Origin of the sequence: Streptomyces sp. NPDC060035, from assembly GCF_042736635.1 — a bacterium.
GTDB lineage: Bacteria > Actinomycetota > Actinomycetes > Streptomycetales > Streptomycetaceae > Streptomyces.
Window position 1 is genome coordinate 224,190 of sequence record NZ_JBHWVO010000010.1, and the last position, 45,081, is coordinate 269,270.

The 45,081-nt window shown below is 71.1% G+C and carries 49 protein-coding genes and 1 pseudogene (1 of these 50 cut by a window edge); 22 read left to right on the plus strand and 28 right to left on the minus strand.

The annotated features are described in order from the left end of the window. On the minus strand, positions 1 to 902 hold the 5' portion of the coding sequence (locus ACFWBQ_RS18605; protein WP_385489769.1) for a FecCD family ABC transporter permease. 109 nt of this gene lie to the left of the window's left edge; only the first 902 of its 1,011 coding nucleotides appear in the window; its start codon is at positions 900 to 902; its stop codon lies beyond the left edge, outside the window. A 138-nt stretch (positions 903 to 1,040) separates the two neighbouring features. On the opposite strand from ACFWBQ_RS18605, the gene ACFWBQ_RS18610 reads away from it, so the two are divergent. Further along, positions 1,041 to 1,661 carry an HAD family hydrolase gene (locus ACFWBQ_RS18610; protein WP_385489772.1) on the plus strand — a complete coding sequence of 207 codons (621 nt, stop codon included), beginning with the start codon at positions 1,041 to 1,043 and terminating at the stop codon, positions 1,659 to 1,661. Between the two features lie 9 nt (positions 1,662 to 1,670). On the opposite strand, the gene ACFWBQ_RS18615 is transcribed toward ACFWBQ_RS18610, so the two are convergent. After that, the gene (locus ACFWBQ_RS18615; RefSeq protein ID WP_385489776.1) at positions 1,671 to 1,907 is read right to left on the minus strand and encodes a hypothetical protein; all 237 of its coding nucleotides are present in this window, start codon (positions 1,905 to 1,907) and stop codon (positions 1,671 to 1,673) included. A 167-nt stretch (positions 1,908 to 2,074) separates the two neighbouring features. On the opposite strand from ACFWBQ_RS18615, the gene ACFWBQ_RS18620 reads away from it, so the two are divergent. Then, positions 2,075 to 2,458: a cold-shock protein gene (locus ACFWBQ_RS18620; RefSeq protein ID WP_329208578.1), complete on the plus strand. Its 384-nt coding sequence runs from the start codon at positions 2,075 to 2,077 to the stop codon at positions 2,456 to 2,458. Positions 2,459 to 2,495: 37 nt separating this feature from the next. On the opposite strand, the gene ACFWBQ_RS18625 is transcribed toward ACFWBQ_RS18620, so the two are convergent. The 4 genes from ACFWBQ_RS18625 to ACFWBQ_RS18640 are packed head-to-tail and all read right to left on the minus strand — an operon-like array spanning position 2,496 to position 6,067. Then, positions 2,496 to 3,383, minus strand: a complete 888-nt coding sequence (locus ACFWBQ_RS18625; protein ID WP_385489780.1) for a 1,4-dihydroxy-6-naphthoate synthase — start codon at positions 3,381 to 3,383, stop codon at positions 2,496 to 2,498. Continuing rightward, positions 3,364 to 4,077 (minus strand): futalosine hydrolase, encoded by a 714-nt coding sequence (locus ACFWBQ_RS18630; protein WP_385489782.1) that lies wholly within the window; start codon positions 4,075 to 4,077, stop codon positions 3,364 to 3,366. The genes ACFWBQ_RS18625 and ACFWBQ_RS18630 overlap by 20 nt, the downstream gene beginning before the upstream one ends. Positions 4,078 to 4,105: 28 nt before the next feature. Continuing rightward, positions 4,106 to 4,588, minus strand: coding sequence for a DUF2771 domain-containing protein (locus ACFWBQ_RS18635; protein ID WP_385489784.1), 483 nt, complete (start codon positions 4,586 to 4,588; stop codon positions 4,106 to 4,108). 27 nt (positions 4,589 to 4,615) lie between these two features. Beyond that, positions 4,616 to 6,067: an MFS transporter gene (locus ACFWBQ_RS18640; protein ID WP_385489787.1), complete on the minus strand. Its 1,452-nt coding sequence runs from the start codon at positions 6,065 to 6,067 to the stop codon at positions 4,616 to 4,618. A gap of 449 nt (positions 6,068 to 6,516) precedes the next feature. Between ACFWBQ_RS18640 and ACFWBQ_RS18645 the strand changes: the two genes are divergently transcribed. Further along, positions 6,517 to 7,452, plus strand: a complete 936-nt coding sequence (locus ACFWBQ_RS18645; RefSeq protein ID WP_385489790.1) for a DUF3027 domain-containing protein — start codon at positions 6,517 to 6,519, stop codon at positions 7,450 to 7,452. A 347-nt stretch (positions 7,453 to 7,799) separates the two neighbouring features. After that, positions 7,800 to 10,988 carry a sacsin N-terminal ATP-binding-like domain-containing protein gene (locus tag ACFWBQ_RS18650; RefSeq protein ID WP_385489914.1) on the plus strand — a complete coding sequence of 1,063 codons (3,189 nt, stop codon included), beginning with the start codon at positions 7,800 to 7,802 and terminating at the stop codon, positions 10,986 to 10,988. Positions 10,989 to 10,998: 10 nt separating this feature from the next. Here ACFWBQ_RS18650 and ACFWBQ_RS18655 read toward each other — a convergent pair whose 3' ends face one another. Further along, the gene (locus tag ACFWBQ_RS18655; RefSeq protein WP_385489793.1) at positions 10,999 to 13,401 is read right to left on the minus strand and encodes an HAD-IC family P-type ATPase; all 2,403 of its coding nucleotides are present in this window, start codon (positions 13,399 to 13,401) and stop codon (positions 10,999 to 11,001) included. 92 nt (positions 13,402 to 13,493) lie between these two features. Next, the gene (locus ACFWBQ_RS18660; protein WP_385489796.1) at positions 13,494 to 13,790 is read right to left on the minus strand and encodes a DUF2530 domain-containing protein; all 297 of its coding nucleotides are present in this window, start codon (positions 13,788 to 13,790) and stop codon (positions 13,494 to 13,496) included. A 221-nt stretch (positions 13,791 to 14,011) separates the two neighbouring features. On the opposite strand from ACFWBQ_RS18660, the gene ACFWBQ_RS18665 reads away from it, so the two are divergent. Further along, positions 14,012 to 15,469: an NCS2 family permease gene (locus ACFWBQ_RS18665; protein ID WP_385489799.1), complete on the plus strand. Its 1,458-nt coding sequence runs from the start codon at positions 14,012 to 14,014 to the stop codon at positions 15,467 to 15,469. Positions 15,470 to 15,509: 40 nt separating this feature from the next. Here ACFWBQ_RS18665 and ACFWBQ_RS18670 read toward each other — a convergent pair whose 3' ends face one another. Then, a complete protein-coding gene (locus ACFWBQ_RS18670; RefSeq protein ID WP_385489802.1) occupies positions 15,510 to 15,725 on the minus strand; it encodes a ribbon-helix-helix protein, CopG family in 216 nt (71 codons plus the stop codon). A gap of 134 nt (positions 15,726 to 15,859) precedes the next feature. Here ACFWBQ_RS18670 and ACFWBQ_RS18675 point away from each other — a divergent pair, with 134 nt between their 5' ends. Beyond that, positions 15,860 to 16,300, plus strand: a complete 441-nt coding sequence (locus tag ACFWBQ_RS18675) for a MarR family transcriptional regulator (protein ID WP_329231488.1) — start codon at positions 15,860 to 15,862, stop codon at positions 16,298 to 16,300. Between the two features lie 100 nt (positions 16,301 to 16,400). Next, positions 16,401 to 17,735: an MFS transporter gene (locus tag ACFWBQ_RS18680; protein ID WP_385489805.1), complete on the plus strand. Its 1,335-nt coding sequence runs from the start codon at positions 16,401 to 16,403 to the stop codon at positions 17,733 to 17,735. Positions 17,736 to 17,806: 71 nt separating this feature from the next. On the opposite strand, the gene ACFWBQ_RS18685 is transcribed toward ACFWBQ_RS18680, so the two are convergent. After that, positions 17,807 to 17,974: a hypothetical protein gene (locus ACFWBQ_RS18685; protein WP_385489806.1), complete on the minus strand. Its 168-nt coding sequence runs from the start codon at positions 17,972 to 17,974 to the stop codon at positions 17,807 to 17,809. Positions 17,975 to 18,117: 143 nt separating this feature from the next. Here ACFWBQ_RS18685 and thpR point away from each other — a divergent pair, with 143 nt between their 5' ends. After that, positions 18,118 to 18,690: an RNA 2',3'-cyclic phosphodiesterase gene (gene thpR, locus ACFWBQ_RS18690; RefSeq protein WP_385489809.1), complete on the plus strand. Its 573-nt coding sequence runs from the start codon at positions 18,118 to 18,120 to the stop codon at positions 18,688 to 18,690. A 144-nt stretch (positions 18,691 to 18,834) separates the two neighbouring features. Here thpR and ACFWBQ_RS18695 read toward each other — a convergent pair whose 3' ends face one another. The 4 genes from ACFWBQ_RS18695 to ACFWBQ_RS18710 form a co-directional block, all read right to left on the minus strand. Beyond that, complete coding sequence (locus tag ACFWBQ_RS18695) at positions 18,835 to 19,830, minus strand: aldo/keto reductase (RefSeq protein ID WP_385489811.1); 996 nt, start codon at positions 19,828 to 19,830, stop codon at positions 18,835 to 18,837. Between the two features lie 47 nt (positions 19,831 to 19,877). Continuing rightward, a complete protein-coding gene (pip, locus tag ACFWBQ_RS18700) occupies positions 19,878 to 20,852 on the minus strand; it encodes a prolyl aminopeptidase (RefSeq protein ID WP_385489814.1) in 975 nt (324 codons plus the stop codon). Between the two features lie 52 nt (positions 20,853 to 20,904). After that, positions 20,905 to 21,486: a hypothetical protein gene (locus ACFWBQ_RS18705; protein ID WP_385489816.1), complete on the minus strand. Its 582-nt coding sequence runs from the start codon at positions 21,484 to 21,486 to the stop codon at positions 20,905 to 20,907. Positions 21,487 to 21,598: 112 nt separating this feature from the next. Further along, complete coding sequence (locus ACFWBQ_RS18710) at positions 21,599 to 22,492, minus strand: NADP-dependent oxidoreductase (protein ID WP_385489819.1); 894 nt, start codon at positions 22,490 to 22,492, stop codon at positions 21,599 to 21,601. 137 nt (positions 22,493 to 22,629) lie between these two features. Here ACFWBQ_RS18710 and ACFWBQ_RS18715 point away from each other — a divergent pair, with 137 nt between their 5' ends. The 5 genes from ACFWBQ_RS18715 (at position 22,630) to ACFWBQ_RS18735 (ending at position 26,169) form a co-directional block, all read left to right on the plus strand. Then, positions 22,630 to 23,034, plus strand: a complete 405-nt coding sequence (locus ACFWBQ_RS18715; protein ID WP_385489822.1) for a winged helix-turn-helix transcriptional regulator — start codon at positions 22,630 to 22,632, stop codon at positions 23,032 to 23,034. Then, positions 23,031 to 23,525: a hypothetical protein gene (locus ACFWBQ_RS18720; protein ID WP_385489824.1), complete on the plus strand. Its 495-nt coding sequence runs from the start codon at positions 23,031 to 23,033 to the stop codon at positions 23,523 to 23,525. The genes ACFWBQ_RS18715 and ACFWBQ_RS18720 overlap by 4 nt, the downstream gene beginning before the upstream one ends. 24 nt (positions 23,526 to 23,549) lie before the next feature. After that, positions 23,550 to 23,714 (plus strand): hypothetical protein, encoded by a 165-nt coding sequence (locus tag ACFWBQ_RS18725; RefSeq protein WP_385489826.1) that lies wholly within the window; start codon positions 23,550 to 23,552, stop codon positions 23,712 to 23,714. A gap of 111 nt (positions 23,715 to 23,825) precedes the next feature. Beyond that, a complete protein-coding gene (locus ACFWBQ_RS18730) occupies positions 23,826 to 24,725 on the plus strand; it encodes a helix-turn-helix domain-containing protein (RefSeq protein ID WP_385489828.1) in 900 nt (299 codons plus the stop codon). A gap of 214 nt (positions 24,726 to 24,939) precedes the next feature. Beyond that, positions 24,940 to 26,169: a PP2C family protein-serine/threonine phosphatase gene (locus ACFWBQ_RS18735; protein ID WP_385489916.1), complete on the plus strand. Its 1,230-nt coding sequence runs from the start codon at positions 24,940 to 24,942 to the stop codon at positions 26,167 to 26,169. 79 nt (positions 26,170 to 26,248) lie between these two features. On the opposite strand, the gene ACFWBQ_RS18740 is transcribed toward ACFWBQ_RS18735, so the two are convergent. The 4 genes from ACFWBQ_RS18740 to ACFWBQ_RS18755 all read right to left on the minus strand — a co-directional run bounded on the left by ACFWBQ_RS18740 (position 26,249) and on the right by ACFWBQ_RS18755 (position 28,838). Beyond that, positions 26,249 to 27,028 (minus strand): SDR family oxidoreductase, encoded by a 780-nt coding sequence (locus tag ACFWBQ_RS18740; RefSeq protein WP_385489831.1) that lies wholly within the window; start codon positions 27,026 to 27,028, stop codon positions 26,249 to 26,251. Between the two features lie 96 nt (positions 27,029 to 27,124). Further along, a complete protein-coding gene (locus tag ACFWBQ_RS18745; protein WP_385489834.1) occupies positions 27,125 to 27,403 on the minus strand; it encodes a metal-sensitive transcriptional regulator in 279 nt (92 codons plus the stop codon). A 63-nt stretch (positions 27,404 to 27,466) separates the two neighbouring features. Beyond that, entirely contained in the window at positions 27,467 to 28,213 is a 747-nt protein-coding gene (locus ACFWBQ_RS18750; RefSeq protein ID WP_385489837.1) for a class I SAM-dependent DNA methyltransferase, read from the minus strand. 145 nt (positions 28,214 to 28,358) lie between these two features. Beyond that, complete coding sequence (locus ACFWBQ_RS18755) at positions 28,359 to 28,838, minus strand: carboxymuconolactone decarboxylase family protein (RefSeq protein WP_385489840.1); 480 nt, start codon at positions 28,836 to 28,838, stop codon at positions 28,359 to 28,361. A gap of 262 nt (positions 28,839 to 29,100) precedes the next feature. On the opposite strand from ACFWBQ_RS18755, the gene ACFWBQ_RS18760 reads away from it, so the two are divergent. After that, positions 29,101 to 29,967 carry an RNA polymerase sigma-70 factor gene (locus ACFWBQ_RS18760; RefSeq protein WP_385489919.1) on the plus strand — a complete coding sequence of 289 codons (867 nt, stop codon included), beginning with the start codon at positions 29,101 to 29,103 and terminating at the stop codon, positions 29,965 to 29,967. Between the two features lie 4 nt (positions 29,968 to 29,971). Here ACFWBQ_RS18760 and ACFWBQ_RS18765 read toward each other — a convergent pair whose 3' ends face one another. Continuing rightward, positions 29,972 to 30,658: a TetR/AcrR family transcriptional regulator C-terminal domain-containing protein gene (locus ACFWBQ_RS18765; protein ID WP_385489842.1), complete on the minus strand. Its 687-nt coding sequence runs from the start codon at positions 30,656 to 30,658 to the stop codon at positions 29,972 to 29,974. Positions 30,659 to 30,779: 121 nt separating this feature from the next. Between ACFWBQ_RS18765 and ACFWBQ_RS18770 the strand changes: the two genes are divergently transcribed. Further along, complete coding sequence (locus ACFWBQ_RS18770; protein ID WP_385489845.1) at positions 30,780 to 31,295, plus strand: hypothetical protein; 516 nt, start codon at positions 30,780 to 30,782, stop codon at positions 31,293 to 31,295. Between the two features lie 336 nt (positions 31,296 to 31,631). After that, a complete protein-coding gene (locus ACFWBQ_RS18775; RefSeq protein WP_385489922.1) occupies positions 31,632 to 32,273 on the plus strand; it encodes a TetR/AcrR family transcriptional regulator in 642 nt (213 codons plus the stop codon). Positions 32,274 to 32,322: 49 nt separating this feature from the next. Here the strand turns inward: ACFWBQ_RS18775 and ACFWBQ_RS18780 are convergent, their stop codons facing one another. From ACFWBQ_RS18780 to ACFWBQ_RS18790, 3 genes are all read right to left on the minus strand, one after another. Further along, positions 32,323 to 32,601, minus strand: a complete 279-nt coding sequence (locus tag ACFWBQ_RS18780; protein ID WP_385489848.1) for a type II toxin-antitoxin system RelE/ParE family toxin — start codon at positions 32,599 to 32,601, stop codon at positions 32,323 to 32,325. 3 nt (positions 32,602 to 32,604) lie between these two features. Next, a complete protein-coding gene (locus ACFWBQ_RS18785; protein WP_385489851.1) occupies positions 32,605 to 32,883 on the minus strand; it encodes a type II toxin-antitoxin system Phd/YefM family antitoxin in 279 nt (92 codons plus the stop codon). A 61-nt stretch (positions 32,884 to 32,944) separates the two neighbouring features. Then, a complete protein-coding gene (locus tag ACFWBQ_RS18790; RefSeq protein WP_385489925.1) occupies positions 32,945 to 33,841 on the minus strand; it encodes an endonuclease/exonuclease/phosphatase family protein in 897 nt (298 codons plus the stop codon). 266 nt (positions 33,842 to 34,107) lie between these two features. On the opposite strand from ACFWBQ_RS18790, the gene ACFWBQ_RS18795 reads away from it, so the two are divergent. Continuing rightward, a complete protein-coding gene (locus tag ACFWBQ_RS18795; RefSeq protein ID WP_385489854.1) occupies positions 34,108 to 34,770 on the plus strand; it encodes a hypothetical protein in 663 nt (220 codons plus the stop codon). Between the two features lie 27 nt (positions 34,771 to 34,797). On the opposite strand, the gene ACFWBQ_RS18800 is transcribed toward ACFWBQ_RS18795, so the two are convergent. Continuing rightward, on the minus strand, positions 34,798 to 35,556 hold the full coding sequence (locus tag ACFWBQ_RS18800; protein ID WP_385489857.1) for a GDSL-type esterase/lipase family protein: 759 nt from the start codon (positions 35,554 to 35,556) through the stop codon (positions 34,798 to 34,800). On the opposite strand from ACFWBQ_RS18800, the gene ACFWBQ_RS18805 reads away from it, so the two are divergent. Further along, on the plus strand, positions 35,555 to 36,553 hold the full coding sequence (locus ACFWBQ_RS18805) for a WD40 repeat domain-containing protein (protein WP_385489860.1): 999 nt from the start codon (positions 35,555 to 35,557) through the stop codon (positions 36,551 to 36,553). The genes ACFWBQ_RS18800 and ACFWBQ_RS18805 overlap by 2 nt on opposite strands. A 43-nt stretch (positions 36,554 to 36,596) precedes the next feature. On the opposite strand, the gene ACFWBQ_RS18810 is transcribed toward ACFWBQ_RS18805, so the two are convergent. Then, the gene (locus ACFWBQ_RS18810) at positions 36,597 to 36,998 is read right to left on the minus strand and encodes a PPOX class F420-dependent oxidoreductase (protein ID WP_385489863.1); all 402 of its coding nucleotides are present in this window, start codon (positions 36,996 to 36,998) and stop codon (positions 36,597 to 36,599) included. A gap of 31 nt (positions 36,999 to 37,029) precedes the next feature. Continuing rightward, complete coding sequence (locus tag ACFWBQ_RS18815; protein ID WP_385489866.1) at positions 37,030 to 37,812, minus strand: TetR/AcrR family transcriptional regulator; 783 nt, start codon at positions 37,810 to 37,812, stop codon at positions 37,030 to 37,032. A gap of 93 nt (positions 37,813 to 37,905) precedes the next feature. Here ACFWBQ_RS18815 and ACFWBQ_RS18820 point away from each other — a divergent pair, with 93 nt between their 5' ends. From ACFWBQ_RS18820 to ACFWBQ_RS18830, 3 genes are read left to right on the plus strand one after another with little or no spacing between them, the layout of a single operon-like run. Beyond that, entirely contained in the window at positions 37,906 to 38,922 is a 1,017-nt protein-coding gene (locus tag ACFWBQ_RS18820) for an ATP-binding cassette domain-containing protein (protein WP_385489868.1), read from the plus strand. After that, entirely contained in the window at positions 38,919 to 39,749 is an 831-nt protein-coding gene (locus ACFWBQ_RS18825) for an ABC transporter permease (protein WP_385489871.1), read from the plus strand. Before ACFWBQ_RS18820 ends, ACFWBQ_RS18825 begins: the two co-directional genes overlap by 4 nt. 35 nt (positions 39,750 to 39,784) lie before the next feature. Continuing rightward, on the plus strand, positions 39,785 to 40,309 hold the full coding sequence (locus ACFWBQ_RS18830; protein WP_385489874.1) for a GNAT family N-acetyltransferase: 525 nt from the start codon (positions 39,785 to 39,787) through the stop codon (positions 40,307 to 40,309). 39 nt (positions 40,310 to 40,348) lie between these two features. Here the strand turns inward: ACFWBQ_RS18830 and ACFWBQ_RS18835 are convergent, their stop codons facing one another. The 3 genes from ACFWBQ_RS18835 to ACFWBQ_RS18845 are packed head-to-tail and all read right to left on the minus strand — an operon-like array spanning position 40,349 to position 44,626. Then, on the minus strand, positions 40,349 to 41,008 hold the full coding sequence (locus ACFWBQ_RS18835; protein ID WP_385489877.1) for a hypothetical protein: 660 nt from the start codon (positions 41,006 to 41,008) through the stop codon (positions 40,349 to 40,351). Positions 41,009 to 41,067: 59 nt separating this feature from the next. Continuing rightward, positions 41,068 to 43,872: a TIR domain-containing protein gene (locus ACFWBQ_RS18840; RefSeq protein WP_385489880.1), complete on the minus strand. Its 2,805-nt coding sequence runs from the start codon at positions 43,870 to 43,872 to the stop codon at positions 41,068 to 41,070. 28 nt (positions 43,873 to 43,900) lie between these two features. Further along, positions 43,901 to 44,626 (minus strand): hypothetical protein, encoded by a 726-nt coding sequence (locus ACFWBQ_RS18845; protein ID WP_385489883.1) that lies wholly within the window; start codon positions 44,624 to 44,626, stop codon positions 43,901 to 43,903. Between the two features lie 170 nt (positions 44,627 to 44,796). Here ACFWBQ_RS18845 and ACFWBQ_RS18850 point away from each other — a divergent pair. Next, a pseudogene (locus ACFWBQ_RS18850) lies at positions 44,797 to 44,976 on the plus strand (GNAT family N-acetyltransferase); the annotation flags it as partial. Between the last annotated feature and the right edge of the window lie 105 nt (positions 44,977 to 45,081).

Below are 45,081 nucleotides of genomic sequence, written 5' to 3' on the forward strand. Positions count from 1 at the left end.
ATGACATCGGACACCAGGAGCATCACGGGGCCGATGAGGGCCGCCATCGGCAGCACCCAGCGGTGGTCGCCGCCCACGACTGCGCGGGCGATGTGCGGAACGGCGAGGCCGACGAACGCGATCGGCCCGGCCGCGGCGACCCCGGCGCCGGTGAGGACGGTGGCGCCGATGCCGCCGACGATCCGTACGGTCGCGACGTTCTGCCCCAGGCCCTTCGCGACGTCCTCGCCCAGTGCCAGCGCGTCGAGCCCGCGCGCCACCGAGAGTACGAGGACCACACCGAGCAGCAGGAACGGCCAGATCTGCTGGGCGACCTGGGCCTCCCGGCCGGCGATCGACCCGACCTGCCAGAAGCGGAACTCGTCCAGGGCGGACGCCTTCGTGGTGAGCACCGCCATGGTCACCGACACCAGCAGCGCGTTGATCGCCGCGCCGCCCAGCGCGAGCTTCACCGGCGTCGCGCCGCCGCGTCCCCTGGAGGCGATGGCGTACACGGCGACGGACGCGACGGCGGCCCCCGCGAACGCGAACCACACGTACCCGGTGAGGGTGTGGATCCCGGCGTACGCGATGGCCAGGACGACGGCCACGGAGGCGCCCTGGCTGATGCCGAGGATGCCGGGGTCGGCGATGGGGTTGCGGGTGATGCCCTGGAGTGCCGTGCCCGCGACGGCCAGCGCGGCGCCGACCATCAGTCCGATCAGGGTGCGGGGCACCCGCATCCGGCGGATCACCTCGGCGGCGTCGGAGTGCCCGCCGTGCAGGAGGGCGTCGAAGACCGCGGCAGGTGCGATGGACCGCGCTCCCACGGCGAGGCTGAGCAGGACGGCCAGCAGCAGGGCGGCGACGGCCGCCGCCGTGGCGCATGCGCGTCTGGACAGGCGTGGTGCGGCGGCCGGCATCGGAACCAATCGGGTGTACGGAGCGAGTGGGGCGGAGCAAGCGAGTGGGCGGAGAAAACAGACAAAGGGAGGTAAGGCTTGGCTAAGTCTAAGCAAGGCGGGCATCGGGCGGCCCGGCCCCCTCGGCACAATGGCCTCATGTCTTCACACGCCCCGACCGTCGGCTTCGACCTCGACATGACGCTCATCGACTCCCGCCCCGGCATCAAGGCCAACTACCTGGCCCTCTCCGCCGAGACCGGCGTCCCGATAGACGCCGACCTGGTGGTCAACAGGCTCGGCCCGCCCGTCGAGGACGAGCTCGCGAACTGGTACCCGGCCGATGCGGTCGCCGCGACGGCCGACCGGTACCGCGAGATCTATCCGCAGCACGCGATCACGCCGACGTTCGCCATGCCCGGCGCACGGGAGGCCATCGAGGCGGTGCAGGCGCTCGGCGGGCGGGCGATCGTCGTCACTGCCAAGTACGAACCGAGCGCCGAACTGCACCTCGCCCATCTCGGGATCGCGCCGGACGCGGTGATCGGCCGGCTCTGGGCCGAGGCCAAGGCGGAGGCGCTGGTGCAACACGGCGCGCGGATCTACGTCGGCGACCACACCGGGGACGTACGCGGGGCGCGCGCAGCGAACGCCCTGGCGGTCGGCGTCACCACCGGCCCGTGCGATGCGGAGGAGCTGCGGCGGGCGGGCGCCGACGTGATCCTGCCAAATCTCACCGAGTTCCCGGCCTGGCTTCGTTCCTGCACGGAACGCGGCTGACGGGCCCCGCTAGCGGGCGGCGGCGCGCTTCGGCGAGTTCTTCCACACCGACCGGACCACCCCCGCCGCGGCGATCAGGAAACCCAGTCCCATCAGCATGCACACCGCATAAGCGACAGACGGGAACGGATCGGTACCCAGGAACAGCGGGGCCACGGTGACCAGTGTGGCCAGTGCGCCGATGAAGAAGACGATCGCGCCGACCTGTACGAGCCGGTCGCCTGCGCCGGAAGGAGTAGTACTCACCCGGCCAGGGTAGTTCCCAGCTCGGCGGAACCATCAGGCGACGTCTTGTCTCCGGCTCCTGGGCCATTAGCCTTGGAGCCGGCGGGTCGTGGAGACCCGCTGTACTGCTATCCGGAGCCGTTTTGCGGCTCTCCCGCGCACCGACGAGTACGAGGACGAGGACAGACGTGCCCACGGGTAAGGTCAAATGGTTCAATTCGGAAAAGGGCTTCGGCTTTCTTTCGCGTGACGACGGCGACGACGTCTTCGTCCACTCGTCAGTACTCCCGGACGGCGTCGATGCCCTCAAGCCGGGGCAACGCGTCGAGTTCGGCGTGGTCGCGGGCCAGCGCGGTGACCAGGCACTCTCCGTCGTGATCCTCGACCCCACCCCGTCCGTCGCCGCCGCGCAGCGGCGCAAGCCGGACGAGCTGGCGTCGATCGTGCAGGATCTGACGACGCTGCTGGAGAACATCACGCCGAGCCTGGAGCGGGGCCGCTACCCGGACAAGGCCGCGGGTGCACAGATCGCGGGCCTGCTGCGGGCGGTTGCCGACCAGCTCGACGTCTGAGCAGGCGCAGTGGCGTGAGTCGCGCCGCCCGTTGTCGTCAACGGGCGGCGAACGACAGCGCGTCCGGGGCCAGCGGCGGCACGAGGCCCTCCGCCGCCGCACGGGTCAGCAGGCCGCGGATCGCCGCGTAGCCGCTCTCGCCGAGGTCGGCGGTGAACTCGTTGACGTAGAGGCCGATGTGCTGGTCCGCCACGGCCGGGTCCATCTCCTGGGCGTGCTCAAGGACGTACGGGCGTGACTGCTCCGGGTCGTCCCAGGCCATCCGCACCGACGTACGGATCGCGTCCGCCAGCTCCTGGAGCGCCTCTCCGCCCAGCGACCGCTTGGCGATGATCGCGCCGAGCGGGATCGGCAGGCCGGTGGTCGACTCCCAGTGCTCGCCCATGTCGGCGAGGCTGTGGAGGCCGTAGTTCCGGTACGTGAAACGGGCCTCGTGGATCACGAGCCCGGCGTCCACCCGGCCGTCACGCACCGCAGGCATGATCTCGTCGAACGGCAGTACGACGATCTCGCCCACGCCGCCCGGCACCACCTCCGCCGCCCAGAGCCGGAAGAGCAGATAGGCGGTGGAGCGCTCGCTCGGGACGGCGACGGTCTTCCCGGTCAGGTCCGTACCCGGCTCCTTCGTGAGGACGAGCGGCCCGCAGCCGCGCCCCAGGGCCCCGCCGCACGGCAGCAGCGCGTACTCGTCGAGCACCCACGGCAGGACGGCGTACGAGACCTTCAGGACGTCCAGTTCGCCGCGCTCGGCCATGCCGTTGGTGAGGTCGATGTCGGCGAAGGTGACATCGAGAGCGGGCGCGCCGGGGACCCTTCCGTGCGCCCAGGCATCGAAGACGAAGGTGTCGTTCGGGCACGGCGAGAAGGCGATCCGCAGCTTCGAAGGCTGTGCGTCGCCGGCGGAGTCAGTCACGGTTTCGGTCATGTCGGTCATGGTGGGTCCAACCTTCCACTACGGGTGCGAGCTTCCCGAACGCCTCGGTGAGCGCGGCCAGGGCCTCGCCGATGCGCCAGGCGTCCCGGTCGCGCGGGCCCACGCTGTTCGAGACGGCCCGGAGTTCGAGCACGGGTACGCCGAGCCGGTCGGCCGCTTCCGCGACACCGAAGCCCTCCATGGCCTCGGCGACGGCTCCGGGATGTGCGGCCAGCAGCGCGGTGGTGCGGGCCGCGCTGCCGGTCACGGTGGAGACGGTGAGTACGGGGCCCGGGACGGCGCCGGTGGCGGCCGCCACCTCCCGCACGAGGGCGTCGGGCGGCAGGAAGGTGTCCCTGCCGAAGCCGAGACCGGTGACGGGCACGAAGCCGTCCGGGGTCTCGGCGCCCAGATCGGCGGCGACGATGCCGGTCGCCACGACGAGGGAGCAGACGGGGGCGGCGGGAGCGAAGCCGCCACCGATGCCGGCCGAGACGACGAGACCGTACGGTTCGGGCGCGGCGGCGAGGGCGAAGGCCGCGGCGGCTGCCGCGGCGGCCGGGCCCACGCCGCCCGCGAGGACGTCGAACGGACCGGCGCGGTGCACCTCGGCGCCCGGCACCCCGCGTACCTGTGCCGGCCCCCCGAACGCGCGCGTGACCGCGTCCCGTTCGGCCGGGACAGCGGTCACGACAAGCACCCGCACAGCGGTGGTCCTCAGAGGTTCAGGAGATTCAGGACGTCTTCTTGAGCTGGAAGTGCCAGACGCCCGTGAGCTTCTGACCCTTCGCCTCCACAATGCTGATCTGCGTCTTGTCCGTCGTCTGCTCGCCGGTCTGGCTGGCGAAGAACGCGCTGCCCGGGATGGACCGGTAGGTCTTCTTGTACGGCTCCTGCTCGGCCTGCTGGCCGTTGATGAACAGGGTCCAGCCGACGTCCGCGATCTCGGGGTCGACGCCGAAGCGGACCTTGTCGTCCATCGCGACCTTGACGGACTTCTCCGCCTTCTTGTTGAGGCAGCCCTGGATCTCGGACTCCTTGAGGGGCTTGCCGTCGTTGTAGCAGGCCGCCTCGGTGCTCACCGAGATGTCGCCGACCGTCACGGTGGCGAGCGGCGTCGGCTTGTCGCAGGCGGACAGGACAAGGAGTCCCGCGGACACGGCACCAAGAGCGACGCCGATTCGACGGCCCTTACCGGAGAAGAACGCAACGGTCATGGGCCGAAGGTTATCGGTCGTCCCGGCTCACGCCACGCGGGGGTGCGGCGAGCCGCGCCGCGCGGCGCCGAGGAGACCCCGTACGGAGGCGGCGGCGCCGAGGGCGAGGATGCCGGCGGCGACGGACATGCCGAGTACTCCGTTGAGGGGGAGTGCGATACCGATGGCGCCGCCGACCACCCAGGCCATCTGGAGCACGGTCTCGGACCGGGCGAAGGCCGACGTCCGCACCTCCTCCGGAACGTCACGCTGGATCATGGCGTCCAGTGACAGCTTCGAGAGCGCCTGGGTGAATCCGGCGGTCGCCCCCAGCGCGGCGACCATCACGGTGCTGAAGAACACCGCGGCGAGCACGGCGACTCCGAGGGCCAGCCCCAGCACGGTCGCGATGATCACCTCGGGCCCGCGGGCCCTGAGCCAGGAGCCCACCGCCGTACCGCAGGCGTTGCCGACCCCGGCCGCCACACCCACGATGCCGAGGGACACGGCGGCGCTCTGCCCGGCGAGCGGGTGCTCGCGCAGCAGGAACGCCAGGAAGAAGATCAGGAAGCCGGAAAGCGCACGGTGCGAGGCGTTCGCCTGGAGGCCGTGCAGGACGGACGGCCCGACGGACCGCAGCCCGGGAGGTTTCTCCCGCCCCTTCTTCCTGGACGCGTCCGCGTTCCTGTGGCCGCTCTTCGTACCGTCCTTCCTGGTGCTTCCCCCCGGGCGCGGATCGGCCGGCGGGCGCTCCTGGCCGTGCGGGACGACGAGGCGGGCCTTGCGCTCGCCCTTCGCGGAGTCGACCTTGTGCGGGAGGGTGAAGGCGAGGACGGTCCCGCCGATGAAGATCGTGCAGGCGCCGTAGAGCGGCCAGGCGGATCCGATGCTCTGGAGTCCCGCTCCGATCGGGGCCGCCACGCCCGTAGCCAGCAGACCGGCGAGGGTGACCCGGGAATTGGCCTTCACCAGAGAGAAACGGGGTGGCAGGAGCCGGGGTACGACGGCGCTGCGTACGACTCCGTACGCCTTGGAGGAGACCAGGACGCCCAGCGCCGCGGGATAGAGCTCCAGGCCGCCCGTCGCGACGGCGCCGGACATCGTGAGGGCGAGCACCGCCCTGGCGAACATCGCGCCGGCCATCGCCGCGCGGCGGCCGTGCGGCAGCCGGTCCAGGAGCGGGCCGATCACCGGGGCGAGCAGGATGAACGGAGCCATCGTGACGGCGAGATAGAGGGCGACACGGCCGCGAGCCTCGTCCGTCGGCACGGAGAAGAACACCGTGGAGGCGAGCGCGACGGTGATCATGACGTCGCCCGCGCCGTTGACCGCGTGCAGTTCGATCAGCTTGCCGAGACCGGACTCCCCGGCTCCATGGGCGTGCGTCGCCTTCCGGATTCCCTTCGCGGTGCCGGTGAACGGGGTGTGCAGGGCATGACCCATCGTCCGGCCCACCCTGCGGAGCGGACCGGACGCCTCGGACGACCTGGCGGCAGCCACCTGGTCATAGTGCCCCACCCCCCGGCGTTGCGAACCGTGATCGGGCGGGGGCGCGGCGCGGGACGCCCTGTCGGGTGAGTGGCCCAAGGGGTGCCCCGAGGGAAATTTTGGCTGGGAGTCGCGGTGGATCCGTGCCGGAATCGCACGGGATTTATCCCTCTGGGGCCCTGCTCAGCTGTGGATCCTGTGCTGTTTGGGGTGGGCAGGTGGGCTCGGGGCGGCGGAGAGGGTAGCGTGCGTAACGCGCCACCGGCGGTTGTTCTTGGCCGCGCGCCTCTCCGCGATCCCGCAGAATGGGTGGCAGAAGGCGCGCCCGAGGCAGGCACAACGGGTGTGGACGTCGACGCGGCCCCCAGGTCCGCTCCGCCCACAACTGTCATGGCCGAAATCGGACATCGATGGAGCTGCTGGCGCGCTCGTGAGACGGCGTATGGAGAGAAGCGAGACCTGTGAGTGCTGCGACGACGCGAAGCCGTACGGCCCGTACCCCCGCCCCCGACCGTCTGTGCGCCGAGGCGGTAGACCTCGCGCGCACGGCGGCCGAGGAGGCCGCTGCGCCCGGAGTGGTCGGTGAACACGTGGCCCTGGTCTCCGAGGGGGACCGGGTCGTCACGCACTACTTCGAGTGCAAGGAACCCGGCTACCGGGGCTGGCGCTGGGCGGTGACGGTTGCCAGGGCCTCCAGGGCGAAGAACGTCACCCTTGACGAAACGGTGCTGCTGCCCGGTTCCGACGCGCTCCTCGCCCCCGAGTGGGTGCCGTGGAGCGAGCGGCTGCGCCCGGGGGACATGGGCCCCGGCGACCTGCTGCCCACCGAGGCGGAGGACCCGCGCCTGGAGCCGGGTTACACCGGCGAGGACGAGCCCCTGCCGAACTCCTTGGTCTCCGAGGTGTCCCAGGAGCTGGCGGCCCTCGTCGAAGCGGAGGACGCGGAGCTGACGACGCGTCCCGAGGGGACGAGCCGCGGCTCGATCGCCTCGGTCGCGGAGGAGCTCGGCACGCGGCGGGCGCGGGTGCTGTCCCGGTACGGGCTGCGGATGGCGGCCGACCGGTGGGACGAGGAGTTCGGAGCGAAGACACCGATGGCGCAGGCCGCGCCGGCGTCCTGTGTCACGTGCGCGTTCCTGGTTCCGATGGCGGGCTCGCTGAGGCAGGCCTTCGGGGTGTGCGCCAACGAGTTCGCTCCGGCGGACGGCCGGGTGGTCTCGCTGTCGTACGGCTGCGGCGGCCACTCCGAGGCCGCGGTGATGCCGAAGCCGCCGAAGCCGACGCCGCATGCGCTGGACACGTTGCAGGTGGACGACTACCCGTTGCGTCCGGCGGACGACTCCGGCTCGGTGCCGGCCCAGGCGGACGGGTCCACGGAGGATCTGGGCCACTCCTGACGCTCCCGGCCGCCGCGGTGCCCGGACCCCGCACGGTCCGGGCTCACCCGGGTCGGCTTCGTCCTCGATCGCCGGACGGGCTCGATGTGGCTGCCCGGCTCCGGGCCATGAGGCTCTCCGGCTCAAAAGTGACGTCCGGGGCGGCAATTTCGGCCCGCCCGGCGTTCGAGGACGGAACGTTTGCGCCGGGGCGGGGCCGAGCAGCTGGTGCGCCCAGGTGAGCAAACCCGGCCCGTCCGGCGCTTGAGGACGACCGCCCTGCCCATGGAGGCGGCTCCGCGCGCGGTACCTTCGGGCGCACACTGGGCGTCACGGGTCACCGGAAGAGCGGAGTTACGAGCGTGAGCATGAATGCGACCGAGGGGGCCGATCCGTTCGGGACGGCACGGCTGCGGCGCGGCGTGCTCGACGCCTGGGGCGCTGGTCCAGCCCGCTTCCGTGAGGACGCCAACGCCGAGGAGGACCTCGTCCTCGGCGGCTACCGCGACCGCCTCGTCATCGAACTGGCCCAGAACGCGGCCGACGCCGCCGGCCGCGCAGGCGTCCCGGGCCGGCTCCGTCTCACGCTGCACGAGGCCGGCGACACCCCTGCCGTCCTGGCCGCCGCCAACACCGGCGCGCCGCTGGACGCGACCGGCGTCGAGTCCCTGAGCACGCTGCGGGCCTCCGCCAAGCGCGAGGGCCACGAGTCGTCCGTCGGGCGGTTCGGAGTGGGGTTCGCGGCCGTGCTCGCCGTCAGCGACGAGCCCGCCGTCATCGGCCGCTACGGCGGCGTCCGCTGGTCCCTCGCCGAGGCCCGCGACCTCGCCCGGCAGGCCGCCGTGGGCAGCCCCGGCCTCGGTGACGAGCTGCGCCGCCGCGACGGCCACGTACCGCTGCTCAGGCTCCCGCTGCCCGCAGAGGGCACCGCACCCGACGGGTACGACACCGTCGTCGTCCTGCCGCTGCGCGACGGCGTGGCCGAGGACCTCGTCGCGCGGCTGCTCACCGGCGTGGACGACGCGCTGCTGCTCACCCTCCCCGGCCTCGACGAGATCGTCATCGAAGTCCCGGACGGCGTACGGACGTTGCGCCGCTCGCAGCACGGCCCGTACACCCACATCGACGACTCCACGCAGGGCACCCATCGCTGGCGCACCGTCGCCCACCACGGCCCGGTCGAGCCCGCCCTGCTCGCCGACCGCCCCGTCGAGGAGCGGCTGCGCCCGCACTGGTCGGTCACCTGGGCCGTGCCCGTCGGTGAGGACGGGGCGCCCGAGAACCCCCGTACCGCCCCCGTCGTGCACGCGCCGACGCCCACCGACGAGCCCCTCGGTGTACCCGCGCTGCTCATCGCCTCGTTGCCGCTCGACACCACCCGCAGGCACCCCGCGCCGGGTCCGCTGACCGACTTCCTGGTGCAGCGCGCGGCCGATGCGTACGCGGAGCTGCTCGCCGCGTGGGAGCCCGTGTCCGTCGCCACGATCGCGCTCGTGCCGGGCCCGCTCGGCAAGGGACAGCTGGACGGTGCGCTGCGGGCCGCGATCCTGGAACGGCTGCCCCGGATCGCGTTCCTGGAGCCCGCCGCCCCCAGGGATCCGGCCGCCGAGTTCGACCGGTGGGAGGACTGGGAGACCCCCGACACCGATGCGACCGGCAAGGCGACCACCGCGCTGCGGCCCATCGAGGCCGAGGTCGTCGAAGGGGTGGGCGCCGAGACCGTACGGGTCCTCGCCGAGGTGCTGCCCTGCCTGCTGCCCGCCGGGCTCGAGCGCCGCGTCGAGCTCCGTACGCTCGGCGTCGCCCGCGTCCCGCTGACCGAGGCCATCGACCGCCTGGCCGGTCTGGAGCGCGCCCCGGACTGGTGGCGGCGGCTGTACGACAGCCTGGCCGGGGTCGACCCCGACCGTCTCTCCGGCCTTCCGGTGCCGCTCGCCGGGGAGGGCTCGACCGATGACGCGCCCCGCACGACCATCGGCCCCCGCCAGGTCCTCCTTCCGCTCCCCGACGCGCTGACCGCCCCGGTCCTCGCCAGGCTGGCCCGGCTCGGGCTGAAGGTCGCCCACCCGGACGCCGCTCATCCGCTCCTGGAGAAGCTGGGCGCCCTGCCCGCCACCCCCCGAGCCGTCCTGACGACCCCCCAGGTCCGGGCCGCCGTAGCCGGCTCGCTGGACGCGGGCGAGATCTGGGACGAGGACGCCCTGGACGGCGACGAGCTCGCCGAGACCGTCCTGACACTCGTACGCGACGCGGACCTCGAACCCGGCGACGAGCCCTGGCTGGGTGCCCTCGCCCTGCCCGACGAGGACGGCGAACCCGCGCCCGCCGGTGAACTCGTGCTGCCCGGCAGCCCGTTCGCCCAGATCATGCGCGAGGGTGAACTCGCCCTGTGCGACGGGGAACTGGCCGAACGCTGGGGCGAACAGCCCCTCACCGCCTGCGGGGTGCTGGCCACCTTCGCGCTCGTACGGGCCGCCGACGTCGTCCTGGATCCCGACGAACTCGAGCCCCGTGACAGCGACTTCGCCGAACCGGACGACGCCGGGCTGCTCGACGCCGTCGACGTGTGGTGCGAGGACGTCCTGGACCAGCTGCCCGACACCCCGGTGCCGCCCGTCGCCACCGAACTCGTCGCCGTACGTGACCTGGACCTCGTCGACGACGACGCCTGGCCGCAGGCGCTCGCGATGCTCGCCCGCCCGCCGCTGCGCGACGCGCTGACCCAGCCGGTACGCATCCTGCTCCCGGACGGTACGACCCAGTCCGTGCGCCCCTACACCGCCTGGTGGCTGCGCGATCACCCCGTGCTCGACGGCCGCCGTCCGGCGGGCCTGCGCGCGGCGGGCGGGGATCCGCGCCTCGCGGGCCTGTACGACTCCGCCGACGCGACGGGCTTCGACGACGCGCAGGTGCTGCGCGCGCTGGGCGTACGGACTTCGGTGGCCGCGCTCCTGGACGAGCCGGGCGGTGCGGCCGAGCTGCTGGGCCGGCTCGCGGACGAGGAGCGTCCCGTCGGCCCCGTACAGCTGCACTCGCTCTACACGGCCCTCGCCGAGCTGGACCCCGAACAGGTCACACTGCCCGACGAGTTGAGGGCCGTCGTCGACGACGAGGTACGGGTGGTCGACGCGGCGGACGCCGTGATCGCCGACGCGCCCGACGTATTGCCGCTGACCGCGGGGCTCCCGCTGCTGCCGGTGGCTCCGGCCCGCGCGGCCGAGCTGGCGGAGCTGCTCCAGGTGCGGCGGCTCGGCGAGAGCATCGAGGCCGGGGTGACGAGCGAGGGCGAAGAGCACGAGGTGCCCGAGTCGGTGCGGATCCTGCTCGGTGCCGGAACCCCGGACACGTACATCGAGCACGGTGAACTGCGCGCGGGCGGCGTCGAGCTGGACTGGCGCCGGACCCCGGACGGGGTGGTCCACGCCTCCACGCTGGAGGGCGTGGCGGCCGGTCTCGCCTGGGCGGCCGGGCAGTGGCCGCGCCGCTTCGAGGTGGCCGCGCTGCTCGAGGACCCGTCCCGCACGGAGGAGCTGGCCCGGGACCGCTGGTTCGACTGACCGGGCGGGGCTACGCGGGGAAGCGGCGGCTCACCAGCCTCCAGGAGAACTCCAGGGCGGCCGCCGCCACCACCGCGATCCCGACCGCCGTCCACGGCATCGACGCCCCCACCAGCTTCAGCGCGAAGAAGTCCTGGAGCCAGGGCACCGCGAGCACGACGAGGAAGCACAGCCCCATCGTCGCGACCAGGGCGACCCGCCACCAGGTGTAGGGGCGGGCGATGATCACCAGGACCCACATCGAGACCAGGAACAGGGTGAGCGTCGCCGCGCTCGTCTCGGCGCTCAGCGCGTCCTCGCCGGTGTAGGCGTGCCGGGCCACCAGGTACGTGGCGAAGGTGGCCGCCGCGGCGATGGTCCCGGACGGAATCGCGTACCGCATGACACGGCGTACGAAGTTGGGCCGGGCCCGCTCCTTGTTCGGTGCGAGCGCCAGGAAGAACGCGGGCACGCCGATCGTCAGCGTGGACAGCAGCGTGAGGTGGCGCGGCAGGAACGGGTACTCCACCTGGAAGCAGACCACCAGGATCGCCAGCAGCACCGAGTAGACGGTCTTCGTCAGGAACAGCGTGGCGACCCGGGTGATGTTGCCGATGACCCGGCGGCCCTCGGCCACGACCGACGGCAGAGTGGCGAAGCTGTTGTCGAGCAGCACGATCTGGGCCACGGCGCGGGTCGCCTCCGAGCCCGAGCCCATGGAGACGCCGATGTCGGCGTCCTTAAGCGCGAGGACGTCATTGACCCCGTCGCCCGTCATCGCGACGGTGTGGCCGCGCGACTGGAGGGCCGCGACCATGTCCCGCTTCTGCTGCGGGGTGACCCGGCCGAAGACCGCGTTCCGCTCGATGGCGGTGGCCATCTCGTCGCGTTCGGCGGGCAGCCGGCGGGCGTCCAGGGTGTGCTCGGCGCCCGGAAGGCCCAGCTTCTTCGCGACCGCGCCGACGGATACGGCGTTGTCGCCGGAGATGACCTTCGCCGCGACGTTCTGGTCGGCGAAGTAGGCCAGGGTCTCCCCGGCGTCCGGCCGCAGCCGCTGCTCCAGGACGACCAGCGCGGTGGGCAGGGCGCCGGCGGCCGCGTCCGGTGCGTCCAGCCCGCCGGGCACCCGGGCCAGGAGCAGAACCCGCAGGCCCTGTTCGTTGAGGTGCCCGGTTTCGGTGAGAGCGGGGTCGTCGGCGGCGAGCAGTACATCGGGGGCGCCGAGGAGCCAGGCGGAGGCGTCCCCGTTGCCTTCGGCGAAGGCGGCGCCGCTGTACTTGCGGGCCGAGGAGAACGGCATCGCCTGGGTCACCTCCCAGCCCTCGCCGTCCGGGTAGGCGTCGATGATGGCCTGGAGGCTGGCGTTGGGCCGTGGATCGGAGGCGCCGAGGGCGCCCAGGACGCGGTGGACGTACCCCTCGTCGGAGCCGTTCAGCGGCCGTACCCCGGTGACATCCATACCGCCCTCGGTGAGGGTGCCGGTCTTGTCGAGGCAGACGATGTCGACGCGGGCCAGACCCTCGATGGCGGGGAGCTCCTGCACGAGGCACTGCTTGCGGCCGAGCCGGATGACGCCGATGGCGAAGGCGACCGAGGTGAGCAGGACCAGGCCCTCGGGGATCATGGGGACGATGCCGCCGACGGTCCGGGCGACCGAGTCCTTGAAGTTGTTGTCCTTGACGACGAGCTGGCTGATGATCAGCCCGATCGCGGTCGGCACCATCATCCAGGTCACGTACTTGAGGATGGTGCTGATGCCGCTGCGGAGCTCGGACTGGACGAGGGTGAAGCGGGACGCCTCCTCGGCGAGCTGCGCGGCATAGGCCTCGCGGCCGACCTTGGTGGCGGTGAAGGCCCCGCCGCCCGCGACGACGAAGCTGCCGGACATCACCGGGTCGCCGGGGCGTTTGACGACGGGGTCGGCCTCGCCGGTCAGGAGCGACTCGTCGATCTCCAGGCTGTCGGCCTCGGCGATCACGCCGTCCACCACGGCCTTGTCCCCGGGACCCAGCTCGACCAGGTCGCCGAGGACGATCTCGGAGACGGAGACCTCGGCGGCGACCCCGTCCCGCCGCACCGTGGGTTTTGCCTCGCCGATGACCGCGAGGCTGTCCAGGGTCTTCTTGGCGCGCCACTCCTGGATGATCCCGATACCGGTGTTGGCGATGATCACGAAACCGAAGAGGCTGTCCTGGATCGGCGCGACGAACAGCATGATCACCCAGAGCACACCGATGATCAGGTTGAACCGGGTGAGGACGTTGGCCCGGACGATTTCGGTCACGGAGCGGGACGAGCGCACGGGCACGTCGTTGACCTCGCCGCGCGCGACCCGCTCGGCCACCTCTGCGGTGCTCAGTCCGCCGGGGCGCGGACGTTGTACGAGGTCGGGTTCCGGCTGCTCCCCGGAGGGGTCGAGTGCCCGCTGAGTCATGGTTCCGACCGTACGGGCGGAAGGCGCAATTCACCCGCCGGAAGCGCGAAGATCCGACCGGGGGACGAGACGGATGGTCCCCCGGTTGTACGTCAGTGCTGGACGCCGCCGTCGGGGGCGTCCTGGGCGGCCGGCGAGGACGCCTCCGCCGCGGCCCGCTTGATCGCGGCGTCCCGTCCCCGTACGTACCAGATGCCGATGAGCCCGAGACCGGCTCCGGCGAGGCAGGTCCACACCCACCAGGTGCTTCCGCGGTCGTCGAACCATCCGTAGAAGGGGAGCTGGACGAGGAAGAGGACGAACCAGAGGATCGTGCCGCCGGTGACGGTGGCGACGACGGGCCCCTCCAGGGGTTCGGGTGCCTCGTGCTTCGGTGTCCACTTCGCCATGGCCACAGTCTAGGCCCCGCCGGATGCCGGTCCGCGGGGCAGGCGGCGGATCAGTCAACAGGGCAGTCGGCCCATGGGTCTACGCGCGGAGATAGCGATTTTCGATTTATGTATTCATACTGAATTTGGTTACGGGTGTCCTGATTTATTCGTATGAACATCCAAAAACTGACTACTTTCGTCCCTTGTTCCATCCCTCGATGCACGACTGAAGGTCACACATGTCCCCCTCGGCCACCGCTCAGGTCGACCCCGAGCAGCCTCCGGCTCCGCAGCAGCCGCACGGCGGCCTGGACCGCTACTTCAAGATCTCCGAGCGGGGGTCGTCGGTCGCGCGCGAGATTCGAGGCGGATTCGCCACGTTCTTCGCGATGGCCTACATCATCGTGCTCAACCCGATCATCCTCGGCAGCGCGAAGGACATGTACGGGCACCAGCTCGACGGCGGCCAGCTCGTTACCGCCACCGTGCTCACGGCCGCGTTCTCGACGCTCCTGATGGGCGTCATCGGCAATGTGCCGATCGCGCTCGCAGCGGGTCTCGGCGTCAACACCGTCGTCGCCCTCCAGCTCGCCCCCCGGATGAGCTGGGCGGACGCGATGGGCATGGTCGTCCTCGCGGGCATCGTCGTGATGCTGCTCGTCGCGACCGGCCTGCGCGAACGCGTGATGAACGCCGTACCGAAGTCGCTCCGCAAGGGCATCGCGATCGGTATCGGCCTCTTCATCCTGCTGATCGGCCTGGTCGACTCGGGCTTCGTCTCCCGCATCCCGGACGCCGCGCACACCACCGTGCCGCTCCAGCTCGGCAACGACGGTCACCTCAACGGCTGGCCGGTCCTGGTCTTCGTCCTCGGCACGCTGCTGACCCTCGCGCTGATCGTCCGCAAGGTGCCGGGCGCGATCCTGATCTCCATCGTCGCCATGACCCTCGTCGCGCTGTTCATCGACGCCGTGGCCGGCCTGCCGGCCGGTGCCTGGGGGCTGACCGTCCCGGAGTGGCCGGGCAATCCGGTGGCCTCCCCGGACTTCGGGCTGATCGGCGAGGTCAGCCTGTTCGGCGGCTTCGGGAAGGTCGGTTTCCTGACCGGCATCCTCTTCGTCTTCACCGTGCTGCTGTCCTGCTTCTTCGACGCGATGGGCACCATCCTCGGTGTCGGCGACGAGGCGAAGCTGATGGACAAGGACGGCCACTTCCCGGGCATCAACAAGGTTCTGTTCATCGACGGCGTCGCCGTCGCCGCGGGCGGCGTGAGCTCCTCCTCCGCATCGACCTGCTTCGTGGAGTCCACGGCGGGCGTCGGTGAAGGTGCCCGCACCGGACTCGCGAGCGTCGTGAGCGGTCTGCTCTTCACGGTGGCGCTGTTCCTCACGCCCCTGGCGACGATGGTTCCCTCGCAGGCCGCCACCCCGGCACTGGTCGCGGTCGGGTTCCTGATCCTCGCGGGCTCGGTACGGGATATCGACTGGAGCGACTACACGCTCGCGATCCCGGCGTTCCTCGCGATGCTGATGATGCCGCTCACCTACTCGATCACCAACGGCATCGGAATCGGCTTCATCGCCTTCTCCGTGCTGCGCCTGGTGGCGGGCCGCGGCCGCGAGGTCCCGGTGGCCATGTACGTGGTGTCGGCGGTCTTCGTCTTCTACTACGCGATGCCGGCGCTCGGCCTCACGTAGTCCCTTCCGGGAGCGTCCACCCCTACGGGGCGGATCTGCGTCATGTGACCCGGTCGGCCGGGCCCGCGTGACGGAGGTCCGCCCCGTAGAACTTTTGCGTCTCGTCGACGGCCGCGTTGAAGCGCTCGTCGAAATCGTTGCGGATGAGCGTCTGGACCACGTAGTCCTGGACGCTCATTCCGCGTCTGGCGGCGTGCTGGCGGAGCCGGTCGAGCAGCTCACTGTCTATGCGCAGGCTGAGCACTGTCGATCCCATGCAAAGCAGGGTCGCGGCACGTGTGGCCTTTTCGAGGCTCTTTCCGCCTCATACTCACTCGTTTGGGTGATCAATTGCTCGCGCGTGTACCACCGAGTGGTCTTTAGTGTAGCTAATGAGTTAGGCTAATAAACATGCCTGACCTGATCCACGACGGCGACAGTGCCGCCGCCGTGAGCTCCCTCCGCTCCGCCGTGATGCTGCTGGGCCGACGCCTGAAGCACCAGCGTGTCGACGAGTCGCTGAGCCCCACCGAGATGTCGGTGCTCGGCACTCTTGCCCGTTGCGGTTCAGCCACCCCCGGTGAGCTGGCCCGCAAGGAGCACGTGCAGCCGCCGTCGATGACCCGCATCGTCGCCCTGCTGGAAGCGAAGGGACTCGTCAGACTGGAACCGCACCCAGATGACCGTCGGCAGAAGATGGTCAGCCGGACCGAGCAGGCGGAAGCCATGCTCGCGGAGAGCCGCTCCAAGCGGAACGCCTGGCTGGCCGGACTCGCCGAGGGCCTGGACGAGGACGAGTGGGAGAAGCTGCGGGCCGCCGCGCCCGTGCTGGAGAAGCTCGCCCACCTCTGACCCCGCTCGGGCGCGCAGGCCGGCAGTCCGCAGCCTGCAGCGCCCGCCGTCACGTCCTCGTCAGTCCGTACGTCGTATACGCCCGAGGAGGCGAACCCTTTTGAGTACGGGATCCGGAGCAGACTCCGCCCCCGCACCGACTTCCACCCACGAGAGCAAGACCGGCGGGACCTTCTCGTCGCTGAAGATCCGTAACTACCGCCTGTTCGCCACGGGCGCCGTGATCTCCAACACCGGTACCTGGATGTCCCGCATCACGCAGGACTGGCTCGTCCTGAGCCTCACCGGGTCCGCAGCCGCCGTCGGTATCACCACGGCGCTCCAGTTCCTCCCGATGCTGCTCTTCGGCCTGTACGGCGGCGTCATCGCCGACCGGCTCCCGAAGCGGCGCCTGCTGCTCATCAGCCAGGCCGCGCTCGGCCTGTGCGGTATCGCACTCGCCGTGCTGACCCTCTCCGGCGTCGTCGAGGTCTGGCATGTCTATCTGATCGCGTTCCTGCTCGGCATGGTGACCGTCGTCGACAACCCGGCGCGCCAGTCGTTCGTCTCCGAGATGGTCGGCCCGGCGCAGCTGCGCAACGCGGTCAGTCTGAACTCGGCGAACTTCCAGTCCGCCCGGCTGATCGGCCCCGCTGTCGCCGGTGTCCTGATCACCACGGTCGGCAGCGGCTGGGCCTTCATGTTCAACGGCCTGTCGTTCCTCGCCCCGCTCGTCGGCCTGCTGATGATGCGTACGAGCGAGATGCACGCGTCGGTGACCGTGAAGCGCGCCAAGGGCCAGCTGCGGGAAGGCCTGCGCTACGTGTCGGGCCGCCCCGACCTGATCTGGCCCATCGTCCTGGTCGGCTTCGTCGGGACGTTCGGCTTCAACTTCCCGATCTTCCTGACCGCCTTCGCGGACGAGATCTTCCACGGCGGCGCCGGGATGTACTCGTTCTTCAACATCCTCATGGCGGCCGGCTCCCTGGCCGGAGCCCTGCTCGCCGCCCGCCGCCGCTCCTCGAGGCTGCGGATGCTGGTGGCCGCGGGCACGGCGTTCGGCCTTCTGGAGATTACGGCATCGCTCTCGCCGTCCGTCTGGCTGTTCGCCCTGCTGCTGGTCCCGATCGGAATGATCGGCCTGACGACCAACATCATCGCGAACACCAGCGTCCAGATGGCTGCCGACCCGGAGATGCGGGGCCGGGTGATGAGCCTCTACATGATGGTCTTCGCCGGTGGTACGCCGGTGGGCGCCCCGATCGTCGGCTGGATCAGCGACGCCCACGGGGTCAGGACCGGCATGGCGGCCGGCGGGGCACTCTCGATGACTGCCGCGATCGGCGTCGGCATCATGCTGGCCCGCGTCGGCGGTCTGCGCCTGAAGGTCGACCTGCGCCCGGGTCACCCGCATGTGCGGTTCGTCCCGCGCGAGCAGCTGGCGACGGCGGCCTGAGGGCCGCCGTGTGATGTGATGCGGCCCCGACCGGTACACCGGTCGGGGCCGCCTTGCGTACGGGCGGCGTGTCAGTCGCGGCCGAAGCCCCCGGTGGCGAGGGCGATGCCGACCCGCGTGCCCGTCAGGTCGATGCTGGTGCCGAGGACGGCGGTCGGCTCGATCCCGTACTCGCCGTCCCGGGGGTCCCGGAAGCGATGGCACTTGTCCTTCGGCGCGTCCTCCGCCAGCGCGAGCACGTCGTCCGCTCGTCGCTCGGTTCGGCCATCTCGATCCTGCCGGTGTCCACGACGGTCATCGTGCCGCACGGGTGCGGGCAGCCGTGCAGTCCGACGACAGGCCCGGTACCCAGGACACGTCGGGACGCTGGGACACTCGCCGCATGAGCAGCCAGAGACTCTTCGCCGCCATCCTGCCGCCCGCGCCCGCCGTGCGGGAGCTGACCACCGCGGTCGCCGCTCTGCACGCCCTGCCCGGCGCAGCGAATCTGCGCTGGACGGCTGTGGCGGGCTGGCACTACACCCTCGCCTTCCTCGCCGACGTGGAGGAGAAGCTGCTGCCGGACCTCTACAGCCGGCTGGGGCGGGCCGCGCACCGTACGGAGCCGTTCCCGCTGCGCATCCACGGCGGTGGCAGGTTCGACGGGCGGGCGCTGTGGGCGGGGGCCGCGGGCGGGCTCGACACGTTGCGGCTGCTGGCCGAGCGGGCCGACGCCGCCGCCCGCCGGGCCGGGGTGCCGATGGAGGAGCACCGCCGCTACACCCCGCACCTCACCCTCGCCCGCAGTCGCGTCCAGGCCGATCTGACCCCGTTCACCGCGGCGCTCAACGGCTTCGAGGGCATGCACTGGGAGGCCGGTGAGCTCAGTCTCGTACGCAGCAATCTGCCCGTGGACGGGGTGGTGGGGGAGCAGCCCCGGTACGAGGTGGTGCAGGCCTGGCCGCTGGGGCGGTGAGCGGGCCGGTTACGCTCGTCGGGTGGACCCGAAGACCAGAAACCGCATCATGGCGGCCGTGCTCGTACTGATGTTCGTCGTTGTCGCAGCGGCGGCCGCCCTCGGAGGCTGAGCCCGGCGAGGACGGCCGTACAGGAGCTGCGCCTACCAGGCGAAGTTCTCCGGCGACGGGCCCGGGCCGGGGAAGATCTCGTCCAGCGCGGTCAGCACCTCGTCCGACAGCTCCAGCTCCACCGCCCGCAGGGCGGAGTCGAGCTGCTCCCGTGTACGCGGACCGGAGATCGGACCGGTGATGCCGGGCCGGGTCAGCAGCCAGGCCAGGCCGGCCTCTCCGGGCTCCAGGCCGTGCTTCTCCAGCAGATCCTCGTACGCCTGGACCTGTGCCCGCACCTTCGGATCGGCGAGCGCCTCGGCGGACCGGCCCGAGGTGGACCGGGCGCCGCCGCCCTCGCGCTCCTTGCGGATCGCGCCGCCGAGCAGCCCGCCGTGCAGCGGCGACCACGGGATGACCCCGAGGCCGTACTCCTGGGAGGCCGGGATGACCTCCATCTCGGCGCCGCGCTCCATCAGGTTGTAGATGCACTGCTCGCTGACCAGGCCGTAGCTGCCCCGCTGCCGGGCCCTCTCGTTGGCCTGGGCGATCTTGTAACCCGAGAAGTTGGACGAGCCCGCGTAGAGGATCTTGCCCTGCTGGATCAGTACGTCGACGGCCTGCCAGATCTCGTCGATCGGGGTGTCCCGGTCGACGTGGTGGAACTGGTACAGGTCGATGTGGTCCGTCTGGAGGCGCTTGAGGCTGGCTTCGACACCCCGCCGGATGTTGACGGCGGACAGCTTGTCGTAGTTGGGCCACGGGGCGCCTTCGGCGGCCATGTTGCCGTAGACCTTGGTGGCGAGGACGACCTTGTCGCGACGTTCGCCGCCCTGCGCGAACCAGGTGCCGAGGATCTCCTCGGTGCGGCCCTTGTTCTCGCCCCATCCGTAGACGTTGGCGGTGTCGAAGAAGTTGACGCCCGCGTCCAGGGCGGCGTCCATGAGCGCGTGGCTGTCGCTCTCGTTGGTCTGGGGGCCGAAGTTCATCGTCCCGAGAACCAGGCGGCTGACTTTGAGTCCGGTGCGACCGAGCTGCGTGTACTTCATGAATCCCCACCCAACGCCTTCGAGCGCGCTCGAAGCAAGGGGGGATCTCAGCTCCGTGTCGCGAACCTGTCGAGCGCGTCCAGTGCCGCCCGCCTGGTCGCGGGGCCGCCCAGATGTCCCGCGCCGTCGATCACCGTCAGCTCCGCGTCCGGCCACGCCTTCGCCAGCTCCCAGGCGGTGATCAGCGGACCGCCCAGGTCGAAGCGGCCGTGCACCAGCACGCCGGGGATCCCGGCAAGCCGTCCCGCGTCCCGGATCAGCCGGCCCTCCTCCAGCCAGGCGCCGTGCGAGAAGTAGTGCGAACAGATCCGGACGAAGGCCTGCTGGGCACGGTCCGGCCGGCCGCTGTACGGGGACGGGCCGGTGTACGCCTCCTGGGACACCACCGCGTCCTCCCAGGCGCACCAGTCGGCCGTCGCCTTCGCCCGTACGTCCGGGTCGGGGCTCTCCATCCGGCGGGCGTACGCGGCGACGAGGCCGCCCGGCCCCTCCGCCTCCGGGACGCCTGCCCGGAACAGGTCCCAGGCTTCGGGGAAGATCTGGCCGGCGCCCCGGTACAGCCAGTCGATCTCGCTGCGCCGGGTCGTCGTCACCGCCGGGATCACGATTTCCGAGACCCGCTCCGGGTGCTGTCCGGCATACGCCAGGATCAGCGTGGAGCCCCAGGAACCCCCGTACAGCAGCCACTTCTCGATGCCGAGGTGGGCGCGCAGACGCTCCATGTCGGCGATCAGGTGGGGTGTCGTGTTGTGCCGCATGTCGGCGGCCGGGTCGCTCGCGTGCGGGGTGGAGCGGCCGCAGTTGCGCTGGTCGAAGAGGACGACCCGGTACAGGTCCGGGTCGAAGTACTGGCGGGCCCGGGGGCCGCACCCCGAGCCCGGACCGCCGTGGACGACGAGGGCGGGCTTGCCGGACGGGTTGCCGCAGACCTCCCAGTACACGAGGTTGCCGGCGCCGACGTCGAGCATGCCCTGGTCGTACGGCTCGGTCGGCGGGTACGTGTCGTCCGGCTCGCGGTTCACGGTCGCGTCCCCTCGGCTCGACGGCGGCAGCGTGCAAAGGGGATCAGCGTAGTCAGCCCTTGACGGCCACGTGGTACGCGGACGCCCAAAGGGTCGCCGCGGCGGCCAGTCCCACCACGGCCCGCACGCTCCCGTCGGACAAGCCGGCCGCGACGAGCGCGAGCCCGAAGACCGCTACTGCGCTGAGCACGCCTGCCGTCACCTTGTACTGCCCCTGGTCGTAGAGGCGGGCGAGCGGGAAGAAGTGCAGGCCCACCACCAGTGCGACGGCAGGCGGGATGAACGCGGGGTGGCCCGAGGCGTTGCACGCCGCTACGACTGCGAAGACTGCCGCGAGCTCGACGACGTTGACGATGCCGACCGAACGCGCCCAGTTGTCCGGCAGGTTCACCGAGCGGGGCGAGGGCGCGGCCCCCTTGCGGTAGGCGAGGGCGATCGCCGCGGCTGCGAGCGGCACGGCGGCGCTCTCGACGGCCAGGGCGGCAGCCGGCGACGCCAGTCCGGACGCGCCGGCGAAGGCCCAGACCACGGCGAACACCGACAGGACCACGGTGCCGCGGCGGCGCAGGGTCCGGGTGAGCGCCACACACTCGGCGTCCGAACCCCATGATGTCGAGGGCGTGGGCTGAATCATTCGGCCGAGAGTACAGCGGTCGTCGGCCCCGTTCGACGGTTTCGGCGGGGAGGGGGCACGCCTCCACTTGCGGAGGCGTGCCGTCCGCCCGGCCCCTTCCCACCAGCCGCTTTCAGGGCACCAGGACGAGCCGCCCCCGTACGCCGCCCTCCGCGAGGCGGCTGTACGCGTCGGTCGCCCGCTCCAGTGGGTAGGTACGTGCCACCCGGGGTGTCAGGACGCCCTCGTCGACCAGCTTCACCAGTTCGGCGAGCCTGGTGCCATCGGCCGCCACCTCCACGACCTGGACCCGGATGCCCCGCACACCCGCAGGGCCCGCGTGCGGGATGACGCCCACGTAGTCCCCGCCGTCGCGCACATGCGCCAGTGCGTCGGCGCCCAGCACGGCCGCGTCCAGCACCGCGTCGAACGGGCCTGCCGTCGCACCGCGTTCCACGAACCGGTCGGCGCCGAAGGACCGTACGAGCTCCTCGTCGGCCGTTCCGGCCACCCCGGCGACCGTGATCCCGGCCCGGTGGGCGAGCTGCACCGCGTAACCGCCGACCGCACCCGCCGCGCCCGTGACCAGCAGCGTGGACCCGGGGGCCAGGTCCAGCAGGTCCAGTGCCTGCGCGGCGGTCAGGGTGTTCAGCGGCACGGTCGCCGCATGGGCCGCGTCCACCGAGGCCGGGGCGGGCGCGACCGCCGAGCTGTCCACCACCACGTACGCGGCCTGGGCCTTGACCGGCGCCGGCCCGTACGCCAGCGCCACCACCTCGGTCCCGGCGGCGAACGGCACCCCCGCGCCCACCGCGTCGACGGTCCCCGCCACATCCCAGCCGAGCCCCAGCAGACCGCTCTCGGGCAGGGGGACGAGGACACCCGCGCCGTACGCCGCGTCCACCGGGTTGAGAGCCGCCGCCACCACCTTGATCCGCACCTGGCCCGGACCCGGCTCCGGCAGGGCGGTCTCCACGACCTCCACCACCTCGGGTCCGCCGAACGTCTTGACCACAACAGCACGCATATCGATCTCTCCCTGAATTCCCCGCGAACGGTGCGGGTTTCTCCCGCCCCACAAACCTAGGAAGAGTTACTCTCTTTTGGTAAGTACGTACTCCGGGGTGCGTAGGCCACCCACAGGTAGGACCGGAGGCAGCAGGCATGGCGACACGCACCGCGGCCCAGCGCCGCGAGGAAGCCCGATCCGCGTACGACGCCTTCCTCAGGGAGTGCCCGACCAACCAGCTGCTCGGGCGGCTCAGCGACAAGTGGGTCAGCCTCATCGTCAGCGCCCTGCGCCAGGGCCCGATGCGCTACAGCGACCTCGGCCGCAGGATCGCCGGCGTGAGCCAGAAGATGCTGACCCAGTCGCTGCGTTCACTGGAGCGCGACGGCCTCGTCACACGCACCGTGACGCCGTCCGTGCCCGTCCGCGTCGACTACGAGCTGACGGAGCTCGGGCACAGCCTGAGCGAACTGCTGTCCGCGGTGAAGACCTGGGCGGAGACCCATTTCGACCAGGTCCACGAAGCCCGCGAGCAGTACGACGAGGAGGCCGCGGCGTGAACGCGACCCCTCGGGTGCTTGCCGTACTGGAGGACCTCCTCGCCTCCGCCGCCCCCGGCGAACGTGGCGCCCTGTGGCATCTCGCCGAGCAGGGGCGGGAGCTGGACGCCAACTTCGTACGCCTGCCGCCGAACGCCGGAGTGGGCGAGCACCAGGAGGACGTCCTGGACGTGCTCCTGGTCGTCCTCGCGGGCCGCGGCAGCCTGCGTACGGGCGGCGACACCCTGGACCTCGCCCCGACCACGGTCACGTGGCTGCCCCGCACCTCCCGCCGCGCCCTGGAGGCGGGGCCGGAGGGGCTGACGTATCTGACGGTGCACCGCCGCCGCCCGGGGCTGACGATCAAGCCCGCCGTCAAGGCGCCCGCGGTGGACGAGGGCGGCGAGGGCCCGTGCATGCTGGACCTGGTCTGCCCGGAGTGCGGGCGGCTGTCGGCGGACCGGAATCCCAGGTTCTGCAGTGCCTGCGGGGAGCCGTACCCGGAGCGTTGACGCGCGCGGGGGACCGGGAGATCCGTGTTCCGGCCCGCGACCGGCAACCCCGAGAAGAACCAGGCGATCCTGAAAATCTCGCCCGGCAAGCAGGGCAGCAACGCGGCGTACAACTACGTCGAAGAGCTGGAGAAGAAGAACGGCAGCTGGACGCACGAGTGTCATCGGATGTCCTCGATGCATCGGTGATGCAGGGCTCACCCACCCTGCACGGGGCGGCACGGGGCGGAACCACACCCCCGTGAGCCTCACCTCCGCAGGGTGAGGCCGAAGTACAGCCGGGCTCGCATACTCGAAGGCATGAACGGAAACGGGCAGCTTTCCGACTTCCTCCAGGCACGCAGGGCCCAACTGCGCCCGGAGGACATCGGGCTGAAGACGTACGGCGAACGGCGCCGGGTCCCCGGACTGCGCCGGGAGGAGCTCGCGATGCTGGCCGGCATCAGCGCGCCCTACTACTCCCGGCTCGAGCAGGGACAGTCCCGCAACGCCTCGCCGGAGATCCTCGACGCCATTGCCGCCGCGCTCCGGCTGGACGAGTCCGAGCGGGTGCACCTGCACGCGCTGGCGCGCACTCCGCGGCGCAGCCGGTCAGCCGCGCAGCCCCGGGCGGAGCGCATGACACCGGCCACGGCGGCGATGCTGGAGGCGGTGGGGGACACTCCTGCCATCGCCCTCGACCGCCGCGGCTCCGTACTCGGGTGGAACCCGACGGGCCACGCGCTGTTCGCCTGCCATCTGGACCCCACCGGTCCTGCCGACCCGGCGCAGCGCCCGAACATGACGAAGCTGGTGTTCCTCGACGCGCACACCCGCGAGCTCTACGCGGACTGGCCGGCCAAGGCGAGAGCGGTGGTGGGCAGCCTGCGCATGACGGCAGGCCGGTACCCCGACGATCCGGGGCTCGCCTCGCTGATCGGTGAACTGACCATGCGCAGCACCGCCTTCGCCCGGCTGTGGGCCCGCCATCGGATCATGCCCTGCGATGCGGCGGACTACGAGATGCATCATCCGCTGGTCGGCACGCTGACGGTCAATCAGCAGACGCTGCAGAGCCCCGGAGGCGAGGGTCCGCGCATCGTCGTCGCCACGGCTCCGCCGGACTCCCCCGCGCGTACGGCCCTGGCGCTCCTCGCCCGGACCACGGTGACGCGACACCCGTCGGCCGCAGCGGGCGCGACCCCTGAGCGCACCGCCTGAACCGTTCGTGCCTCCTGCACCACGCCGGCGCCCGAACCGCCAGGACGGCAGACCGGCGGCCTGTGACATGCCGCTGATGGCGCAATGGAACGCCTGGGATTGTCCGGCGGGTCACGCTGTGGTCGGTCGGCCACGGTCGTGTCGGGAGCCTTCGGGGGTGTTCGGTGCGGCCGGCGTCGTCGGGCCGCTGGTGCACAAAGAGGCGAGGGGCGTCGTGAAGCACTCCGGGATCGACTACGAGGCGGTGTTCCAGGCCTTGCCGGGCGCGGTGGCCCTGCTCACCACCGACCTGGTGTACGCCGACACCAACGAGGCGTATGTGCAGACGTCGGGCCGCACCCGTGACCAGATGATCGGCCGCTACCTGTTCGATGTGTTCCCCGACAACCCCAACGATCCCGCCGCGACCGGCAGGCGCAACCTTCAGGGGTCGCTGCTGCGGGTGGCTGCCACCGGGGAACGCGACGCCATGGCGCTGCAGCGGTACGACGTCGAGTGCCCCGACCGGCCCGGCCGGTGGGAGGAGCGGTACTGGAGCCCGGTCAACGCCCCGGTCCTCGGTCCGGACGGGCGGGTGGCGCTGCTGCTGCACCGGGTGGAAGAGGTCACCGAACTGATCCGCGCCCGTGGCGGCCGGGACGGCGGGGACCGGACCAGGGTGCTGGAGGCCGAGCTGTACACCCGTGCCCGGGAGCTGCAGGAAGTCAACGAGCGGCTGCGCCGGGCCCACGCCCGCGAACGCGAAGTCGCCCTGAGCCTGCAGGCCGCGATGCTGCCCGCGCCCGGACCGCTCGGCCGACGCCGGGGCGCTGTGCGCTATCGGCCCGCAGTCGGGTCCCTGAACGTGTGCGGAGACTGGTACGACCTGGCCGAACTGCCCGGCGGCCGCTTCGGGGTCGCGGTCGGCGACGTCGTCGGCCACGGCCTGGCCGCGGCGTGCATCATGGGACAGCTCCGCAGTGCACTCAGCGCAGCCGTACGTGTGGCCGACGGCCCCGCGGCCGCCCTCGACGCACTCGGCCTCTACGCCCGCTCGGTCGACGGCGCCGAGTCCACCACCGCTCTGCAGACGGTGATCGACTGCAACAGTCGCACCGTCGTCTACAGCAGCGCCGGTCACCCCCCGCCCGCCCTGCTCCATGCCGACGGCACCGTCGAGTTCCTCGACCGGGCCACCGACCCGCCGCTCGGCGCCCGCCTCGAACACGTTCCAAGAGTCCAGGCCGAAGCCGCCTTCTCCGAAGGTGCCACCCTCGTTCTCTACACCGACGGACTCATCGAACGCCGCCGCGAAGACATCGACACCGGCCTTCACCGGCTCGCCGAGTGCCTCGGCCGTCACGGCCGGGCCGATGCGGACACCCTCGCCGACACCCTGCTGGCAGAACTGATTCCACCGGGCGGCAACACGGACGACACCGCCCTGGTCGTCATCCGTCTGTGACCGTGCACCCAGCCGCTCGAACCGGCCCATCCGCAGATCCCTGGAAGGCCCGGATCGCAGCAGCCTTCCGCACCACGCCTCAGCCGAGGCCCCCGTTGCTCTTCAGCAGCTGCCCGTTGACCCACTGGCCCTGCGGGGAGCACAGGAAGTCCACCAGGTGCGCGGTGTCCTGCGGGGTGCCGAGGCGGCCGAGCGGGGTGGCCCCGGTGAGCGCCTCCTGCGTCTCGGAGGACATCCAACCCGTGTCCACCGGACCGGGGTTGACGGTGTTGGCGGTCACGCCGAGGTGGGCGAGCTCGCGGGCGGCGGCCAGGGTGATGCGGTCCAGGGCGCCCTTGCTCGCTCCGTAGGGCAGGTTGCCGACCGTGTGGTCGCTGGTGAGGGCGACGATCCGGCCGGTGCCGGGCGTGGCGCGGAAGCGCAGCCCGTACTCGCGGATCAGCAGCCAGGTGGCGCGGGCGTTCACGGCGAAGTGCCGGTCGAAACTCTCGAGGGTGGTGTCGAGCAGACCGGAGTCGACGGACTCGCAGTGGCACATCACGAGGGCGGTGACGGGACCCATCCGGCGCTCCGCCTCGTCGTAGATACGCGAGGGGGCGTCCGGATCCGCGAGGTCCGCCTCGATCGCCGCGGTGGCTGCCCCGCGTGCGGCGAGCTCCTCGGCGATCACGTCGGCGGCTCCGCTCTCGGCGCCCCAGACCATGCGCCGGTCGTACGGTGTCCAGTAGGTGTAGGCGATGTCCCAGCCCGACGCCGCCAGTTGCCGGGCTATACCCGCGCCGATGCCGACGGTGCGGCCCACGCCGGTGATCAGCGCGAGCGGGCGGGCGGTGACCTGGTTCTCGTCAGTGTTCGTCACAGGGGGGAATGATCAGGGAGGGCCGCGCGCGGGGCAACCGCCTTTTGGCCCCGAGCGCCCGAACCCGGCCACGCGGCCGCGTGACCGGGGCCGGTTTCAAGCCAGGGAGAGGAACAGCTTCTCGAGGCGGGCGCGCATGTGGTCCTTGTCGGTGCTCGTCCGCCCGTCCTCGGTCAGGCACCACTCGAGGCCGGTGGCGATGATCGCGAAACCGGCCCGGTCCAGGGCGCGGGACGCGGCGGCGAGCTGGGTGATCACGTCCTCGCAGTCCCGGCCCTCCTCGATCATCCTGATGATCCCGGCGATCTGGCCCTGGGCCCGGCGCAGCCGGTTGAGTACCGACTTCAGCTCGTCGGCCGCCATCTCCAGCTCCATGCTTCATCCTCCGCTCCATACCCCCAGGGGTATTTTAGGTGAGGGGATGCCGATAATCCGCCATCAGCCGGCAGGCTTCTCCCACACCGAGACGTGCCGGCCGCTCTCGTTCGTGAACGGCTCCCGCGCCCAGCCCTCCCACCGATCGCGCAGCTGCAGTCCGGCGAGCTGCGCCATCAGGTCGAGCTCCGCGGGCCACACGTAACGGAACGGGATGGACCGGTACTCGCCGCGGCCGTCCTCGACACGGACGTAGTTCGAGCTCACCGCCTGCGTGGCGACGTCGTAGGAGTCGAACGCCCACCGTGTCGGGCTCACGTGGAACGGTACGACACTCTGCCCGGCAGGCAGTTTCCTCAGCTCGGGCACCATGACCTCGATGACGAAGGTACCCCCGGGCGCGAGGTGCGCGGCGACGTTGCGGAAGCAGTTCACCTGGGCCTGCTGTGTCGTCAGATTCATGATCGTGTTGAAGACCAGGTACGTGACGGAGAACGTCCCGTCCACCTTCGTCGTCGCGAAGTCGCCGATCGTCACACCGATGGATTCCGCGTCGCCGCCGGGCTTCTCCCGCATCCGCGCCACCATCGCCCGCGACATGTCGATCCCGTGGACCGTGACCCCACGCTCCGACAACGGCAGGGCGATACGCCCCGTCCCGATGCCGAGCTCGAGTGCCCGCCCGCCGCCGGCGAGCCCCGCCAGGAAGCCGGCTGCCGCGTTGACGGCCTCCGGCCGGAACATCTCGTCCGCCGGATCGTCGTACGTCGCGGCGACCCGGTCGCCGAAGTAACCGTTGTCGTCATCCATCGCGCGACCGTACTGCGGGGCATCGCCCGTGCCCACCGAATTTCGGGGCCGGGCTCAGATCCTTGTCGGCTGTGGCATGCGCGGGCCCGGCCCGGATCGAACGATCCCGGGACGGGCCCGCGTTTCGCCTGCGGGTCAGCTCGGCTCAGCTCGACGTACCGGCGAACATGCCGGGCTCGTACGAGCCCCCCGGGTTGTGCACGATCACGCTCATCCGGGTGGCCGCGTTGATCAGGGAGACCAGGCAGACCAGCGTACCGACCTCGTCGTCGTCGAAGTGCTTGCGCACCTCGGCCCAGGTCTCGTCGGACACGCCGTGGTCGCCGAGCCGGGTGCCTTCCTCGGCGAGCGCCAGCGCGGCCCGCTCGGCCTCGGTGAACACAGTGCTGTGCCGCCAGGTGGCGACCAGGTTGAGCCGGAGCGCGGATTCACCCGCGGCCGCGGCCTCCTTGGCGTGGGCATCGACGCAGAAACCGCAGCCGTTGATCTGGCCGACCCGCAGCTGCACCAGTTCCTGCAGGGCCTTCGGCAATGTCGACCCTTGCAGGGCCGACGAGGTGGTGGCGAACCGCTTGGCGACCTTCGCGGCGGTCGGGCTGTCGAACAGGTTGAAACGGGGTTCCATGACGTCGTCCTCACTCGTGGTGTCGTGTGCTGCTGCGCTGGATGAACACAAGATGCCGACGGCCCGATCCTTGTGACGGCGCGGCGATGTGGCGTGCGTCACCGGTCGCGGGTGTCACAAAGCAGTGGGGGCCGGCGTCTGGTGTACGGCGCAGTCGAGAGCGAACGGGCAGGAGCCGGCGATGAACGACCGAACCATGGACGACGGAACAGGGGACGACGGAACAAGGGACCCATCCGGGCCGGTTGCTCGTGGCGACCGCATGGACAGCGTCACCCAGGCGTTCGTCGCCCACCGCAACCTGCTGTTCACCGTTGCCTACGAGATGCTCGGCTCGGCCGCCGACGCCGAGGACGTCCTGCAGGAGACCTGGTTGCGGTGGGTGGGCGTCGATCTCGACACCGTGCGGGATCAGCGTGCGTACCTGGTCCGGATCGCCACCCGGCAGGCGCTGAGCCATCTGCGCACGCTCGGCCGCCGCAAGGAGTCCTACGTCGGCCCCTGGCTGCCCGAGCCGCTGCTGACCGTGCCCGACGTGGCCGAGGACGTCGAGTTGGCCGAAAGCGTCTCGATGGCGATGCTGCTGGTGCTGGAGACGCTTGCCCCGACCGAGCGGGCGGTGTTCGTGCTGCGGGAGGTGTTCGGCCTCGGGTACGACGAGATCGCCGAGGCCGTCGACAGGAGCCCGACCGCGGTCCGCCAGATCGCCCACCGGGCGCGGGCCCATGTCGCCGCGCGCCGACCGCGCGGGGTCGCGTCCGCTGCCGATGCCCGCCGCACGGTCGAGGCGTTCCGGCGGGCGGTCGAAACGGGCGACCTGCAAAGCCTGCTCGACATCCTCGCTCCGGACGTCGTCCTGCTGACCGACGGCGGCGGAGTCGTGCAGGCCGCACTGGCGCCCGTGGTGGGGGCCGACCAGGTGGCCCGCGTGCTGGGCAGGATCGCCGCCGCTGTGTCGCTGCAGCTGACACAGGTCAACGGTGACCCGGCGCTGATCGTCCGGCTGGGCGGCGAGATCGACACCGTCATGGCGATGCGTATCGACGACGGCCTCGTCACCGGGCTCTACGCCGTGCGCAATCCCGAGAAGCTGTCGCGTCTGGAGCGGGAGACCGCCTTGCGCCGCTGAGACCTCATGTCGGCTTCCGAGGAGTGGCCTGCTGCTCCAGGCCGTCGAGGAGGGCCTGGAGGCCGAATTCGAAGGTCCTGTCGGGGGATGCGGCGTAGTCGGCGGCTGCCGGGGTTTCCAGGCGGGTGCGCAGGCGGGGGTACCGCATGGCGATCTCCCGGGCCTTGGCCATGGCGTCCCGGAACTGCTCCTCGGCACCGGCGTCGTCCCCGTCCAGCTTCCGGGTGAGCGAGGCCGTCGCGGCGGCACCGGCCGCGTTGCCGAGGACGTAGGTGAAGACGGCGGCGGCGGCCCGGTCCGCCTGCGGGCCCGTGAAGCCGGCGGCCTCGTAGACCGCGAGGCTGTGGTCGTCGTGACGGGCCTTGCCCTCGCCGTAGACGACGTGCGCGGCGAACGCCTGCACCAGCCAGGGGTGCCGGGTGAACATCCCGTACAGGTCGGTGGCCATGGCGGTGGCCGCGGTGCGCCAGTCGACCGCGTCCAGGTCGGGCAGTGAGAGCTCGCCCCACACCCGGTCGGTGGCGAGCAGGACCAGGTTGTCCTTGTTCTTGACGTGCCAGTAGACGGCCGTGGCCGCGGAGTCGAGCCGTTTGCCCAGGGCGCGCATGTTCAGGCCTTCGAGGCCCTCGGCGTCCAGGAGCTCGACAGCAGTACGGACGATCCGGTCCGGAGTGAGGGTGTCGCGTGACATGGCCCTACGGTACGCACTCGCTTGAACAAAGTTCAAGAAGGCACTTGTACGTTGTTCAAGTCGCCGTTACGGTAGGGCTCGTCAGCGTGTTGAACTAAGTGCAAGTCGAAGGAGAGCCCTCATGAACGCCCTCGCCGCCGTGATGCACCTGCTCGTCGCCGCAGCCTTCGTCAGCATCCCGCTGGTCCGCCACCGCTTCGGCCCTGCCGCGAAGGCCGCCGCGGTCACGGAACTCCGTCGCCAGGGCGTCCGCCCGGAGGTCCTGGAGGAGAACAAGCTCCGCTTCGACGCCGGCGGCCACGAGACCGCGGCCCCGGTGACCGTGGCCGCAGTGATGATCACCACCGCCGCCCTCAACCTCGCCGGAGCTGATCTGGCCCAGCTGCTGACCTGGATATTCTCCTCGGCGGTCCTGTTGATGAACGCGGTGATCGTCTACAGCAACCTCACCGCGGTGCAGTCCGTCGAGGCGGCTTTCCGCCGCAAGGGTGACCCGGAACTGGCCCGCGTCGAGGTCGCGCCCTTCCTCCGGTCCGCCGAGGACGCCTTCCCCGGCTGGGTGCGGGCACAGACCTACGTCCGCAACGCGGTGGTCTTCGCCGGGTCGGCCGTCGCCCTGGTCGCTGTCTCCGTCTGAGCGGTCGGACCGAACTGCCGGTCATGCGCCCGAGGAAGGCGGACCAGGCGGCGGGGGAGAGGGGAGGCGGAGGGTCTGCCTCGCCGGGCGAGTCTGCACACGCGCCCTGCTGACCGAGGGGACCGCAGGGGCTACGCATTCCGAACGTACGATCAACTGCCCTGTTCTTAAACTGATTTAGTCGGCAATAGCGCGGCGAAAGGCCTGCTCGCCCGGTGGGGCGGGAAGAATGGAGCAGGCGCCATGGAGGGGTGAGGAAACCCTCTCCCGCGCTCGCGACCCCGCTCAGCCGCCGCCGCGACAGCCGGAGATGTGGCAGACGAAGGAGGACCCGTGATGGATGTCTCGGTGGATCAGGTGACCGGCACGGTCGACAGAGCTCGTACGCGGGCCCGTGGGCAGCTTCTTGACGCGGGGCGGGAGCTCTTCGGCGTCTACGGCTACGCGGAGACGTCGGAGCAGGCGTTGTGCGACGTCGCGGGGGTGCCGGAGGAGGTGCTCTGGGAGGAGTTCGGCTCCCTGGAGGGTGTGTTGATCGCCCTGCACAACCAGGTGACGACCAACGGGCTGCGGGCGGCGGAACGGGCCCTTCTCTCGGAGGGCATGGACGACTGTCCGGTGGCGCAACGGTTCCGGATCCTCTTCGACGCGTACGTGACCGCGGTGACCCGGGACCTGCGTGAGGCGCGGCTGACGTTCGTCGAGGTGCTCGGCGTGAGCGCGGCGGTGGACGAGCACTGCAAGCGGTGGCGGGACCTGTGGGCCGATTTCCTGACCGGCGAGGCCGAACGGGCGGCGGTGCGCGGCGAGGCGGAGGAGCGGGACCATCGGGTGGTGGTGATGGTGATGGTGGGCACGGTCCACGAACTGATGGCCCACCACAGCCGTCGCCCCCGCAGGGCCCGGCCGGAAGAGGTGTCGGCGGAGCTTACCGAGCTGGGGCTGGCGATGCTGGGGATTCAGGGGGCGGGCGGGTAGCGGTTCGGCCGGGCCCGCGGCAGCTTCGCCGGCGGGTTGACCGTGCCGCTCAGAGGCCGCGGTAGACCTCGCGCCGGTTGCCCACGGTCAGGACCCACAGGACCAGCTGACCGCTCTCGATGGTGTAGACGGCGCGGTATTCGCCGATGCGCAGCCGCCACCGCCCCGGGTGACCTTGAAGGGCCCTGACGTCGAAGGCGCTGGTGTCCTCGGCGTCCAGGGCCTTCTGGAGGCCACTGAGGCGCACGAGGATGCGCAAGGTGTCCTGGCGAGCGATCTTGAGTAGATCCCGCTGGGCGTGCGGTGTGAACCGCGTGACGTACCCCATGGGTCAGGGTGCCGAGCGGATGAGTGCGGCCATCTCCTCCAAGGAGAGTGAGCCTTCCGTGCCCTCGGACTCGGCTTCATCCGCGAGCCGGTTCAGCCATGCGTCCTCGAGCCGATCCGCGGCCTCGCGCAGGCGGCGGTATTCGTCGATGCCGACCAATACCGCTTCGCCCTTTCCGCGCCGCGTGATGATGGTCGGCGTGTCATCGCGGCGAGCACGGTCTATCACGTCCGCGAGGTGCCGACGGACTTCCGCCATGGACTCCGTTACCGGTTCACTCATGTATCCAAAGTGACAGATGTACATCTGTTGCACGAATCTCGGCCCGTCCGGTCTGCCCGGGTCAGAACCTGATGCGCGCAGCGATGGGCAGGTGGTCGCTTCCCGTCGCGGGCAGCGACCGGAGCTGGGTGATCGTGGCGGACCGGGTCAGGATCTGGTCGATCCGGGCCAGCGGCAGCTTGGCGGGCCAGCTGAAGGCGAAGTCTGTGTCCGGCCGGTTCATCCGGGAGGTGACCGGTTCCAGACCCCGGTCGTCCAGCGTGCTGTTGAGGTCGCCGAGGAGGATCACCCGGTCCAGCGGCTCGGCGGCGATGGCCTTGCCGAGGAGGGTGGCGCTCTCGTTCCGCCACCCGGCGCTGAAGCCGCTGCTCAGGCCCAGCCGGACCGAGGGCAGGTGCGCGACGTACACGGCGGCCTTGCCCCGCGGTGTCGTGGCGGTCGCCCGCAGCCCCCGGTCCCAGCCCTCGCCGACAGCCTTCGGCTTGATGTCCACCTGTCGTACGTCGGACAGGGGGTACTTCGACCAGAGCCCGATCGTGCCCCGGGTCGCACGGTGCGGATAGTCCGCCTCCAGGACCGCCTGGAAGGCCGGACGTGCGGACGGCGTCAGCTCCTCCAGGGCGATGAGGTCGGGCCGGGCCCCGAGCAGCGCGCGTGCGGTGCCGGAAGGGTCCTGGTTCACGTCGCTGACGTTGTGCTGGAGCGCCGTGATCTCGTCGTCCCCGGGGTCGTGACCGGAGAACAGCAGCCCGCCGAAGAGCGCGCCCCATGCGACGACCGGCAACAGCAGCGCGACCAGGGCGACGTACGAGCGGCGCAGGAGGGCCAGGACGAGCAGGACGGGGACGGCCAGGCCCAGCCAGGGGAGAAACGTTTCGAGGAGGCTGCCCGCGTGGCCGGGCGTCCGGGGGACCACGGAGTGGAAGGCCAGGAGGAGGGCGATTAGGACGGAGAGCAGTCCGAGGACCCGGCCCCGCTGCCGGCACCATGGTGCTCTGCTGCTCTGCTGCTCTGCTGCTCTCCGGCTTCGTCATCGCCCGCCCGTCCGGTCGCGTCGGCATTCCCCCACGCTGTGGCCAGACGGCACGGCGTCGCACGGTACGGACGACGCCGTGATCACCGGTCCGGTTCCGGACCTGCCCCGCCGCGGCCTTCCCGCCTCCGGCCCGTGCGAGGGATCACCCGGACCTGGCGACGGCGGTCGGGCATGCTGGAATCGCCGTCATGACCGCTCCTGACGTTGCTCGCGCACTGCCGGACATACCCACGTTGCGGGACCGGTGCAGGTCCATGGCGATGCTCGACGCGATCCTCCAGCCGGACAAGCCCTTCCTGCGGCGCCACACCTTCGACACCCGCTGGTCCGCCACGCAGGAGCTGGCCTCCATGGACAACGGCGGAGGGGACGCGTACGACATCGTCTTCTCGGCTGCCGGGGCGTACGTGCGCGGGTTCGACCACGTGTCCCCGATGAACGCCTACGCGGGCGACGGCGAGCCGTGGCCGGGCCTGTTCGATGTGGTGCCGGAGGTGTTCCGGTCCTGTGTGGACGAACCGAAGTTCCACCTCGACGGTGTTCCCCTCGTGACCGTGTGCCTGTGGCGGGAGACCGGCGAGCCGGCCTGGGCGACGGGGGACGTCACCTGCCCCGACGACCCCGGAAGTGATGGTTCCGGCTGGCTGTTCGGTCTGCTGACCGACGGTTCCCCCGAGGCGTACGGGCGGTGGGCCGAGGGCTACTACGGGAGGCCGGTGGACCCGGGCGGGGTGCGTGACGTGTACGAACTGCGACCGCTCACGCCCGACCTGGTGCGGGGTCTGCACCCCGGAGTGACTCCGGCGCAGCTTCAGGACGCCGTCGAGTCCATCGGGTATCCGCGAGGCTGAGGCACTCGGCTGTGTTGGTCCGGTGCCTCAGGCCGGGGCCAGCGCTCCCGCGTACGGCCCGCCCACGCCCCACGCCTGGTGCATCGCGTCCGCGAAGGCTCCGGCCAGTTTGTCCTCGCCGGTGGGGCCGGGGTGGGTGCCGTCGTAGGTGTCCGTGTGGATGTCGTAGCCCGCCGGGTGCGAGGCCAGCAGGATCGGGGACGACGGGTTGTCGAGGTCGGCGACGGCTTTCCCGAGCAGCAGGTTGAAGCGGTCGCACTCGGCGGCGAAGGGGGCGTCGGACTCTGCCCGTATGTTCGGTATCACGGGGAGCAGGACCATCTTGACGTGCGGGTTCGCCGTGCGGGCCGCGGCGATGAACGCCCGTACGTTCAGGGCCGTCTGCTCGCTGTCCGTGTAGAAGCCGAGGTCTATCAGGCCCAGCGAGACGAGCAGGACGTCGGCGCGGGTCGCCGTGACCGTGTCCGCGATGACCGGGGCCATGTGGAGCCAGCCCTCGCCCCAGCCGGCCAGGTGTCGCCGGGCGGGGGCGGGGAAGGCCGGGTCGCCGTACGCGGAGGAGCGCGGGGCGTTCGACCCGATGTCGTACAACTCGGTGCGCGGGCCGGTGATCGCGTAGCCGCCGTCGCCGAGGGTCGCTTCGAGGTGCTGCCACATGCGGTAGCGCCAGGTGAAGTCGCCGGCGCTGCCGATAGTCATCGAGTCACCGACGAAGAGAAAACGCATGGCGACATCATGGCGGATCACTGCTCCGGCCTGCGACGTGACAGTGGACACTTGTGCCATGAGATCGCTGCTGACTGTTTCCGCCGCCGCCCTCCTGTTCCTCACGGGTGCGGCGCCCGCCGTGGCGGACGACGGGGACGGGGCCGATCGGACCTTCACGATCGAGGATCCCCGGATCACCGAGTCCAGTGGCCTCGCCGCAAGCCGCGCCCACCCGGGCATCTACTGGACGCACAACGACAGCGAGGACGGGCCGTACATCTACGCCGTCGACTCCAGGACCGGGAAGACCGTCGCGACGATCACCATGCGGGGGGTCGGGGCGCCCCGCGACGTGGAGGCGATCTCGCTCGGGCCGGACGGGAATCTGTACGTCGGCGACATCGGCGACAACCTCGACGGGTCCTGGGACCACGTCTGGATCTACCGCTTCCCCGAGCCGAAGCGGCTCGCGGACGCCACCGTGCGGGCCACACAGTTCGACGTGAAGTACGCCGACGGTGCCCGCAACGCCGAGGCGATGATGGTCCACCCGAAGACGGGACGGGTCTACATCGCGTCGAAGAACGAGGACGGCGGCGGGCTCTACGAGGGGCCCGCGAAGCTGTCGACCGGCGGGGCCAACGTGTTCCGGCGGGTCGGCGAGGTGCCGTGGGTGACGGACGGTGCGTTCTCGCCGGACGGGCAGGAGCTGGTCCTGCGCTCGTACTTCAGCACCCGGGCGTACGCCTTCGAGGGCGGCCGGCTCGGTGAGGACCACGCGCTGAGCGTGCCGCTCCAGGGGCAGTCCGAGTCGGTGACGTACACGGCGGACGGCTCCGCGATGATGTTCGGCTCCGAGGGCGAGCGGAGCGAAGTGGTGCGGGTGGACGTCGAGGACGGCGGGAGCGGCGGGGGCGGGAGCAAGGCGCCCTCCCGGGAGGGCGGGGCGTCCTCCGCAGGCGGGGGAGGCGGCGGGGGCGGTGACGGGACCGGGAAGGGCACCGTGACGGGGGGAGCCGTGCTGCTTGCCGTCATCGCGGTGGCCGTGATCGGCGTCAGGCGGCGGCGCGGGTAGAGCGGGCGTGTTCCGCGGGGTCGGACCACTGGTGCGGGGCTGTTCAGTCGTCCGGCAGCAGGGGGCGGAGTTCGTAGTGCAGCGTCCGGTCCCGTTTCAGCCGGTGGGCGAGGGGGACGAACACGCCGTGCAGCGCCGGGTACTTGCGGGAGAGGGTCCGGGCGGCGTGGGTGTTCTCCTTCGACCCCTGGGGGAGGAGGCGCGCCGAGGCGGTGAGCGGCGGCCCCGTCGGCGCTCCTCGCACGGTGCACGGGGCGATCTCCACCACGGGGTGGTTGCGCATGCGGTCGACCTTCCACGCCGAGGAGAACGTACGGACGAAGGCGTGGTCGCCCTCGACGGCGATGCTGACAGGTGTACGAGCAGCCGATCCGTCCGGCCGGCGGCTGCTCAGCAGGACGGTGTACTGCTTCACGAAGGGCTCTAGTTCGTGGATCGTGTCCATATGTCCCATGGTCCACGTATCGGGGGCCGTGTCACCCGCGTGCGCGCTGCTCCACGAGGACTTCGAAGCCGTCGATGAGGCGGCCGAGGCCGAACGCGAAGTGATCGAACTCGGCCCCGAACGCATCCGCGGACAGTGCGGCCATGTGCGGGTACTCACCGCTGAGCATGGCCCGCTCCAGGTAGGGGCGCTGGCCCTCCCAGAAGGCGGCGTCGCTGAAGCCCGTCTGCCGGGCGGCCTCCGTTGCGTGGTTCTCCGTCCGGGCGAGGCCCTCGACGAAGCTGTTGACCGTGATGATCACGCCGATCAGCTCGGGGTCCCTCAGGCCCATGCCCCTGAGGCCGGTCAGGGCGAGCTCCAGGCCGCGCAGGGCGCTGGGGCCGAGGACCGTGCGGGCTTGGTTGATCTTGAGGAGCCAGGGGTGGGTGCGGAGATTGGCCCGGTAGGTGTGGGCCATCGTGTCGACGGCCACCCGCCAGTCCGACGGCACCTGGGAGGCGTCCACCGGGAGCGGTTCGCCGAGGACCCGGTCGAGCATGAGGTCGAGCAGCTCGGCCTTGCCGGGGACGTACCGGTAGAGCGACATCGTGCCGGTGCCGAGCTCCGTGGAGAGCCGGCGCATCGAGAGGGCCGCGAGGCCCTCCGTGTCGGCGACGTCGATGGCGGCGGCGACGATCCGGTCGAGTGTGAGGCCCGGCTTGGGGCCGCGGCTGGGGCGTTCGCCGGTGCCCCACAGGAGCTCGAGGCTGCGTCCGATGTCGCCGCTTCCGGTGGTCGTGCCGTCTGCCGCCGCTGCCGGTCCGCTCTTCGTCATGGGCTCAGAGTAATCCCCTGAACGAGAACTGGGTACGGTGTACTCTCATATGAGTACACCGTACCCAGTTCTTTGTCGTGAGGGGAGTGAGCCATGTCCGCATCCGGATACGCCGTGCTGGCCGAAGGGGTCGTGAAGCGCTACGGGGCCAGGAAGGGGGTGGCGGAGAAACGGGCGCTCGACGGATTCGACCTGGCCGTCCGCCCCGGCACCGTCCACGGCCTGCTCGGGCCGAACGGAGCCGGCAAGACCACCGCCGTCAGGGTGCTCGCCACCCTGCTCGGGTTCGACGGCGGCCGGGCCGAGGTGGCGGGCCTGGACGTGGCGCGCGAGCCCCGGCTCGTACGGGGCAGGATCGGGCTCACCGGGCAGTACGCCGCTGTTGACGAGGTGCTCACGGGCCGGCAGAACCTGGAGATGTTCGGCCGCCTCTTCCACCTGGGCGGGAGCGGGGCGCGGCGGCGGGCCGGCGAGCTGCTGGAGCAGTTCGACCTCGTGGACGCCGCCGGCCAGGGAGTCAAGGCCTACAGCGGTGGCATGCGGCGGCGACTCGATCTGGCCGCCTCGATGATCCTCGCGCCCACGGTGCTGTTCCTGGACGAACCGACGACCGGGCTCGACCCGCGCGGCCGGGGCGAGGTGTGGGACGCGGTGCGGGCGCTGGTGGCGGGCGGTACGACGGTCCTGCTGACCACGCAGTACCTGGACGAGGCCGACAGGCTCGCCTCGCGCATCACCGTCATCGACCGGGGCCGGTCCATCGCCGACGACAGCCCGGACGGGCTCAAGAACCGGGTCGGCGGCGACCGGATCGAAGTCGTCGCCGCCGAGGCGGCAGACATCCCGGCCGTGGTGAAGGCAGTGGACCGGGTGGCGGGGGGCGGGCTGGTCGTGACCGACACGGCGGACCGCCGGGTGCACGCCCAGGTGGCGGACCGGGTGGCCGCGCTGACCGAGGTGGCGCGGGCCCTTCAGGACGAGGGGATCGCGGTCGAGGACATCGGGCTGCGCAGGCCCAGCCTGGACGACGTGTTCCTGCGCCTGACGGGACACGGGGCAGTGGCGGAGACCGGGTCCGGCAACGACACGAGGACGGAGGTCGCGGCATGAGCGCGCTCGAACTGCACGCCCGTACCGGCCGCGAGCGGAGCCGGGCCCACTGGGCGCTCGCCGACTGCTGGAACGTCACCCGGCGCAGCCTCACCCACTATCAGCGACAGCCCGTCGCCATCATCTGGCAGCTCGGCTTCCCGATCATCTCCGTCCTGCTGTACGGGTACGTCTTCGGCAGCGCGATGAAGGTGCCCGGCGGCGGCGACTACCGGGAGTTCCTGATGCCCGGCATGTTCGCCACGACCATGACCATGGGCTTCATGAGCACCGCGATGGCCGTGGTGACCGACGCCGGCAAGGGCGTCATCGACCGCTTCCGCTCGATGCCGATGGCCCCGTCCGCCGTCTCCGCCGGACGCGGGGTCGCCGACCTCGTGGTGGCCTGCGCCGAGCTGACGATCCTGGCCGTCACCGCACTGGCGATCGGCTGGCGCGCGGGCGGCAGCCCGCTGGAGGCGGTGGGTGCGTCCGGGCTGCTTCTGCTGCTGCGCTTCAGCCTGATCTGGGTGGGCGTCTGGCTGGGCCTGCTCGTCCCGAACGCGGAGTCGGCGGGCGGCCTGCACGCCATCGCCTTCCCCATCACGATGATCTCCAGCGCCCTGGTCGCCCCCTCGCTGATGCCGGGCTGGCTGGGCACGGTGGCCGCGTGGAACCCGGTGTCCTCGACGGTGACCGCGTCCCGGGAACTGTTCGGCAACCCGGTGGCGAGCGGAGGCACATGGGTCGAGGAACACGCGCTGCTGATGGCGCTGGTGTGGCCGCTGGTGATCACGCTGGTGTTCCTGCCGCTGGCGGTACGCCGGTTCCGGCGGCTCAGCCGCTGACCGGCCGGCACGGGGCCCGCGTAGGGTCGGGGCCCATGCCGGACAACGGGCCCGAACCCTTCTCCACCAGCCGCCTCGACGCGCTGCCGCTCGATATCGCGTACGCGGACGAGATGAGCGCCGTCCTCGCGGACCCCGCCCTGCACACGTACACGGGAGGCGCACCGGAGGACGTGGCCACGCTGCGCGCCCGCTACGCCCGCCGGAGTGCGGGCTCCCCGGACCCCGCCGAGCTGTGGTGGAACTGGGTGCTGCGGGTCCGCGGCGACGGACGCCTGGCCGGCTACGTACAGGCGACGGTGCGCGGCCCGCGGGCGGAGGTGGCCTGGGTGGTGGGGGCCGGGTGGCAGGGCCTGGGGTACGCCAAGGAGGCCGCGGCGGGCCTGGTCCGGTACCTCATGTGCGGGTGCGGCGTCCGGGCCGTCATCGCCCACATCCACCCGGACCACGCGGCGTCCGCCGCCGTGGCCGCGGCGGCCGGGCTCGCGCCCACGGACGCGTGGGAGGACGGCGAGGTGCGGTGGCGCCGGGATGCGCCGCGGGATGGACGCGTTCCGTAGGGCCCGGCGGCGCCTGACGGGCCGTCTCCGCCCGTCCTGTCAGGAGGTGATGCGTGGGGCGCCCGGTGTCAGTCGATTTCCCTCACGGGTCCAGACGGTGGTGGCGTTCCCGGTGGGGCAGCAGTGAGCGTCGCTGGAGCGGTACCACTTCTCGTGCACGATGATCCGGCCCAAGGCGAACTCTGCCCGCACGAGAGCCGTGGCGTAGTTGTCCAGAGGCTCCTTCTGCGGGGTGATCGAGCCGATGACGGCGAGGTTCTTTCCCGCATGGCCGAATATCACGTACCCGGCCATGATCTGCGAGTTCTGGGTGAGCCCGTCGTCGTCGCAGCCCACGTAGACGGCAGCCTCGTCGCGGTTGTCGCCGTTCGAGTCCCCGTAGATGACCTTTGATCCGACTCCGATGCGCACATGCCCCCATGTCCGGGAGATGGCCCTTGCTTCGAGCTCGGCGTCGAATCGTACGAGTCCCGGTACTCCGCAGAAATCGCCCGGGAAGCGAACGGTCGCCCAGTCCACATCGTGCAGATCGGCGGGCGCCGGTCCGACCACCTCGGGGTCGTCCGCCGACGAGGTGGTGGGGGATGGGGGCGGGGACGCGGGGTCCGAGCCGGCAGGTTCCTGAGTCGCCGGTTTGACAGGGGGCGCGGGCTTGGGCGAGTCGCACGCGCCGGTCATCAGCAGAAGCGCGAGCAGCACAGTGAGTGGGGTGATGCGATGTAAGCCGGTTACCACGGTGTCCTCCGTCTCGTGCGCGCTCAGGCGCAGGGTGGGTCGAATGGCCGGTCGGGGAGGTACTGCGCCCACTGTTCGCGGGTGATCCGGGAAGACTGCGCACACAACCGCTGGAGGATGCCGGTGCGGTCCACTGTCCACAGACGCGTGCCCAGATCACTGCTGACTGCCAGGAGGCGCCCGTCCGGGCTGAACCCCGCGGTGGCTGTCTTGTAGATACCGCCGCTGCTCAGGGACGTCACTTCGACGGGCCTACTCAGGTCGCTGATGTCCCACAGCCTGATGCGGCCGTCCACGCTCGCAGTGGCCGCGAGCGTGCCGTCGGGGTGGACGGCGAGTCCCGTGATGTCACCGGTGTGCCGGTAGGAGGCGCCCTTACGCACCGGGTGTCCGGGACGCGATACGTCCCACGTGGTGATCGATCCGGCGTCGTCACCGACGAGCAGGGTGCGGTCCTGTGGACCGAAGGCCAGCGCGGTGGCCTTGCCCCTCGTGGTGGTGAGGTCACCTGCGAGCGTGGGCCGCGTGCGCTGAGCGACCCGCCAGAGCCGTACGTTGCCCTCGTCGGTGGGCACCGCGAGCAGGTTGCCGTCCGGACTGAAGGCGAGTGCCTGGCGCTCGGTTCTGGTGCCGCTGAGTGTGTCGAGCAGGGTGGGTCGTGTCCTCCTGCTTATGTCCCACAACTGCACCGGCTCACCGACGTTGGAGGCCCCCGTGGCCAACAAGGGACGAGTGGGGTTGACGCTGAGATTCAATGTGGGGTCCGGGCGGGCCACCTCCGGGGTCAGGCGGCGCGGACTCGCCGCGTCGGTCATGTCCCACGCGCCCAGAGGCAGGCCGGAGAACAGGGTGCGTCCTTCAGGGCCGAAGGAGGCGGCCTCCCCACCGGCATTGAACGTCTGCATGGTGGACACGAGGCGCGGTACCTCGTTGCCGCCCACCCTCCACACGGTGGTGGGATCGCCACCGGCGATCAGTAGATGGCTGTCGGGGCTGAAGGAGGGCGGAAACCATCCCTTTACCGGCAGGGTGGTGGATGCAGAGGTCCGTTCGCTCCCCGACACGGCCCACAGACGCACCTCTGTGTCAGACCTGTTGGGAGGGTCTCCCCATGGCGCCTCGTACATGCTGACGGAAGCCAGGGTGTGCCCGTCCGGACTGAAGGAAAGGCCGCCCAACGGATTCGTGTGGCCGGTCAGCCGGGCGTCGGAACGCGGACGAAAGGGATCGGATACGTCCCACAGAGTTACCAAGCCGTCGCTGTCCCCGGTGGCCAGTGTGGTCCCATCGGGCGAGAACTCCAGCGTCTCGATGCCGAACCGGCTCTGCGTGAACAGTTCGGGCCGGACGACCGGACGGGACGGGTCCGCGACATCCCACAGCCGCACCCGGCTGTCGCCGCCGGCCGCCAGGGTCTGACCGGTTGGGCTGAACATCACGCGGTCCCCCCAGTTGGCCATGCTCCCGGGCGGCGACGGGACCGTGGCGATCGGTTTCAGCCGGGCGGGGCCGGACAGGGACCACAGACTCATGCTCGTTCTGCCTTGCCGCTGTGTGGCAATCAGGTCGCCCGTGGGGCTTGCCGCGACCGCAGCCTCGGGCAACGGACCGAGGAAGCTTGGGCGGGCGGGGTCCCGGACGTCGAGGACAGCTCCGCGCGCCTCGGCGATGACGATCAACTTCCCGTCGGGAGTGAACACAAGGGACATCGCGCGCCCGGTTGCTGCAGACGACACGGCCAGTGGTTTGAGATGGTTGCCGGACGTCACCTCCAGCAGCCGTACCTCGCCGTCCTCGCCGCCCGTTGCCAACAGCCTTCCGTCAGGGCTGAAGGCCACCGTGTCCACGGGGCCGCCCGGGGCGAGGGAGCTCAGGCGGGTCATCGAAGCGGGATCGAACAGATGGATGCTCTCGTCGGCCACGGCCAGCAGTCCCTGGCTGCTGTACGCGGCGGCCCGTGCGGTTCCGCGCCCCTGGACCACCCGGGGCAGTGAGTAGCTCTCGATGAGTGCCCCCGCCGCTTCCGGGGTGGGAGCGAGGCGGTAGGCCTGCACCAGCAGTTGACTCGCCAGGCCGGGCTGGGCGTCGCGGATGGAAGAGGCCTCCGCCACCAGCTGCCGGGACTGGGCCACCATCGTCTGCGCGCGGGCGCTGTTGCGCTGCTTGTTGGCCGTGATACCGCCGGCCAAGGCGATGAGGAGCAGGGCGACGAGCACGGACACCGTGGCCTGGACCCAGCGGACGGTCCGGCGGCGCTGCCGCACATGGTCGCCGATCAGCTCGTCCTTGGACCTGCCGGTCAGGGGAGCGACGAACTCCGCCACGCACTCGATGAGCCGGGGATCGGACGAACTGGCCTGCTCCAGGCTGCGTAACCAGCGTAGGTCCACCCAGCGAGGCTCGTGATCGAACGCCTGGGCCATTTCCTCGCGTGGGAGCGCGTCGGTCTGCGACCAGTCGAACGACGTCCGGGCGGCGTCCCAGGCGAGCGTGCCGTCGGTCCAGGCGATGAGCAGGGTGTCCGCCGACCGGTGGGTGAGCCACCAGCGGATCTCCTGCCGTACCCAGGGGGATGCGGCAGCCGACGGGCTCGCCATCACTACGAGCCACCGGGACCGGCTCAGCCCCCGCTCGATCTCGCGCCACAGATGCGGACTTGCCGCCAGATTGGTCTCGTCACGGAACAGCTTCAGGCTTCTCGGCCGGTACCACGGACGGTCGAAGACCTGCAGTTGGTTCTGGAAGGCCTTCGCGACGTCCCGGTCCCAGGCGTGACTGTAGGAGATGAACGCGTCGTAGTCGGTGCTGCCGCTGAGCTCCTGGTCCACTGGCGTCCACCTCCGGTCCCTCGGATGCTCAGTGCCTGTCCCGCGTGCGGCCCGCCGCGGGACTGCCGCTTCCCTCCGCGTCGTCAGGGTTACGGGGAACGGGGACGCGCCCGATCAGCGCCTCGGCGTCACGCACACCGGCGAGGCGGGCGAAGCCGACCGCATATCCGTGGATGTCGGACTGCAGCTGTTGCAGAGCCTCCCGGCAGGCGGCGTTCTCCGGCCACTCGGACTCCTGCTGGTCAGGGTGGGACTGCTCGAACTCCCGCAGCCGAGGGTGCCATTGGGACAGGAACGGCCTGAGAGCCCCGTTGAGCATGGTGATCGCCAAGTACTCGACCGTCTGGCCGCCCGGGACCGCGGCGGAGGGCCGGCTGGCCTTCAACGTCTCGCGCGTCGTCGCGAACAAGCCGTACATCGAGGTGAGCGCCTCCCGGACGACCCCCTGATCACTGGCCAGCGGCTGGGTGGACACCCGCGTCACCGTCTCGACGAACATGTGCCAGGCCACCTGGCGGGAGTCGTTGTTGACGGCGAAGGTGAGCTCGCTCAGCTGCGGGACGGTCACCTTGACCTCGGTGAGGCGGGCCGTGCGCTGGTACCACTGCACGGCCAGGACGGCCGCCGCGCCTGCGATACCGCCCATGATGGCGAACAGGCTGCGGTTCGTCACCTGGGTGAGACCGAAGACGGCGAGCCCTGTGACCGCGCCGATGACAGTCGCCGCGATCAGCCTGAGCGCCGTACCGCTCACGATCCTTCGTCCCCGGCCCAGTCGGCCATCGAGTCGCGTCAACTGTGCGCTCATCCGCTCCCCCGCCGGTCCTACGTGTCCGAGGTGTCGTCCCTCATCAAGCCATGTTAACCACGGAGTTGGGGGCAGCCCACTACGGTGCCGGACCGTGACCGAAGCGGCCACGCTGGGAGGCCGCGACGGGCCTGGTCCGGTACCTCATGTGCGGGTGCGGCGTCCGGACCGTCATCGCTCACATCCACCCGGACCACGCGGCGTCCGCCGCCGTGGCCGCGGCGGCCGGGCTCGCGCCCACGGACGAGCGGGAGGACGGCGAGGTGCGGTGGCGCCGGGATGTGCCGCAGGTGTGAACTCCGCCCGGCGAAAGGGCCCGTGACCCCTCACGGACGGCCCTTGCGACGGCCCGACACGTGAAGGACCCCGCACCGGGAGCCGGTGCGGGGTCCTTCACGTGT

Bases quoted from the DNA above. Each gene is read 5' to 3' on its own strand.
- ACFWBQ_RS18625 (WP_385489780.1), bottom strand. From the start codon at position 3,383: ATGACCGAAACCGTGACTGACTCCGCCGGCGACGCACAGCCTTCGAAG.
- thpR (WP_385489809.1), top strand. From the start codon at position 18,118: ATGAGCAGCCAGAGACTCTTCGCCGCCATCCTGCCGCCCGCGCCCGCC.
- ACFWBQ_RS18825 (WP_385489871.1), top strand. From the start codon at position 38,919: ATGAGCGCGCTCGAACTGCACGCCCGTACCGGCCGCGAGCGGAGCCGG.
- ACFWBQ_RS18805 (WP_385489860.1), top strand. From the start codon at position 35,555: ATGAGATCGCTGCTGACTGTTTCCGCCGCCGCCCTCCTGTTCCTCACG.
- ACFWBQ_RS18820 (WP_385489868.1), top strand. From the start codon at position 37,906: ATGTCCGCATCCGGATACGCCGTGCTGGCCGAAGGGGTCGTGAAGCGC.
- ACFWBQ_RS18815 (WP_385489866.1), bottom strand. From the start codon at position 37,812: ATGACGAAGAGCGGACCGGCAGCGGCGGCAGACGGCACGACCACCGGA.
- ACFWBQ_RS18775 (WP_385489922.1), top strand. From the start codon at position 31,632: ATGGATGTCTCGGTGGATCAGGTGACCGGCACGGTCGACAGAGCTCGT.
- ACFWBQ_RS18830 (WP_385489874.1), top strand. From the start codon at position 39,785: ATGCCGGACAACGGGCCCGAACCCTTCTCCACCAGCCGCCTCGACGCG.
- ACFWBQ_RS18760 (WP_385489919.1), top strand. From the start codon at position 29,101: ATGGACAGCGTCACCCAGGCGTTCGTCGCCCACCGCAACCTGCTGTTC.
- ACFWBQ_RS18670 (WP_385489802.1), bottom strand. From the start codon at position 15,725: ATGGGATCGACAGTGCTCAGCCTGCGCATAGACAGTGAGCTGCTCGAC.
- ACFWBQ_RS18810 (WP_385489863.1), bottom strand. From the start codon at position 36,998: ATGGACACGATCCACGAACTAGAGCCCTTCGTGAAGCAGTACACCGTC.
- ACFWBQ_RS18705 (WP_385489816.1), bottom strand. From the start codon at position 21,486: ATGATTCAGCCCACGCCCTCGACATCATGGGGTTCGGACGCCGAGTGT.
- ACFWBQ_RS18660 (WP_385489796.1), bottom strand. From the start codon at position 13,790: ATGGCGAAGTGGACACCGAAGCACGAGGCACCCGAACCCCTGGAGGGG.
- ACFWBQ_RS18665 (WP_385489799.1), top strand. From the start codon at position 14,012: ATGTCCCCCTCGGCCACCGCTCAGGTCGACCCCGAGCAGCCTCCGGCT.
- ACFWBQ_RS18770 (WP_385489845.1), top strand. From the start codon at position 30,780: ATGAACGCCCTCGCCGCCGTGATGCACCTGCTCGTCGCCGCAGCCTTC.
- ACFWBQ_RS18755 (WP_385489840.1), bottom strand. From the start codon at position 28,838: ATGGAACCCCGTTTCAACCTGTTCGACAGCCCGACCGCCGCGAAGGTC.
- ACFWBQ_RS18745 (WP_385489834.1), bottom strand. From the start codon at position 27,403: ATGGAGCTGGAGATGGCGGCCGACGAGCTGAAGTCGGTACTCAACCGG.
- ACFWBQ_RS18655 (WP_385489793.1), bottom strand. From the start codon at position 13,401: ATGACTCAGCGGGCACTCGACCCCTCCGGGGAGCAGCCGGAACCCGAC.
- ACFWBQ_RS18715 (WP_385489822.1), top strand. From the start codon at position 22,630: ATGGCGACACGCACCGCGGCCCAGCGCCGCGAGGAAGCCCGATCCGCG.
- ACFWBQ_RS18635 (WP_385489784.1), bottom strand. From the start codon at position 4,588: ATGACCGTTGCGTTCTTCTCCGGTAAGGGCCGTCGAATCGGCGTCGCT.
- ACFWBQ_RS18800 (WP_385489857.1), bottom strand. From the start codon at position 35,556: ATGGCACAAGTGTCCACTGTCACGTCGCAGGCCGGAGCAGTGATCCGC.
- ACFWBQ_RS18675 (WP_329231488.1), top strand. From the start codon at position 15,860: ATGCCTGACCTGATCCACGACGGCGACAGTGCCGCCGCCGTGAGCTCC.
- ACFWBQ_RS18695 (WP_385489811.1), bottom strand. From the start codon at position 19,830: ATGAAGTACACGCAGCTCGGTCGCACCGGACTCAAAGTCAGCCGCCTG.
- ACFWBQ_RS18730 (WP_385489828.1), top strand. From the start codon at position 23,826: ATGAACGGAAACGGGCAGCTTTCCGACTTCCTCCAGGCACGCAGGGCC.
- ACFWBQ_RS18650 (WP_385489914.1), top strand. From the start codon at position 7,800: ATGAATGCGACCGAGGGGGCCGATCCGTTCGGGACGGCACGGCTGCGG.
- ACFWBQ_RS18750 (WP_385489837.1), bottom strand. From the start codon at position 28,213: ATGGATGACGACAACGGTTACTTCGGCGACCGGGTCGCCGCGACGTAC.
- ACFWBQ_RS18795 (WP_385489854.1), top strand. From the start codon at position 34,108: ATGACCGCTCCTGACGTTGCTCGCGCACTGCCGGACATACCCACGTTG.
- ACFWBQ_RS18610 (WP_385489772.1), top strand. From the start codon at position 1,041: ATGTCTTCACACGCCCCGACCGTCGGCTTCGACCTCGACATGACGCTC.
- ACFWBQ_RS18780 (WP_385489848.1), bottom strand. From the start codon at position 32,601: ATGGGGTACGTCACGCGGTTCACACCGCACGCCCAGCGGGATCTACTC.
- ACFWBQ_RS18710 (WP_385489819.1), bottom strand. From the start codon at position 22,492: ATGCGTGCTGTTGTGGTCAAGACGTTCGGCGGACCCGAGGTGGTGGAG.
- ACFWBQ_RS18765 (WP_385489842.1), bottom strand. From the start codon at position 30,658: ATGTCACGCGACACCCTCACTCCGGACCGGATCGTCCGTACTGCTGTC.
- ACFWBQ_RS18785 (WP_385489851.1), bottom strand. From the start codon at position 32,883: ATGAGTGAACCGGTAACGGAGTCCATGGCGGAAGTCCGTCGGCACCTC.